The sequence below is a fragment of the Streptomyces sp. NPDC047002 genome (genome assembly GCF_040704505.1).
Classification (GTDB): Bacteria; Actinomycetota; Actinomycetes; order Streptomycetales; family Streptomycetaceae; genus Streptomyces.
Map to the genome: position 1 here is coordinate 115344 of NZ_JBEYWC010000006.1, position 56009 is coordinate 171352.

54 protein-coding genes, 1 pseudogene and 1 riboswitch (1 of these 56 only partly in view) are annotated in these 56009 nt (G+C 73.8%); of the genes and pseudogenes, 23 read left to right on the forward strand and 32 right to left on the reverse strand.

The genetic code is table 11. The features are described 5' to 3' along the window. Both AB0910_RS08475 and AB0910_RS08480 read left to right on the forward strand, forming a co-directional pair. Positions 1-4258, forward strand: the 3' end of a protein-coding gene (locus AB0910_RS08475; protein WP_366743761.1) for a toxin glutamine deamidase domain-containing protein. Its footprint begins 38045 nt before the window's first position; the window shows 4258 of its 42303 coding nt (coding positions 38046-42303); the start codon falls outside the window, past its left edge; the stop codon is at positions 4256-4258. A 212-nt stretch (positions 4259-4470) separates the two neighbouring features. Further along, positions 4471-5004 carry an NUDIX hydrolase gene (locus AB0910_RS08480; protein ID WP_366743762.1) on the forward strand — a complete coding sequence of 178 codons (534 nt, stop codon included), beginning with the start codon at positions 4471-4473 and terminating at the stop codon, positions 5002-5004. Between the two features lie 58 nt (positions 5005-5062). Here the strand turns inward: AB0910_RS08480 and AB0910_RS08485 are convergent, their stop codons facing one another. Together AB0910_RS08485 and AB0910_RS08490 are read right to left on the reverse strand one after the other, a co-directional pair. Further along, positions 5063-5749: a histidine phosphatase family protein gene (locus tag AB0910_RS08485; protein WP_366743763.1), complete on the reverse strand. Its 687-nt coding sequence runs from the start codon at positions 5747-5749 to the stop codon at positions 5063-5065. 5 nt (positions 5750-5754) lie between these two features. Beyond that, the gene (locus AB0910_RS08490; RefSeq protein ID WP_366743764.1) at positions 5755-7242 is read right to left on the reverse strand and encodes an FGGY family carbohydrate kinase; all 1488 of its coding nucleotides are present in this window, start codon (positions 7240-7242) and stop codon (positions 5755-5757) included. Positions 7243-7451: 209 nt separating this feature from the next. Between AB0910_RS08490 and AB0910_RS08495 the strand changes: the two genes are divergently transcribed. Next, a complete protein-coding gene (locus tag AB0910_RS08495; RefSeq protein ID WP_366743765.1) occupies positions 7452-8477 on the forward strand; it encodes a 2-hydroxyacid dehydrogenase in 1026 nt (341 codons plus the stop codon). Between the two features lie 64 nt (positions 8478-8541). Then, entirely contained in the window at positions 8542-9996 is a 1455-nt protein-coding gene (locus AB0910_RS08500; RefSeq protein ID WP_366743767.1) for an FGGY-family carbohydrate kinase, read from the forward strand. Between the two features lie 301 nt (positions 9997-10297). Here the strand turns inward: AB0910_RS08500 and AB0910_RS08505 are convergent, their stop codons facing one another. Continuing rightward, the gene (locus AB0910_RS08505) at positions 10298-11275 is read right to left on the reverse strand and encodes an NADPH:quinone reductase (RefSeq protein ID WP_366743768.1); all 978 of its coding nucleotides are present in this window, start codon (positions 11273-11275) and stop codon (positions 10298-10300) included. Positions 11276-11792: 517 nt separating this feature from the next. Here AB0910_RS08505 and AB0910_RS08510 point away from each other — a divergent pair. Beyond that, positions 11793-13166, forward strand: a complete 1374-nt coding sequence (locus AB0910_RS08510; protein WP_366743882.1) for an amino acid permease — start codon at positions 11793-11795, stop codon at positions 13164-13166. A gap of 90 nt (positions 13167-13256) precedes the next feature. Here AB0910_RS08510 and AB0910_RS08515 read toward each other — a convergent pair whose 3' ends face one another. After that, complete coding sequence (locus AB0910_RS08515; RefSeq protein ID WP_366743769.1) at positions 13257-14042, reverse strand: class II aldolase/adducin family protein; 786 nt, start codon at positions 14040-14042, stop codon at positions 13257-13259. Positions 14043-14230: 188 nt separating this feature from the next. On the opposite strand from AB0910_RS08515, the gene AB0910_RS08520 reads away from it, so the two are divergent. Then, the gene (locus AB0910_RS08520; RefSeq protein ID WP_366743771.1) at positions 14231-15127 is read left to right on the forward strand and encodes an IclR family transcriptional regulator; all 897 of its coding nucleotides are present in this window, start codon (positions 14231-14233) and stop codon (positions 15125-15127) included. Positions 15128-15179: 52 nt separating this feature from the next. Here the strand turns inward: AB0910_RS08520 and ligD are convergent, their stop codons facing one another. From ligD to AB0910_RS08545, 5 genes are all read right to left on the reverse strand, one after another. Beyond that, on the reverse strand, positions 15180-16202 hold the full coding sequence (ligD, locus tag AB0910_RS08525) for a non-homologous end-joining DNA ligase (RefSeq protein WP_366743772.1): 1023 nt from the start codon (positions 16200-16202) through the stop codon (positions 15180-15182). Further along, positions 16199-16924, reverse strand: coding sequence for a DNA polymerase ligase N-terminal domain-containing protein (locus AB0910_RS08530; protein WP_366743773.1), 726 nt, complete (start codon positions 16922-16924; stop codon positions 16199-16201). The genes ligD and AB0910_RS08530 overlap by 4 nt, the downstream gene beginning before the upstream one ends. Before the next feature lie 446 nt (positions 16925-17370). Next, the gene (locus AB0910_RS08535) at positions 17371-17760 is read right to left on the reverse strand and encodes an Asp23/Gls24 family envelope stress response protein (RefSeq protein WP_366743774.1); all 390 of its coding nucleotides are present in this window, start codon (positions 17758-17760) and stop codon (positions 17371-17373) included. Further along, entirely contained in the window at positions 17757-18608 is an 852-nt protein-coding gene (locus tag AB0910_RS08540) for a hypothetical protein (RefSeq protein ID WP_366743776.1), read from the reverse strand. The genes AB0910_RS08535 and AB0910_RS08540 overlap by 4 nt, the downstream gene beginning before the upstream one ends. A 101-nt stretch (positions 18609-18709) precedes the next feature. Next, complete coding sequence (locus tag AB0910_RS08545; RefSeq protein WP_366743883.1) at positions 18710-19282, reverse strand: RNA polymerase sigma factor; 573 nt, start codon at positions 19280-19282, stop codon at positions 18710-18712. Between the two features lie 329 nt (positions 19283-19611). Here AB0910_RS08545 and AB0910_RS08550 point away from each other — a divergent pair, with 329 nt between their 5' ends. From AB0910_RS08550 to AB0910_RS08570, 5 genes are all read left to right on the forward strand, one after another. Then, entirely contained in the window at positions 19612-20148 is a 537-nt protein-coding gene (locus AB0910_RS08550) for an Asp23/Gls24 family envelope stress response protein (RefSeq protein WP_366743777.1), read from the forward strand. Between the two features lie 43 nt (positions 20149-20191). After that, complete coding sequence (locus AB0910_RS08555) at positions 20192-20380, forward strand: hypothetical protein (protein ID WP_366743778.1); 189 nt, start codon at positions 20192-20194, stop codon at positions 20378-20380. Further along, on the forward strand, positions 20380-20787 hold the full coding sequence (locus AB0910_RS08560) for a hypothetical protein (RefSeq protein ID WP_366743779.1): 408 nt from the start codon (positions 20380-20382) through the stop codon (positions 20785-20787). Before AB0910_RS08555 ends, AB0910_RS08560 begins: the two co-directional genes overlap by 1 nt. A gap of 92 nt (positions 20788-20879) precedes the next feature. Then, positions 20880-21482: a DUF6286 domain-containing protein gene (locus tag AB0910_RS08565; RefSeq protein WP_366743780.1), complete on the forward strand. Its 603-nt coding sequence runs from the start codon at positions 20880-20882 to the stop codon at positions 21480-21482. Between the two features lie 78 nt (positions 21483-21560). Continuing rightward, positions 21561-22169: an alkaline shock response membrane anchor protein AmaP gene (locus tag AB0910_RS08570; RefSeq protein ID WP_366743781.1), complete on the forward strand. Its 609-nt coding sequence runs from the start codon at positions 21561-21563 to the stop codon at positions 22167-22169. Positions 22170-22650: 481 nt separating this feature from the next. On the opposite strand, the gene AB0910_RS08575 is transcribed toward AB0910_RS08570, so the two are convergent. The 5 genes and pseudogenes from AB0910_RS08575 to AB0910_RS08595 form a co-directional block, all read right to left on the reverse strand. Further along, positions 22651-23475 carry a DUF1295 domain-containing protein gene (locus tag AB0910_RS08575; RefSeq protein ID WP_366743782.1) on the reverse strand — a complete coding sequence of 275 codons (825 nt, stop codon included), beginning with the start codon at positions 23473-23475 and terminating at the stop codon, positions 22651-22653. Beyond that, a complete protein-coding gene (locus tag AB0910_RS08580; protein WP_366743884.1) occupies positions 23472-24698 on the reverse strand; it encodes a cyclopropane-fatty-acyl-phospholipid synthase family protein in 1227 nt (408 codons plus the stop codon). Before AB0910_RS08580 ends, AB0910_RS08575 begins: the two co-directional genes overlap by 4 nt. 99 nt (positions 24699-24797) lie before the next feature. Beyond that, complete coding sequence (locus AB0910_RS08585) at positions 24798-25514, reverse strand: DUF1365 domain-containing protein (protein ID WP_366743885.1); 717 nt, start codon at positions 25512-25514, stop codon at positions 24798-24800. Between the two features lie 83 nt (positions 25515-25597). After that, positions 25598-26728: an FAD-dependent oxidoreductase gene (locus AB0910_RS08590; RefSeq protein ID WP_366743886.1), complete on the reverse strand. Its 1131-nt coding sequence runs from the start codon at positions 26726-26728 to the stop codon at positions 25598-25600. A 141-nt stretch (positions 26729-26869) separates the two neighbouring features. Next, positions 26870-27295 (reverse strand): annotated as a pseudogene (locus AB0910_RS08595) (FAD-dependent oxidoreductase); the annotation flags it as partial. Between the two features lie 231 nt (positions 27296-27526). Between AB0910_RS08595 and AB0910_RS08600 the strand changes: the two are divergent. Both AB0910_RS08600 and AB0910_RS08605 read left to right on the forward strand, forming a co-directional pair. Further along, positions 27527-29101, forward strand: coding sequence for a molybdopterin-dependent oxidoreductase (locus AB0910_RS08600; protein WP_366743887.1), 1575 nt, complete (start codon positions 27527-27529; stop codon positions 29099-29101). 132 nt (positions 29102-29233) lie between these two features. Further along, on the forward strand, positions 29234-29893 hold the full coding sequence (locus AB0910_RS08605) for a fasciclin domain-containing protein (RefSeq protein WP_366743783.1): 660 nt from the start codon (positions 29234-29236) through the stop codon (positions 29891-29893). Positions 29894-29972: 79 nt separating this feature from the next. On the opposite strand, the gene AB0910_RS08610 is transcribed toward AB0910_RS08605, so the two are convergent. The 3 genes from AB0910_RS08610 to AB0910_RS08620 all read right to left on the reverse strand — a co-directional run bounded on the left by AB0910_RS08610 (position 29973) and on the right by AB0910_RS08620 (position 32588). Further along, a complete protein-coding gene (locus tag AB0910_RS08610) occupies positions 29973-30731 on the reverse strand; it encodes an anti-sigma factor (protein ID WP_366743784.1) in 759 nt (252 codons plus the stop codon). Continuing rightward, complete coding sequence (locus AB0910_RS08615) at positions 30728-31312, reverse strand: sigma-70 family RNA polymerase sigma factor (RefSeq protein ID WP_366743785.1); 585 nt, start codon at positions 31310-31312, stop codon at positions 30728-30730. Before AB0910_RS08615 ends, AB0910_RS08610 begins: the two co-directional genes overlap by 4 nt. A 175-nt stretch (positions 31313-31487) precedes the next feature. Then, complete coding sequence (locus AB0910_RS08620) at positions 31488-32588, reverse strand: AraC family transcriptional regulator (protein WP_366743786.1); 1101 nt, start codon at positions 32586-32588, stop codon at positions 31488-31490. 106 nt (positions 32589-32694) lie between these two features. Between AB0910_RS08620 and AB0910_RS08625 the strand changes: the two genes are divergently transcribed. After that, the gene (locus tag AB0910_RS08625) at positions 32695-33744 is read left to right on the forward strand and encodes an SDR family NAD(P)-dependent oxidoreductase (RefSeq protein WP_366743787.1); all 1050 of its coding nucleotides are present in this window, start codon (positions 32695-32697) and stop codon (positions 33742-33744) included. A 125-nt stretch (positions 33745-33869) separates the two neighbouring features. Beyond that, positions 33870-34748: a GNAT family N-acetyltransferase gene (locus AB0910_RS08630; protein WP_366743788.1), complete on the forward strand. Its 879-nt coding sequence runs from the start codon at positions 33870-33872 to the stop codon at positions 34746-34748. Between the two features lie 308 nt (positions 34749-35056). On the opposite strand, the gene AB0910_RS08635 is transcribed toward AB0910_RS08630, so the two are convergent. Together AB0910_RS08635 and AB0910_RS08640 are read right to left on the reverse strand one after the other, a co-directional pair. Then, complete coding sequence (locus AB0910_RS08635) at positions 35057-35848, reverse strand: SAM-dependent methyltransferase (RefSeq protein WP_366743789.1); 792 nt, start codon at positions 35846-35848, stop codon at positions 35057-35059. Between the two features lie 99 nt (positions 35849-35947). Next, entirely contained in the window at positions 35948-36961 is a 1014-nt protein-coding gene (locus AB0910_RS08640) for a helix-turn-helix domain-containing protein (protein WP_366743790.1), read from the reverse strand. Between the two features lie 52 nt (positions 36962-37013). Between AB0910_RS08640 and AB0910_RS08645 the strand changes: the two genes are divergently transcribed. Next, positions 37014-37460 (forward strand): cupin domain-containing protein, encoded by a 447-nt coding sequence (locus tag AB0910_RS08645; RefSeq protein ID WP_366743791.1) that lies wholly within the window; start codon positions 37014-37016, stop codon positions 37458-37460. A gap of 6 nt (positions 37461-37466) precedes the next feature. Here AB0910_RS08645 and AB0910_RS08650 read toward each other — a convergent pair whose 3' ends face one another. The 6 genes from AB0910_RS08650 to AB0910_RS08675 form a co-directional block, all read right to left on the reverse strand. Continuing rightward, a complete protein-coding gene (locus tag AB0910_RS08650) occupies positions 37467-37661 on the reverse strand; it encodes a hypothetical protein (RefSeq protein WP_366743792.1) in 195 nt (64 codons plus the stop codon). A gap of 192 nt (positions 37662-37853) precedes the next feature. Continuing rightward, positions 37854-38351: a hypothetical protein gene (locus tag AB0910_RS08655; protein WP_366743793.1), complete on the reverse strand. Its 498-nt coding sequence runs from the start codon at positions 38349-38351 to the stop codon at positions 37854-37856. A gap of 135 nt (positions 38352-38486) precedes the next feature. After that, positions 38487-39050: a GNAT family N-acetyltransferase gene (locus tag AB0910_RS08660; protein WP_366743794.1), complete on the reverse strand. Its 564-nt coding sequence runs from the start codon at positions 39048-39050 to the stop codon at positions 38487-38489. Between the two features lie 64 nt (positions 39051-39114). Beyond that, positions 39115-39690, reverse strand: coding sequence for a TerD family protein (locus tag AB0910_RS08665; RefSeq protein WP_366743795.1), 576 nt, complete (start codon positions 39688-39690; stop codon positions 39115-39117). 173 nt (positions 39691-39863) lie between these two features. Then, positions 39864-40295, reverse strand: coding sequence for an alternative ribosome rescue aminoacyl-tRNA hydrolase ArfB (gene arfB / locus AB0910_RS08670; protein WP_366743796.1), 432 nt, complete (start codon positions 40293-40295; stop codon positions 39864-39866). Between the two features lie 120 nt (positions 40296-40415). Next, entirely contained in the window at positions 40416-40898 is a 483-nt protein-coding gene (locus AB0910_RS08675; RefSeq protein WP_366743888.1) for a flavin reductase family protein, read from the reverse strand. Positions 40899-41356: 458 nt separating this feature from the next. Here AB0910_RS08675 and cdgB point away from each other — a divergent pair, with 458 nt between their 5' ends. Then, complete coding sequence (gene cdgB, locus AB0910_RS08680; protein ID WP_366743797.1) at positions 41357-43243, forward strand: diguanylate cyclase CdgB; 1887 nt, start codon at positions 41357-41359, stop codon at positions 43241-43243. A gap of 283 nt (positions 43244-43526) precedes the next feature. Beyond that, complete coding sequence (locus AB0910_RS08685) at positions 43527-44549, forward strand: carbohydrate-binding protein (protein WP_366743798.1); 1023 nt, start codon at positions 43527-43529, stop codon at positions 44547-44549. A 99-nt stretch (positions 44550-44648) separates the two neighbouring features. Here the strand turns inward: AB0910_RS08685 and AB0910_RS08690 are convergent, their stop codons facing one another. From AB0910_RS08690 to AB0910_RS08700, 3 genes are all read right to left on the reverse strand, one after another. After that, positions 44649-45572 (reverse strand): 1-phosphofructokinase family hexose kinase, encoded by a 924-nt coding sequence (locus tag AB0910_RS08690; RefSeq protein WP_366743799.1) that lies wholly within the window; start codon positions 45570-45572, stop codon positions 44649-44651. A gap of 128 nt (positions 45573-45700) precedes the next feature. Then, entirely contained in the window at positions 45701-46924 is a 1224-nt protein-coding gene (gene nagA / locus AB0910_RS08695) for an N-acetylglucosamine-6-phosphate deacetylase (RefSeq protein WP_366743800.1), read from the reverse strand. Further along, positions 46924-47856, reverse strand: a complete 933-nt coding sequence (locus AB0910_RS08700) for an ROK family protein (protein ID WP_366743801.1) — start codon at positions 47854-47856, stop codon at positions 46924-46926. The genes nagA and AB0910_RS08700 overlap by 1 nt, the downstream gene beginning before the upstream one ends. Positions 47857-48097: 241 nt before the next feature. Here AB0910_RS08700 and AB0910_RS08705 point away from each other — a divergent pair, with 241 nt between their 5' ends. Genes AB0910_RS08705 through otsB form a run of 3 tightly spaced genes read left to right on the forward strand, consistent with a single transcriptional unit; the run spans position 48098 to position 50586 of the window. After that, the gene (locus tag AB0910_RS08705; protein ID WP_366743802.1) at positions 48098-49330 is read left to right on the forward strand and encodes an extracellular solute-binding protein; all 1233 of its coding nucleotides are present in this window, start codon (positions 48098-48100) and stop codon (positions 49328-49330) included. 10 nt (positions 49331-49340) lie between these two features. Further along, the gene (locus AB0910_RS08710; RefSeq protein ID WP_366743803.1) at positions 49341-49697 is read left to right on the forward strand and encodes a DUF3263 domain-containing protein; all 357 of its coding nucleotides are present in this window, start codon (positions 49341-49343) and stop codon (positions 49695-49697) included. Between the two features lie 37 nt (positions 49698-49734). Continuing rightward, positions 49735-50586: a trehalose-phosphatase gene (gene otsB / locus AB0910_RS08715; protein ID WP_366743805.1), complete on the forward strand. Its 852-nt coding sequence runs from the start codon at positions 49735-49737 to the stop codon at positions 50584-50586. Positions 50587-50599: 13 nt separating this feature from the next. On the opposite strand, the gene AB0910_RS08720 is transcribed toward otsB, so the two are convergent. The 4 genes from AB0910_RS08720 to AB0910_RS08735 all read right to left on the reverse strand — a co-directional run bounded on the left by AB0910_RS08720 (position 50600) and on the right by AB0910_RS08735 (position 53725). After that, positions 50600-50851 (reverse strand): type II toxin-antitoxin system RelE/ParE family toxin, encoded by a 252-nt coding sequence (locus AB0910_RS08720; RefSeq protein ID WP_366743806.1) that lies wholly within the window; start codon positions 50849-50851, stop codon positions 50600-50602. Further along, on the reverse strand, positions 50848-51099 hold the full coding sequence (locus tag AB0910_RS08725; RefSeq protein WP_366743807.1) for a type II toxin-antitoxin system Phd/YefM family antitoxin: 252 nt from the start codon (positions 51097-51099) through the stop codon (positions 50848-50850). The genes AB0910_RS08720 and AB0910_RS08725 overlap by 4 nt, the downstream gene beginning before the upstream one ends. Before the next feature lie 60 nt (positions 51100-51159). Next, positions 51160-52584, reverse strand: a complete 1425-nt coding sequence (locus AB0910_RS08730; RefSeq protein WP_366743808.1) for a trehalose-6-phosphate synthase — start codon at positions 52582-52584, stop codon at positions 51160-51162. Positions 52585-52768: 184 nt separating this feature from the next. Then, positions 52769-53725 carry a glucosyl-3-phosphoglycerate synthase gene (locus tag AB0910_RS08735; RefSeq protein ID WP_366743809.1) on the reverse strand — a complete coding sequence of 319 codons (957 nt, stop codon included), beginning with the start codon at positions 53723-53725 and terminating at the stop codon, positions 52769-52771. A 166-nt stretch (positions 53726-53891) separates the two neighbouring features. Further along, positions 53892-54019, forward strand: a riboswitch (SAM riboswitch). Positions 54020-54036: 17 nt separating this feature from the next. Between AB0910_RS08735 and thrC the strand changes: the two genes are divergently transcribed. Beyond that, entirely contained in the window at positions 54037-55344 is a 1308-nt protein-coding gene (gene thrC, locus AB0910_RS08740; protein WP_366743811.1) for a threonine synthase, read from the forward strand. A 58-nt stretch (positions 55345-55402) separates the two neighbouring features. Further along, the gene (locus AB0910_RS08745) at positions 55403-55681 is read left to right on the forward strand and encodes a ubiquitin-like small modifier protein 1 (RefSeq protein WP_366743812.1); all 279 of its coding nucleotides are present in this window, start codon (positions 55403-55405) and stop codon (positions 55679-55681) included. Positions 55682-56009: the final 328 nt, after the last annotated feature.

The following is a 56009-nucleotide window of genomic DNA, read 5'->3' on the forward strand; positions in this document are numbered from 1 at the left end:
GGCCGCGTTCCGCGACGCGCTCGGGGCCCATCTCGACCGGCTCAGGGTCGAGGGCAGTGAACACCCGCTGACCGCCGACGACTTCGCTGTCACGGCGCGCTCGGCCGGCTTCGAGACGCCGCAGGGCGCACCGGGCCCCTGGCAGGGCACCGTGCTCACCATCGACGTCCGCCGCCCCGACCGCCCGCTGGCGCCGACGCCCGCAGAGGGCAACGGCCAACGGGCCGAGGGCAGTTCCCCAGCTCTCCACGCGGGCGACGACACGCGCGCGGCACAGCAGGACCACCGGCGCGACGACGAGGACCACCGGGACCAGGACTCCGAGGGCTTCGACCACCGCGACGAGGACTCCGAGCAGGACGAGCCCTACCTGCTGTCGGACCTGCTGCCCGAGGACCGGTGGTGGCTCCTCTACATCGACCCGCGACACCACGAGGAGGCGCAGGCCGCGTACGAGGCCGACCCCGCACGCTTCCGCCATGTGGGCCGCTACTACGACGAGGACCAGTCCCCGGGTTACCAGGCCGGCATGGTCCTGGCGTACCGGGAGGCCCTCGACAACGTCGACGCCCTGCGACAGCGGCTGAACGCCCAGGTCTACGAGCACCTCCACGACCTCGTCACCAGCAACCTCGGCAAGAAGTTCGACTGGTCAGGCGGCCGCCCCACGCACTTCCCGCTGCGCAACACCGACCCCAGCGCGGATCTGCTCGAAGAGGAACTGCTCGGCCGCCGCGTCCTCTACGACCTGCGGACCCACGACTGGCAGGGCCCCCTGCCCGACCCGGGGCCCCTCACCATCCTGAACACGGTGCAGTTCCGCAATGCGGTGCTGCAGACGAGCTACCGGGTCGGCGAGGTCCCGGTCCTCGTCGACGCCGTCTTCGACCGCTACTACGCCGAGGTCGCCGCCGCCACCGACGACGCACAGGTGCTCGCCGCGATCGCCCGCGCCGTACGCACCCTGCAGGTCCTGCACCCCTTCACGGACGCCAACCGCCGGCTCAACGTCCAACTGCTCCTGCCGCGCCTGCTCCTGGAACAGGGGCTGCCGCCCGTCGTCACCGACGACCTGCACCACCTCTTCCAGGGCGGCCATTCCGTACCCGACATGGTCGCGGCCCTCCAGCGCGGCATCGACAGGTGGCAGCCCGCCGAGGAGCGTCCCGCCGAGCAGACGACCACGGGTGTGAAGCGCCGGCGCGAGGAGTACGAGCGCGACGACTCCGATGTCGCGGCCGCACCTCGCTCCGACGACCCCGACGAGGCGGCCACGCAGCGCTCCGACGACTCCGACGAGGCGGCCACGCAGCGCTCCGAGGACGCCGAAGGCGACGTGCGCCCCGCCAAGCGCCTCCGGGGCGCGGTCGCGGACAGCGACGACGTGCTGCGCGAGCGGGGCCTCGTACCGCCGACCGCCGAGGAACGCGCCGCGCTCGACGCGGTCCTGGCAGCAACGCCCCGCGACGCGGGGGGACGTCCGACCGTCACGCCCGGCCTCCTGCGCGCGGTCAACCCGAGCGCGGACCTCATCAACTGCCTCGAATCCAACCTGGCGTTGTGGGACACGCTGGACGGCAGTACCCGGGTGGCGGGCGCGAGCGAGCGGCCCGAGCCCGAGAGCCACGCCGTATGGCGGCTCCAGGAGCGGCACGGCGCCGCGCTGCGCCACGGCACCGGCCAGGAGGGGCTCGACTCCGTCGCGGCGCAGCTCCGCGCGCAGGGCCCAGGCGGCAGGGCCCTGGTCCTCACCGCGGAGGAAGGAGTGGTCGGACACGCCGTCTCGCTGCTGCACACCGCCGACGGGATCGTCGTGGCCGACCTGCAGCGCGGCACGGTCTCCCCGCTCGCCCCCGGCGTGCCGCCCGTCGCCCCCGAGGCCCGCGTGTGGGCCCATGTGCAGGACCCCGCGGGCGTCCCTGTGGTCGGCGCCGGCCACTACGACGACGGTCTTTACGCGTCCACCGACCCGGCGCGGCCCGCCCCCGAGTTCGGCGCCCCGAGCGGCACGTCCGTGGCGCGGCCGTTCGGCCGCTCACCGTTCGTGGACGCGTCCGGCTGGCAGGCCGCGGCCGCCGCGTTCGAGCAGGACCTGGCCGCCCACGCCTACGGCGACCCGCAGGTCAGGACGGCGGTCTCGGTGGGCCTGCGGCGCCTGTCCGAGGTGCTGGTGCAGCACTCGGGCGCGGAGCCGCAGCAGGTGCGCCGCTCGTTCCTGCGCGACGAGGTGTCGTACGCCGGGCAGGTCGGCACGGACCTCCCGCCCGACGAGGTCGACGACCTGCTGGAGAACGGCAGCACGCGCGAGATGTTCACGGCGTTCTACAACGCCGCCTACGACAACGAGGAGGCCGAGTTCTCGCTGCGCAAGGTGCTGACCGAACTGCTCGCCGCCCAGGACTGGGAGCGGGTGCGGGCCCTCGGCCTCGACGAGGAGGGCCTGCGCGCCTACCACCACTCCCTGACCACCGGGCGGTTCAGGCTCGGTGCCCAGGGCGCGACCGCGCTGCTGTCGCCGGGGCACGCCCACCTCTTCCGCGCGGGCGACCCGTTCGCGCTCGGCAACCTCATCTCGCACAACGAGAGTTGGCTCACCGACGGCAAGGAGCTGCTCGCGAGCCGCGCCACCCGGGTGTGGCACGACGAGGACGCGCAGTCCGGCCTGCGGCGGACCCCGGGCTTCTACCGCGGCCGGGGGGCCGGCCTGAGCGGGCGGGAGTCCGCCTACCTGCTGGGCAAGGAGCGCCTCACCGTCGTCGACGGCGATCCGAAGGCCGAGGGGACAGGCAGGACGGAGGTCCTGAACCTGCGGGCGAGCGACCTGCGGGACGGCGAGTCCGGGCCCGAGTTCCCCGTCATGTGGGAGGAGGGGCACAGCCGCTTCACGGTCGACAGCTCCGCCTGGGCGGCGGGCCTGCAGGCGCGCGGCATCAAGACCCTGACGGGCGTGTCGGGGACGGCCGCGCTCATGCTCAGCGCCTTCCGGTGGCTGGGCACCGGCATCGACCCCGCGCTCTTCCTGAAGGGCCTCGTCGGCTGGATGGGCGTGCACGACGACCACTCGCTGTACGAGATGCTCCGCGGCGCCCAGATGGCCGGGCTGCGCACCCGCGACGGGAGTCCGCTCGAACTCACCGACGGCGCCGCCATGTACCGGAGCCTGGCCTCGCTCGGCCTCGGCTTCGAGCGCCACCGGCTGCGCGCGGTCTCGCCCGACGGCCTGCTGCCGCACGAGACCGTCTACCGCGACCTCGTACGCCGCGGCCGTGCGGACGGCGGCCTCGGCACGCCGTCGGCCCCGCACCGCGAGAAGGCGGAAGCCCTCCACCAGCGCCTCGCGCGGATGGCCAGGGGCAGGGCACTGGCGTCGAGCAGGGACCCGTGGGACCCCCGGATGTGGCTGGCCCGCAACAAGCTGACGGCCCGCGAGCTGGTGGAGCGCGTCAGCCTCGCCCACCTCTACGCCCTCAGGGCCTTCACCGGCGAGGACTTCGTGCCGATCAACACGGCGCTGAAGGCCGTCAGGTTCGCCGGCGGGCACGGCGTGCTGCCCGACCCGACGCCGACGGCGCTGCGGACCGTCTTCCGCAGGGCCGTCGACAGCCGCATCGAGCCCCAGGCGTCCCCGACGCAGTCCGCGATGCTGTTCGCGGACCGGCGGATGGCGGAACTGCTCGCGGCGCACGTGCGGGACCTGGGCAATCTCATCGGCCCGCCGCAGATCAAGCAGTTGAAGGACCGCACAAGGGCCGCGATGTACGCCCGGGTGGACGAGCTGCTGCCCGCCCTCGTCACCGAGACGAGGATGCACGCCGAGATGGTCGTCGACGCGTTGAGCGCCCTGCCGCCCGTCCGGGACGTGACGGTGTGGCGCGGCAACTGGGCCATGGGCGGCGACGGTCTGGCGAGCCCGTTCCTCAAGCTGCTGTCCACCGGCTACAACGCCGAGGTCATCACGTTCAACGACCTCAGCAGCGCCACGCTGCTGCGGGACAAGGCCCTGGAGTTCGTGCGGCACCACAAGGTCACAGGCACCAGCCACCCGGTGCTGCTGCGGCTGCGGCTGAAGGGCGGCCACGGCCGGGACATCTCGGCCTTCTCGCACTACCCGCACGAGGCCGAGGTGGCGTTCCTGCCGGGCGCGCGCTTCCGCGTCACCAACCGGGTGTGGACCACGGAACGGCTCTGGGGGCGCCAGGCGCAGGAGATCGCCTACGAGATGATCGAAGCGGAGGAGATCGATCCGGCGGAACGGTGACGTGTCCACCCTGGTGCGGTCTTGATGCGGGACGGCGGAACGGCGACGCCCCCGGCGTGGGGGCCCGATGCGGGCTCGGGCGGGCCGCGGAGCGCGGGCCGGGAAGTGGCGCATCAACGGCCGAAAGTGGGCGTACCGATGGCGGGGGCGGCGGTGTTGCGCTGGGTGCAGCATCCCGTCCGCCCCGCAGCTCACCCGTAGGAGCGCCCGCCATGCAGCCTTCGCCCACCGCCGCCACCGACCGCGGGACCGGGCCCGACGCCGAACTCGCGGTCTACCTGGCCGCCCACTCGTCCCCCGCGGCCTGCGCCGACGCGCTGATCAGGGACGGGGACGGACGGGTCCTGCTGGTCGATCCCACGTACAAGGACGGCTGGGACCTGCCGGGCGGCATGCTGGAGGACGAGGAGCCCGCGGCGGGCATGGTGCGGGAGGTACGGGAGGAACTCGGCCTCGACGTGCGGCCGGGGCGGCTGCTCGTCATGGACACCGTCCCCGCGACGGTGTACGGGCGCACGATCCTCGCGTTCGTGTACGCCACCGAGCCGGTCGGCGCGCCCGACGGCGGCTTCCGCCTCCAGGCCGAGGAGATCCGCGAGGCGAGGTTCTGCGCCGAGCCTGAGGCGCTCGCGCTCGTCCCCGACGAGCTGGCCCGCCGCCTCGCGGGCGCCCTCGCGGCGGACCGCACGGGCACCACCGCCGTGCTGCGCCACGGCTTCCCGGTGCAGCGCGCGGCCCGCGCCTGAACAGCGGCCGGGCGCCCGGGACTCGCGCGTCACGCCCGTACGGCGGCGGACTCGCGCGTCACGTCGGCACGTTGTACGAGAGCAGCGCGGCGCGGCGGTCCGTGAGCCGCATCCGCACCTCCGTCACCGCGCAGTTGCGCAGCCCCGGCAGGACGCGCCGGTACTCGTCGAGCGGGATGCCGACGAGTTGGCAGAGCACCAGCCGGTAGAGCGTGTTGTGGGCGACCACCAGGACCCGGCCGCCGCCCTCCCGCGCCGCCGCGTACCGCTCGGCGACCTCCCACAGGGCCTGCGCGCCGCGCACGGCCGCGGCCACCGGGTCGTCGGCGTCCGGCAGCGGCCTGGTGGCCGGGTTGCGCAGGAACTCCTCGACGGCCTCCGGGTGTTCGGCCCGTACCTCGGCGAGCGTGCGGCCCTCGCCGATGCCGAAGTCGACCTCGCGCAGCCCGTCCTCCACGGCCTCGGGCAGGCCCGTGGCCCGCAGCGCGGGCGCGGCCGTGCGCCGGGCGCGGGAGAGCGGGGAGGAGACCACGGCGTCGAGCCCCGCGGCCCCCGCCCACGCGCCGAGGGCCGCCGCCTGCTCCTCGCCGCGCGGGGTGAGGGCGATGTCGCTGCTCCCGGTGTAGCGGTTCTCCGCGTGCCAGACCGTCTCGCCGTGCCGCGCGAGGAACAGCGTGGCGGCGGGCGCGGCGCCCGGTGCGCCCGCGGGCTCCTGCGGGGTCCGGCTCGTGCGGGGTGCGGTCATCGTCTTCAGCCCTCGTCCCGTGCGTACCGTGCCGTCTCCGCAGGCAGCCAGCCGCGCTCCTCCAGCGCGTCCACCAGCGCGGCGAACGCCCCGTCGAAGCGGCCCTTCGCCGTCTCGCGCGGCGCGAACTGCGCCGCTTGACGGACCATCCCGCGGACCTCGTCCCTGCTGCGCCCCGCGCCCCTGGCCGCGAGGACCGCCGCCCCGAGGGCGGAACCCGCCTGCTCAGGCACCGTGACGGGCCTGCCCAGCACGTCGGCGCGCAGCTGGTTCCAGTACGCGCTGCGCGTCGCGCCGCCCGTGAGGACCACCGGCGCCTCGACGCGCGCGCCGAGCCTGCGCACGTACGCGAGACAGAGCCGCTCCGCGAGCGCGACGCCCTGGAGCAGCGACGCGTACCGGTCGGTGTCGTCCGCCGGGGTGCCCAGCGTGAACGCCTCGGCGTCCGGCGCGAGGAACGGGAACCGCTCGCCGCGCGACACCAGCGGATAACTGAGCACCCCCGCGGGCTCGCGGTCCGCCGCCGCCCGGTCGAGCGCGGGCAGGTCGGCGCCGGGGAACGCCGCGGACAGGGCGCCCGCGCCGACGCTCGACGCGCCGCCCGGCAGCCAGGTGCCGTCGGGGGAGAGGTGGTTGTAGAGGACGCCCGTCGGGTCGTACAGGGGTTCCGCGGTGACGCCCTTGAGGACGAGCGTCGTGCCGAGGACGGTGTTCCACCGGCCCACCTCCCAGGCTCCCGAGGCGAGTTGGGCGGCGCAGCCGTCCGTCGTACCGGCGACGACTGGCGTGCCCTCGGCGAGGCCCGTCGCCTCCGCGCCCGCCGCGCCGACCGCCCCGAGCACCGTGCCGGGCAGCACGACCTCGGGGAAGTCGAGCCGCTCGGCGAGCCCGAGGCGCTCCAGCACGCCCCGGGGCCAGGCCCGGCTGCGCGTGTCGTACCCCGTCTTCAGGGCGTGGCCCGCGTCCGTCGCCACCGGCCCGCCCACCAGCCGGACCGTGACGAAGTCGGCCTGGTGGCACACGCGGGGCCGCCGGCCGCCTGCCCCCGCGCCCTCGTCCACCAGCCACAGCAGCTTCGCCAGCGCCCAACTTGGCTGGATGCGCCGGCCGAGCGCGCGCCACAGCTCCGCGCCCGCCTCCTGTGCGCGGCGCGCCTGCGCCGCGGCCCGCCCGTCGTCGTACATCAGCGCGGCCGAGACCGGCTCGCCGTCGCCGTCCGTGAGCAGCACCGTCCCCGACGTGCTGCACACGGCGACTGCGGCCACCGGTACCGGCAGGTTCCGTACGGCGGCCCGTACGGCGGTCCCTGCCGCCGCCCACCAGTCGGCGGGCAGCTGCTCGTGCCGCGCGCCGTCCCGCACGCCCGTCAGTGGTGCCGTGCCCTCGCCCCGCACCCGCCCGCCGGAGTCGACCGCCAGCGCGCGCACGCCCTGCGTGCCCAGATCGATGCCCAGCCACACGGGCCCTTCGCCCGCGCCCGTGTCCGCGACCACCGCTCCACCTCTTCGTCCTCGGCGTCTTCAGTGCCACATCACCATAGATTAGTGTGACTTCCCCGGCACGGAATGTGACAGGCGCTGATTCCGGCGGCCCCGCGTGCCGGGCGCGTCCCGCGCGGCGCCGGCTCCGTACACTGCACGCCCCGCCCGCGCCCGCGCGGTCCCGCACAGTCAGCCGTCCACCGTCAAGGAGCCCTCGTCCGATGAAGATCCTGGCCGCCGGTGACCATTTCGTGGCGCCCGACCTGTTCGCACGGGAACTGACCGCAGCCCTCGGCGACGGCCACGGGCACACCGTCGCCCCGCTGACGCTGCCCTGGCCGCTGACGCCCTTCGGGCCGGTGTCCGAGGTGGATGAGGCCTCGGGCGACGAGGACACCATGATCACGGCGCTCGCCGGTGCCGAGATCTGCCTGACGCAGATGGGGCCCGTCACGGCGAAGGTCCTCGACGCCGCGCCCGAGCTGCGGCTCGTCGTCGTGGGGCGCGGCGGCCCCGTCAACGTCAACCTGGACGCGGCGAAGGAGCACGGCGTCCAGGTCTGCAACACGCCCGGCCGCAACGCCGCCGCCACCGCCGAGTACACCGTCGCGATGATGCTCGCCGCGATGCGCCGCATCCCGGAGACCGCGGGCGCGCTGGCCTCCGGACGCTGGGCGGGCGAGTTCTACACGTACGAGAACTGCGGGCCAGGACTCGACGGCGCCACGGTCGGCCTCGTCGGCTGCGGCGCGGTCGGCAGCCGGGTCGCCCGCGCGCTGACGGCCTTCGGCGCGCGCGTCCTGGTGTACGACCCGTACGCGGACCCCGCTGTGCTGCGCGAGAGCGGCGCCGCCCCCGTGCCCGGCCTGGACGACCTGCTGCGGGCCAGCGACGTCGTCTCCCTGCACGCCCGCCTCACCGCCGAGACCCGCGGCCTGCTCGGCGCGCGCGAGCTGGCGCTCCTCCCGGCCGGCGCCGTCGTCGTGAACTGCGCGCGCGGCGCCCTGCTCGACGAGGACGCCCTGTGCGACGGCCTTGAGTCCGGGCGCCTCGCGGGGGCGGCCCTCGACGTGTTCGCCGTGGAACCGCCGCCCGCCGACAGCCGGCTGCGCACGGCGCCGCGCCTCGTGACGACCCCGCACCTCGCGGGCGCCAACACGGCCGTCGCCCACAACGCGGCCCGGATCGCCGCCGCCGAGGCGGCCCGCTATCTGCGCGGCGAGCCACTGGCCCACCGCGTCGTGTGAGAACCCAGAATCAGCGCGGGGGGTTTCCGGCGGGGGCGGCCGAGAGGAGTGCACGGTGTGCGCGGTGTTCGTCGGGCTTGACATGGGAACGTCCGTGGCCAAGGCGGTGGCCTTCGCCGAGGACGGCACGGCCCAGCGCGTCGAGTCGGTGCCGGTGTCGCTCGGCGGCAGCGGCGACCGCGTCGAACAGGACGTCGAGGAGGTCGTACGCGCCGCCGTGCGGGTGATCGACGCGGTCGCGGACGGCGTCCCGCCCGCGCTCGTCGCGATGACCGGCCAGGGCGACGGGCTCTGGCTGGTCGACGAGGCGGGCCGGCCCGTACGGCCCGCGCTGTCGTGGATGGACGGCAGGGCCGGCGGCCTCGTCGCCGACTGGATGGCCGACGGCACGGCGCTCCAGCTGTTCCGGCACACCGGCAATGTGCTGTTCCCCGGCTCGCCAGGGCCCCTCCTCGCCTGGCTCGACCGCAACGAGCCCGGGACCCTCGACGCCACCGCGACCGCTGCCTGCTGCAAGGACATCCTCCATCTCCGACTGACCGGCGAACGGTCCACCGACCTCTCCGACGCCTCCGTCCCCTTCCTCGATCCGACGTCCCGCGCCTACTCGCCGCAGGTGCTCGAAGCGCTCGGCATCGAGCACCGCGCCGGCCTGCTGCCTCCGGTGCGCACCCCCGTGCCGCTCGGCCGGGCCCTCGGCGGCCGCACCCGCAGCGCGCTGCGCGCCGGGACCCCCGTCAGCTCAGGTCCCTACGACCTCCCCGCCTGCGCGCTCGGCGCGGGCATCACCGAGCCCGGCGACGGCCTCCTCATCATCGGCACCACGCTGGCCTGCGAGGTCGTCACCGAACACGTCGTGCGCGACGGCGACCCGGTCGGCTTCCACCTGGCGACCGACCGCGCTGACCGGCACCTGCGGGCGCTGCCCGCGATGACCGGGACCGTGGCGCTCGACTGGGTGCTCGGCGTCACGGGCAGCACCCACGAGCAGGTCTCGGGGATGCTCGACGAGACGCCGCGCGGCGCCCGGGGCGTCGCGGCCCTGCCCTACCTGTCGCCCTCGGGGGAGCGGGTCCCCTTCGTCGACCCGCGCGCCCGCGCCGAGTTCACCGGCCTCGACCTGCGCGCCACCCGCGCCGAACTCGTACGGGGCATGTGCGAGGCGATCGCCTTCGCCGCCCGGCACTGCCTGGAGGCGGCCGGCCTCACCGGGGCGCTCGGCGTCTGCGGCGGCGGTGCCCGCAGCCTCCCCTGGCTCCAGGTGTTCGCCGACGTCCTGGGCCGCCCGCTGCGGGTCGCCCGCGGCCCCGAGCCCGGCGCGCGCGGCGCCGTGCTCGCCGCCCTCGCCGCCCACGGCCAGGGCCTCGGCCTCGCCGTCGACACCACCGAGTGGACCAAACCGGAACTGGTCGTCGACCCCGACCCGGAGGGCGTCGCGTACTACGAGGAGGCATACGCGACCTACCTCTACCGAGTAGAAGCCGCCCGCACCCGCTGGCACGAGGCGCCGGGAGCGTGAGGCACCTGGGGCGTGGAGCCCCGGGGCGTGGGGCGTGGGGCGCCCTGGGGCGTGGGCGCCCGGGGTGTGGCGGCCTCGGGGTGACGCCGCTTCCGGTGTGCGAGGTGCCCGGGGTGGGACGGCCTCGGGGGTGACGCCGCCGCGTGGGACGCCCGGGGCGTGAGCCACTCGGCGTGCGGGCCCGGGGTGCCGCCTCCCCCCGGGGGAGGCCTCTGGGACGAGGCCGCCCGGGGCGTGAGGACCCGGGGCGTGGGGCGCCCGGCGCAGCCCGGCCCGCTCGGGCCCGCCCCCGGGGGCGGGGTTACTCGGCCGCCAGGTCCAGCACCACCTTTCCGACGGCGCCGCCCTCCACCGCCTCGTGCGCGGCGACCGTGCCGGAGAGCGGGTGGCGGTGCACGGGCAGGGCGGTCAGCGCACCCGCGCCCACGGCCGCGTTGACCTCGGCGACGGACTCGGCGAGCGCGGGCGCCGGGACCCCGTAGAGGAGGACGAACCGCAGCGTGACGTTGGCCGTCATCAGCGCCCGCACGGGCACCGTGACGTCCCCAGCCGCCGCGTACGTGGCGATCACGGTGTTCGGCCCGCTGACCGCCAGGTCCATTGCGAGATTGGCGCCGAGGTCCACCTCGACGACGCGGTCCACCGGGCCGCCCGCCAGCTCCCTGACCCGCTCGACGGCGCCCGGCTCGCGGTAGTTGACGACATGGTCCGCGCCCGCGCGCGCCGCCTGCTCACCCTTCTCCGGGCCGCTGACGGTGGTGACGACCCGGGCGCCCGCGTGCTTGGCCAGCTGGATCGCGTAGTGGCCCACCGCGCCCGCGCCGCCCGCGACCAGGACCGTCCTGCCGTTGAGCCGGCCGTCCGCGAAGAGGCAGCGGTGGGCGGTGAGCGCAGGGACGCCGAGGCACGCGCCCAGCTCGTCGTCCGCGCCCTCGGGCAGCGGCACCGCCCGGTCCGCCGGGACGACGGCGTACTCCGCCGCGGTCCCGTAGCGGTTGCCGAACGCCGCGAACCAGAGCCACACCCGCTGCCCCACCCGCGCCCGGTTGACGCCCGCGCCCACGGCGTCCACGACACCGACACCGTCCTGGTGCGGCACCTGGAACCCGTCGATGGGGCGCGGGGTCGCCCCCGCCCTGGTCTTCACGTCCGTCGGGTTGACCGCCGAGAGCGCCACCCGCACCCGGACCTGGCCGGGCCCCGGCTCGGGGCGGTCGATCTCCTCCACCCGGATGACCTCGCGGGCGGTTCCGTTCTTCTCGTACAGAGCTGCTTTCACTGCCTCGCTCCTTCTGGCGCGGGTCGGAGGGCACGTCCCGGCCGACGACCCGAGGGGCGGACGGCCTTCGACGGCGATCTGCGCGGTTTCAGCGGACTTCACATGTTCCGGTCATCGTGATCAATCCGATCGTACGGCGATCATGCGGCGGACATGGGGTGGTTCTGCGGCGGCCCGGCGGTTCCCGGGATGGCGGGCCCCGGGCTGGGGAGGATGGGCCACCATGCGAGGCCGACGGCCACGGTCGAAGGGGGAACACACCGAAAGCCTTCGCATGTGTGACCTTTGTCCCACGCCGATCATCGATTGTGGGAAATGATGACGCGTTGTGCTGCCCTAGGGTGGCCAAGTTCCCCCACGAACGAAGCGAGAACACATCGTGAGCAGTGAGAAAACTGTCCGAGACGTCGAGCCGCCCACCGGCGGCACCCCGGGCAGTGTGGCCTCCGGCGGCGCCGGAGGCACGGATGCGGGGGACGCCGGATACAGCAAGGACCTCAAGTCCCGCCACATCAACATGATCGCGATCGGCGGCGCGATCGGCACCGGTCTCTTCCTCGGCGCCAGCGGCCGCCTCGTCTCGGCAGGCCCCGCCCTCGCCCTCGCCTACGCGGTCTGCGGACTCTTCGCCTTCTTCGTGGTGCGGGCGCTCGGCGAACTGGTGCTGCACCGTCCCTCCTCCGGTTCGTTCGTCTCGTACGCGCGCGAGTTCCTCGGGGAGAAGGGCGCGTACACGGCGGGCTGGATGTACTTCCTGAACTGGTCGACCACCGGTATCGCCGACATCACAGCGGTGGCCCTCTACGTCCACTACTGGGGCATGTTCACCGCCGTCCCGCAGTGGCTGCTCGCGCTCATCGCGCTGGCCATCGTGCTGTCGATCAACCTCATCTCGGTGAAGATCTTCGGCGAGATGGAGTTCTGGTTCGCGATCATCAAGGTCTCCGCTCTGGTGGTCTTCCTCGTCATCGGCGTGTTTTTGCTGGTCACACAGCACCCGGTGGGCGGCAGGACGCCCGGCTTCGACATCATCAGCAGCCACGGCGGGATCTTCCCCGAGGGCCTGCTGCCGGTCGTCGTGGTGCTCCAGGGCGTCGTCTTCGCCTACTCGGCCGTCGAGATGATCGGCGTCACGGCCGGCGAGACCGCCGAACCGCACAAGATCGTGCCGCGTGCCGTGAACTCGATCATGTGGCGCGTCATGGTCTTCTACGTGGGCTCCGTGGTACTGCTCGCGCTGCTCGTGCCGTACACCGGCTTCGCGTCCGGTGAGAGCCCCTTCGTCACCGTGCTCTCGAAGATCGGCGTGCCTGCGGCGGGCGGCGTGATGAACCTGGTCGTCCTCACCGCCGCGATGTCCAGCCTCAACTCCGGCATCTACTCCACCGGCCGCATCCTCCGTTCCATGGCCATGGCGGGCTCAGCCCCGCGCTTCACCGGCCGGATGAACCGCAACCAGGTGCCCTACGGCGGCATCCTCCTCACGGCCTGCGTCTGCATCCTCGGCGTCGTCCTGAACTACGTGGTCCCCGGCGAGGCCTTCGAGATCGTCCTCAACATCGCCTCGCTGGGCGTGCTGACCGCCTGGGGCATGATCATGGTCTGCCACCTGGTGTTCGTGCAGCGGGCCAAGAAGGGCCTCGTCCAGCGCCCCTCCTACCGCCTCCCGGGCTCGCCCTTGGTCGAGATCGTGACCCTGGCGTTCCTGGCGGGCGTGCTGGTGCTGATGTGGTTCGACACGCCCGTCGGCCGCAACACCATCCTGATCATCCCCGTCATCGCGCTGGCCCTGGTCGTCGGCTGGTTCCGCGTCCGCGGCCGCATCCACACCACGGTCCCCGACGAGGCCGCTTCCCCTTCCGCCTCGCAGCAGCTCCCCCCGACCGCCTGACCCCGGTCGGCCGGGCCCCGGCTCTCCGCCCGCCCCGCGCGGCGGGCGGCGAGCCGGGGCGGCCGCCGCCCCGTGCCGTGTCTCCTCACGTCAGACCTGGCCCAGCCCCGCGTGGTCCAGCTTGGCCACATTGGTGCGCCACACCAGGTCGTCGTTGAAGCCGCCCCCGAGGTCGGGCAGCTCGGCGATGTCCTCGTCGGGCAGCACCGGCGGGACGCCGTGCGCACTCGCCGACAGGGTGATCTTCGCGAGCGCGTCCAGGTTGAGCGCCCGCACCACCGCCTGCTGGACCGTCTCGCCCGTCGCCACGATGCCGTGCCCCCTCAGCACGCACGCCGGGCGGTCGCCGAGGGCCTCGGCCAGCTCCTTGCCCAGATCGGGCCTGGTGATCAGCACACCCCGGGGATAGACGGGTATGCCCCCGAGCGCCATCCGCATCGCCGGGATGTTGTACGCCCCGACGATCGGCCGCAGCGCCAGCCCGCCCAGGTCCGCCGCGACCACCGACGGCGGATGGACGTGGACCACCGCCCGGACGTCCGGGCGCGCCTTCAACACCTCCTGGTGAATGGGGAGTTCGTTGGGCGCTTTTGTGCCCTCCGGCAACCCGGCCGCCGGGCCGTCCAGCGGAACCCGGTGGACGTCGGCCCGCTCGGTGAACAGCAGCCCCCGCTCCCGCGCGCCCCTGCACCGGATGTGGACGGCATCCGGCGCCTCCGCGTCCCGCAGGCTGATGTGCCCGAGGATGTCCTCAGCGAGTCCCTGGAACGCCAGGATGCGACACCCCAACGCGATCAGCTCCGCGGGCCCCGCACTCCCCCGAACCTCCGTGCCCGCTCCCGTGCTCGCACCGGTCCCGACGTCGAGAGAACTCATCACAGCCGACCTCTTCTGCTCTGAAGAAAATGCTTCTTTCAAAGAGAACCGTGTCACCGGTCCTTTTCGCCGGTCAAGGACGGCCACTCCGTCCGCGCGGGCTCTCCCCCCGATCGCGCCCCCTCTCTCCTCTTCGCGGCTCCTCGCGCTCCTCCACCGGCCCGCCCGCCGGGCGTTACGATCACCCGATGGCGGCACGGACTGCACCCGACGAACCGAGCGGCGCGGACCCCCGGGATCCAGGCCCGGCGAGGCTTCGGAGCCCAGGCCCGGCCGGTCCCCGGGGCCCGGGCCCGGACGACCGCGCCTCCGGGGCGGCCGCCGGCCCGGCCTACCCCATCGCCTCCGTCGACAACGCGCTGCGGCTCCTTCTGATGTTCCGCGACCACAAGCGCCTCCGGCTCTCCGAGGCCGCGGAAGCCCTCGGCGTCGCCGACTCCACCGCGCACCGGCTGCTCGCGATGCTCGTCCACCACGACTTCGCCCGACGCGACGACTCCCTTCGCCTCTACCTGGCGGGCCCCGCCCTCCTGGAGATCGGGCTCGCCGCCGTACGCAACCTGGACATCCGCCACCTCGCCCGGCCCGTCCTCGCTGAACTGGCCCAGCAGATCGACGAGACCGTGCATCTCGCGCAGCTCGAGGGCGGCCGCATCCGCTATATCGCGGGGGCGGAGAGCGGACGGGACCTCCGCGTGGCCGACCGCACCGGACAGCTGATGCCGGCGCCCCGCACCGCCACCGGCAAGGCCCTGCTCGCCGAACTCACCACGAGCCAGCTGGACGAACTCTTCCCCGCCGACTCCTCCTCCCCGGCCGACGGACTCACGGCGGCCGAACGGGCCGCGCTTCACGAGGAACTCGCCCACGTCCGCGAACGCGGCTACGCCACCAACCACCGCGAGCCCGACGAGGTCGTGTCCGTCGCGACAGTTGTCCGAGACCGCCGCGACATCGCGATCGCTGCCATCAACGCCTCCGCGCCCGCCGCCCGTATGGACCAAAAGCGCCGCCCACTCGTCGCGCGCCAACTCCACGCTGCAGCGGTACAGCTGGAACGCCTGCTGGCCAACGCCGTCGGCTGAGCCGCCCCTTCCGGCACGCGGACCCATCGGCCACCACCCTCGCCGTCACGGGTCACGCCACGGTGGACCGCGCCTCCTCCCGCACGACCTCTCGCGGTTCCTTGTCGTTGCGCAGCCCCAGAAAGCGCGGATGCCGCAGCATGCCGTCCTTGGTCCACTCGGTGAAACCGATCTGCGCGACCAGCTCAGGCCGAGCCCAGTGCGCCGTGTGCTCCGGTATCCGGTCCGCGAACGGTGCGTCCGCGGTCTCAAGGCCGTCGAGCCGCCTACGGATGTCCCGCAGCGCCGCCCGGTCGTAACCGGTGCCCACCTTGCCCGCGTACCGCAGCCGAGGCCCCTCGTAGTAGCCCAGCAGCAGGGCGCCGAAGCCGGTCCGCGACCCGGCTGGTTCGGTGAAGCCGCCCACCACGAACTCCTGCCCCCGCTCGCACTTCAACTTCAGCCAGTCACCCGATCTGCGAGGCTGATAGCCGCCCGTCGCGCGCTTGGCTATCAGGCCCTCCCATCCGTGCCGGCAGGCCCGGTCGAGCAGCTCCTGTCCGCCCTCGTTGCGGTGCGGGGTGAAGCGCAACGGCGCGTGGTAGGAGAGGGCCCGTCGCAGCAACGACTTCCGTGTCCGCAGCGGCAGTCGCGTCACATCGGCCCCGTCGAGGCGGAGGATGTCGAAGACGTAATAGGACACGGCGACATGGCTCGCGCGCGCCTGGCGCTCGTCGGTGATGCCGAGCCGCTGCTGGAGCCGGGCGAAGTCCGTCCTGCCGTGCGAGTACGCCACGACCTCACCGTCGAGCACGAAGTCCATCGTGCCCTGCGCCTTCAACGCGTCCGCGACCTCCGGATAGGTCGCGTTCTGCCGCAGGCCGTTCCGGGACAGCAGCCTGATGCCGTCCTCGTCGCGCACGGCAAGCATTCGGACGCCGTCGAGCTTCCGCTCGAAGATCCAGCCGCCCGCGTCGAAGTCCCGGCGGTCGCTCAGTGTCGCCAACATGGGCTGCGCCGCCAGCTCGGCACCGGGTGGCGCGTCCGACAGCAGGCGCAGCTCGTCGGGGGAGAGGGAGGACAACAGCCCGATCATGTGCCGTTCCCCCCTCCGAGGCCGTCGGCGACCTGGCGCAGCGTGCGGCCCGACCGGGTCGACCTGGCACGGTGCGGGTCCGGAGTGGCGGAACCCGTCCGGTCCGCCCTCGCGTCCGCCCGTTTCACCAGCAGCCAGGCCTCTTCGCCGCCGTCGTCCCCGCTGCCGCCGCCTTCTCCGCCCCTGAACCGCGTGAGCACATAGCCGCCCTTCAGCTTCGTCCCGTCGAGCCAGAAGCTCGCATGGCCCTTGGCCAGCGCCTCCGCGAAGGGTCCCTCGTCCTCCGGGGTTCCCTCCTCGCCCATCGGGCGGTACGTGCCCGTGTCCCAGACGATCACCGTGCCTGCCCCGTACTGCCCGTCGCCGATGACGCCCTCGTACTCCCGGTACTCCAGCGGATGGTCCTCCGTGGGCACGGCGAGCCGCTTGTCCCCGGGATCGGTGGAGGGCCCCTTCGGTACCGCCCACGACTTGAGGACCCCGTCCACTTCCAGCCGGAAGTCGAAGTGCATGGTGCTCGCGTCGTGGATCTGCACCACATACGAAGGGAAGCCGTCCTCCGTCGCATGCCGCGCCTTCTCCGTACCGTGCCCCGCCTGCTTGCCGCGGCGGCCGTCCGGCTTCCCGGCCTCTCCGGCCGTGCCGACGCCGCCGCGCGGTTCGCCCGTGGCGCCGAAATCCCGCTTGTCCCGGTAATGCTTCAGTGAGTCTTCCCTGGCCACAGACCCCTCCTTTCATGCAGACCCGATGCCGGGTACCCCACGAACGCCGTCCGTCCCACGTCTCCCCGTCACCGCCCATGAAGGGCGTGTCCACTCCACCCGAGCCGCCCCTCCGGGACACGGACAGCGGCCATGCGCGGCAAGCAGGACCTGGCGCCGTCTCACCTCACGTATCCGAGCGAGCGCAGTGCGTTCGCCGGGCGGGCGGCCCGCTTCCCCGCCGAGGCGCCGGACGCCCACCACCTTCGCCCGGTGCGGGGTTCCCTCCACCCGGCCGGAGACAGCGCCCCGCACGGGAGCTGGAGACCGCGCACCTCCGCTCCCCGGCCGGAGACCGCGGCTCCGCACCCTGGCCGGGTGGCGGGCGGCTTCGGCCCGCCCCGCGGAGGACACCGGCATTCCGCCTCCCGCCTCCGAAGAGACCGGGACCCCGGGTTCTGCGCGGTTCAGCTCACCCCGGTGACCGTGACGGTCACGGAGACCGATGCCGACGCCTCCCGCCCGTCTTCAGCCTCGTCCTGCCGCGCCGGATCCATCCGCGCCGGAACCAGGGCCGCGGCGACCCTCGCCTCCACCGCGCTGCGCACCGCCCGCGTCACGTCCACCGCGCGATGCCCTGGTGCCGTCACGAGCTGGACCTGTATGTGCCAGTGGCCCCTCTCCGTCTCGTACCGGACGCGCACGCCCGACGCCGACGGGGGTCCGAGCCGGGCGGCGCCGCGGACGACGTCCGCCAGACCTGGGCGCAGGAAGGCGACTCCCTCGGTGGAGCGCGCCGCCTCCGCCGCCCCGCTCGTCAGCAACAGCGACAGCTCGCGCGTGTTCTCTCCGCTCACCACCGGAACCCTTCCTCCCGTCCTCGATCCGCACCCGCCGACGTGTCCATCAGCTCGTCGTCCAACAGGTCGACCACCGAGACATCTATGGCCCCCACGTGGACGCCCACCGCCTCGATCGCGGCGACCGTCACCCGCTCCCGCACCCTGTGGGCCAGTTCCGGCATGGTCCACGACAGGGTCGCGGCCACCTCCAGATACACGTCCACAGGCCCCCGGTCCTGGAACACCATGATGCCGGGGCGGTACTCCGGCGCGGGATCCGTCGTCCGGTCCGCGCCATGGCCGGTCGCATGGCTCGTGTCGTCGAGTCGGTCCCCATCGCCGCTTGCGGTGCCTGCGGAGTCCGTGGCCGCTTCGCCATGCGCGCCCCTCGCAGCATCCGGCGCGTAGGCGACCGAAGAAGGGCGGATACGGCAACTGCCGGCTCGGACCCCCGGCAGGGAGTCCGCGGCGCGCCGCAGGACCTTCGCCAAGGCTGCCTCCACGATCCAGGCGTCCTCGTCGGGCTCGCCGAGAGGGAGCGTGCGTCCGGGGCGAAGCTCCAGCCGCACGATGTCCATGACGCGGCCCGTAACGGCCTCGACGCGACTGTCGAACGTCTCGTCCTCAGCCGCAGACTCGCCGGCTTCGGCGAATCCGCCGATCCGGTTGTCCCCTTCCTTGTCGCCCGGGTCTTCTTCGACGAACTCCTGCAAGGCACGCAGATGCTCCAGCGCCGCCGTGCAGTGCGGACAGCCGGCCACGTGCGGATCGGCGGTGAGGACGCCCTCGTCCCACGCCTCCCAGAGGTGGATCAGCGAGCGGCCGCAGGGCAGCATCTCCTCCTGGTCCGCGTCCCTTCCCACAGCCGACTCCCTCTCCCGCTGCGCGTCCTCGCTGCTGTTCCCCGGTGTGTCCCGTCCTCCGCCGCTCTCGGGCCCGCGGCTCCATGACGGCTGGTTCGTATTCATCTCCATGCCTTCATCGCCTCCGTCAGAGCCTGGCGAGCCCGATAGATCCTGCCGCGTGCCGCGTGTTCGTTGATCCCCATGGTCTCCGCGATCTCCCTGTACGACAGGCCGTAGTACTCGCGCAGCACCCAGCACGCCTGCTGCTCGGGAGGGAGCCGGCGGCGCTCCCTGTCCAGGGCCAGCGCGACGGCGGCGGACTCCGCGGCGCGTGCGGGCGAGGTCGTGTGGTCGGGTGCCGACGGTTCAGGGACGGATTCCAGTGGTGTTGTTGGCTGCCGCGCCCGCAGTTGATTGAGACATTGGTTGGTCACGATGCGGAACATCCATGTGCTGAACTCCGAGTCGCTGCGGAACTCCGGCAGTCGGCGCCACGCGCTCACGAATCCCTCCTGCACGGCGTCCTCGGCGTCGCCCCTGTCGCCCAACATCCGGTATCCCAGCTTCAACAGCACTGGCATGTGTCTGCGGACCAAGGTCTCGAAGGCCTCCGCGTCCCCCTCGCCTGCGCGCACCGCGAGCAGTGCGTCGTCCGGCCATGAACGACGCTCCGATGCCCCGGCGCGTCTGATGCGCCGCTCCCCTACAGGCACGTACGGCCTCCTCTCCCCGTGACTGCTTCACCTGCTTTGACACGGTTGCGGCGCGATCCTCACGCTCGCCCGCCCAGGAGAAAAAATTTCGATCGATTTCCGCGGAGCGCGTGACGAATGCGCCGCGGCTGTGTCCAACGGTTATCGGCACGCAGCACGGCTGCCCTTCGGGGCGAAGTACTACGCGCCCGCGGGCATACGCGTACACGCGCGCGCACCCGCGCACGTACAAACAAGCGGACAGCGCCCGGCGAATGCCGACGGCGCCGGCCGAGCAAGAGATCGAGCACCGAGACCGAGGAGGACCCATGACGACGTCCGCAGCTTCCACCGGCATGAAGGGCATCCCGGCGGCCCCGAGCGGGCCGCCCCCGCAGCCGCCCCGTTCGGCGGCCGCGCAGGGAGTGACCACCGTCGACGCGGGACACAAGGGCTCGGACGCCCCGGCGGGCACCCGGGGCAGGACGATCATCGCCAACGGAGTGGTGGAGAAGATCGCGGGCATGGCCGCCCGCGAGGTCCCGGGTGTGTACTCACTCGGAGGAGGCGGTCTCAGCCGCACGCTGGGCGCCGTACGCGACCGGGTCCCGGGCGGAAGCGGCCGGTCGGGGTTGGGGCGCGGCGTCAAGGTGGAGGTGGGAGAGCGGCAGACGGCCATCGATCTGGACGTGGTCGTGGAGTACGGAGTCGCGATCCAGGACTGTGCCGCGGAGATCAGGGAGAACGTGATCTCGGCCCTGGAGCGGATCACCGGGCTCGAAGTCGTGGAGGTCAACGTCGCCGTCGGGGACGTCCATCTGCCTGACGACGACGCGGAGCCGGAGAGCGAGCTGCACCTTCAGTGAGCGCGGCGGTCGGTTGCTGTCCCGGTTCGGCTGAGGAGGAGAGATGAAGGGGTGGTCCGCACTGGGCCTCGTTGCGGGGATGGCGCTCGGATTCGCCGGCTATTTCGGCGGCTTCGGTGCGTTCCTGCTGGTGGCGGCGCTGGGAGCGGTCGGGTTCGGTGTCGGCCGGATAGTCGACGGTGACCTCGACGTCCAGGATCTCCTGCACCCGGACCGGCGCAGGAGGCCCTGATGGCGCTGACGGCCGGACAGGTCGCGGGCACGGCCGCCCAGGAGCACACCGGCAGCTCGAAGGCCGAAGGGACGGGCGGTGTGAAGGGCGAGTCCGCGCGCCGCGGGGCGACGACCGTCAGCGACCGGTCGGCCGGCCGTATCGCCGCGCAGGCGGCCAGGGAAGCACTTGTGCCGTACCCGCACGCCGGCGCCCGCGCCACGGCGGACAGCCGAAGGGGCCGCACGAAGGTCGCACTGGAAATCGACCTGCCCTACCCACTGGACATCGACGCCGTGTGCGCGCGGGTACGGCAGCATGTCGCCGAACGCACCGCAGCGTTGACCGGGATCCCCGTCGCGTCTGTGGACGTGCTCGTAGGCCGGCTCACACCGGTCCGTGCACTGAACGCCGAGAGGGTGGTGTGATCGTGGGTGAGAGTGTCCGCCGGACCGGTTTGCCGGGGCTCAAAGCGCGAAGGCCATGGTCGGCGAGGCGTGTTCCGGCCGGTGTGTGCGCCGTGCTCGGTGCGCTGGGCTGCGCCGCGGTGTTGTACGACGTGGCGGCGGTGCGGCTCGGCGCCAGGCCCGCGCCGTGGCGGCACGCCCTGCTCGACCGGGTCTACGGGCTGAGTCTGACGGCAGTGGTGGCCGCGGTCGCCGCCGTCGCCCTGGTCCTGCTGGGGCTGTGGCTGGTGTGGCTGGCCGTGACGCCCGGAGCGCGTCGGCTCACCCCGATGGAGCCGCCTTCCGCCGACGTGCGGGCGTATCTGGACCGGTCAGCCGTCGCGTTGCTGCTGCGGGACACAGCGCTGGAGATCCCGGGCGTGGGCGCGGTACGAGTCAAGGTCCGCCGCAGAAAGGTGTTCGTCGGGGCCACCGTCCGGTTCGGCGACCCCGACGAGTTCCGGGAGGCGCTCTCTTCCGCCGTCACGGCGAAGCGTGACCGGCTGGGGCTGGCGAAGCCTCCCCGGCTGACGGTCTTCGTGCGCCCGGACGAGGAGTGGACGCCTCCACCGGCCGATGCCCCGTCCGGGCTGCCGCGGGCGCCCAGGCAGAAGCAGAGCCCACCGCAGAAGCAGGGGGTGGACGCGCCCGTGGCACCCGCTGCCGGGGAGAAGTGAGCGAGAGGAACGTAGACAGCGCCCGAGAGGAAGCGCGGGCGCAGGGAAGTGTGAGAGGCGGTGGGCGATGTGCGAGGAGTGGCGAACAGGGTTCTGATCGCGCTGATCGGGCTCGTGTCGGTGGGCGCAGGTGGCTGGCTCGGCGTCACCTGGCTGGTCGCCAAGGGCCAGGTGCGGTGGGAGCTGCCGTCATGGTGGCCGGGGCTGGGGGCCTATGACCATCTCCTCGACCGTGCGGCGGTCGACCGGGTCAGGGTGCAGGACTGGTGGAGCCCGGTGGTGATCAGCGGCCTCGCGGTGGGGTGTCTGCTCTGTCTGTGCTGGCTGTTCGTACAGGGAGGGAGGCGCGGGCCGGCGGTGTTCTCGCTGCATCGGTCCGGGGCCCGCCTGCGCAGGGGGACCCTTGAAAACGCGATAGCGGCGGAGACGGAGACGCTGCCGGGGGTGGCCGGGGCGCGGGCCCGGCTCACCATGAAGGGCGGAGGGGGTCGCCGAGGGGGCTACCGGCAGGGGCGGTTCCGGACGCGGATGACCGTTGTGCTGGAACCGTACGCGGAGCCGGGGCCCGTACTCAACGAGCTGGTACACGGACCGCTGGCCGACGCGGGCAGTTCGACAGGGCTGGGCCGGCCGAAGGCGGCGGTGCGGATGCGAGCGGCGTCACACCGGAGCCGGAGGGTGCGTTGAGCAGGGCTCCCGGCCCCACCACCGGGCTGCGTCCGGGAGCCCGCAGCGCCGCCTGCCGGGACGGATCGCGGCGGCTGGTCGCGCGGCCCCCACGCGGCGCCGCCCGCCCGGAGCGATCGCCTTGGCTCGTCGCACGGGCCCGACCGCGGTGGCTGGTTGTGCGGACCTGAACGCGTTGGCTGGTCGCGGGGACCCGAACGTGCTGGCTGGTCGCGCGGGCTCAACGTGCTGGTTGGTCGCCCGGGCCCGAACGAGGTGGCTGACTGCCAGGACCTGAACGTGATGCGGTGAATCGGTCGCCCAGACCGATTGTGGTAGCCGGCGGGCCGGATCCGGACGTGGTGGCCTGCTGCTCGGGCCCGATCGCGGTAGGGGCCATCCAGGCACGAGCGGGGTGGCCAACTGCTCGGGCCGGTGCCGACGCTGGAGGGGTCGGTTCTGTAGGGCTTGGTTCTGTAGGGCTTGAGGTGGGGGTCTCGCTTCAGCTCCGGGCGGGGGAGCGCTTCTTCGGTGGCCGGGGGAGGAAGCCGCTGGTTCGGGAGACGTAGGCGGCGTAGCCGGGACGCTCGGCCATGTGCCGCTCCAACAGGCGCTTCCCGCTCCCCTTGGTCAGAAGCAGGGACATGACGACCGGGCTCACGATGGTGGCGGCAGCGGACTGCCAGGTGCCGCACGAGAACAGGAACAACCCCCACCACACGCAGAAGTCGCCGAAGTAGTTGGGGTGGCGCGTCCAACTCCACAGGCCGCGGTCCATGATGCGGCCCTTGTTCGCCGGGTCGGCCGTGAAGGTGGCCAGTTGGCGGTCACCCACCGCCTCGAAGAACAGCCCCAGTGTCCACAGCGCGCAGCCCACGTACTCCCAGGGGCCCACGGGCTGCGGCAGGTACTGGGCGGCTTGGACAGGAAGTGAGACGAGGACCACCAGGAGGGCTTGCAGGAGATACACCGTCCGCAGGGCCCGCAGCCGCGGGTCGCCCGATCCCTTGGCCAGCATCTTCTCGTAGCGGGGATCCTCGCCCTTGCCCCAGCCCCGGTGGGCGATGTGCAGCGCGAGACGCGTCCCCCAGACCACCGTCAGCGCCGTGACGAGGACCTGCCGGGCACTGTTTCCCCCGCCCTGGTCAAGGGCCGCGGCCAGCGACACGACGGCTGCCACGGCGAACGCGGCGCCCCAGGCCACGTCCACGTACCTGTGCCGGTTCCTCGTGACGCCGGCGGTGAAGGCCACCAGCATCACCGCAAGCACCCCGGCCGCCGAGATCCCGACTCCCGTGCCGAACGCGCCCCAGGGGAAACCGCTCACCGGGCCCCACCGCCCGCCGCTGTCCCACCACCGGTACGGGTCAGAACGATCTGCCGGACATCCAGATACCCGGAGCGGAAACCCGCCTCCGAATACGCCAGATAGAAGGTCCACATGCGCCGGAAAGTCCTGTCGAAGCCCAACGTGTCCACAGCGTCGGCCTGTTGGATGAAGCTTTCGCGCCACAGCCGCAAGGTCTCGGCGTAATGCGCGCCGTACCGGTCCGAGCGGACCGTCCGAAGGCCCGTCAGCTGCTGCGTGATCTGTTCCATCGCCTCAGGCGAGGGGATCATCCCGCCCGGGAAGATGTACTTGTGGATCCAGGTGTAGGTGTCCTTGGTGGCGAGCACCCGGTCGTGCGCCATGGTGATCGCCTGGAGCGCGACCCGTCCGCCGGGCACCACCAGCCGGTCCAGCGCCTTGAAGTACGTCGGCCAGAACTCGACGCCCACGGCCTCGATCATCTCCACGCTGACCACGGCGTCGAAGGTGCCGTGGACCGCGCGGTAATCCGTCAGTTCTATGGTGACGGCGTCCTCGTGGCCCGCCACCCGCACGCGCTTCATGGCCAGGTCCCGCTGCTCCTCGGAGAGGGTGACGCTGTGGACCCGTGCCCCGCGGGCCGCCGCCCGTACGGCGAGTTCGCCCCAGCCCGTGCCGATCTCCAGCAGCCGTGTGCCGGGCCCGACGCGGGCGGCGTCCAGCAGCAGGTCGATCTTGCGGTGCTGCGCGTCGCCCAGCAGCGACGCGTCGCTGGGCAGCGCACGGAAGACGGCCGACGAGTAGGTCATGGTCGCGTCGAGGAACAGGGCGAAGAGGTCGTTGGACAGGTCGTAGTGCCTGCGGATGTTGTCGCGGGCCCCCTCCGGCGTGTTGCGCAGCGAGGCGGGGTGCCCGGGCAGGAAGGTCCTGCGGAGCCGTTGCAGCGATGGGGGAATGAGCTGGTCCGCGTGTTCGGCGAGCACCGTCAGCACCCCCACCAGATCCGGTGCGTCCCATTCGCCGGCCATGTAGGACTCGCCGAAGCCGATCAGCCCGTCGGCGCCGATCCGCCGGTGGAAGGCGTCCGGGTCGTGCACGGTCATCCGGGGCCCGCCGAGCCCGATGGCCTTCCCCGTGTCGTCGCCGAACCGCACGGAAAGCGGCAGGCCGGCGAACGCGTGGCGCACGAGGCGCGCGGCGATCGCGCTCCGGGCCCGCGACGAGCGGGGCAGCCGCGCCACATCGGGCCACCGCGTCGCGTCGACGCTCCGGTGGTCTCCCGGGCCGGGGGCGGCGTCGGCGGGGGAGCTGTGGTGCGGGTATGGGGAGAGGGTCACGTCTTACTCCACGCCTTCCTGGTGCGGGTGTCGGGGACGGGGCTGCACGGGCAGGCCGCGCAGCACCCGGATCGCTATACCGTGGATCCGGATACCCGCGGAGACGGCCGCGGTCGACCACGGGTGGCGGAGAGCGGCGACCAGCAGTTCCCTGGAGGTGGCGGCGCGTCGGGTACCCCGCACGGTCGCGGTGAATGCACGGCCGCCCGGCCTGTCCAGGTGGACGGTCAGGGAGAGCCGCTCGCCGGGCTCCGGCAGACGCATCGCATAGGCGCCGTCTACGGGGAAGAACGGCGAGACATAGAAGTCCTTGCCGACCGTGGCGCGGCCGCTTGCGTCAGTGTGCAGCAGATAGCAGTGCCGCTCGCCGTAGGTGTTGTGGACCTCGGCCACCACGCACGCGAGGGAGCCGTCGGGGCGGTGGCACCAGTACAGCGTGAGGGGGTTGAACACATGGCCGAACACACGGGCGTGCGCCAGCATCGACACCGTCCCGCCCTCCAGGTCGATGTCGTGGGCGGCGAGGAAGGATTCGAGACCGGCCCGGATCGTCGGCCGGCTCCCGCCGAAGTGGTCGCGCGCGTCGAAGCGGGCCAGCGGGCGCAGCCACCACGGGAGAGCCGGAGGCCGGTCCGGATCGATCAGCCACAGGTAGGTGCGCATGCGGAAGGCATAGCGGCGCGGGGAGACACGGGCGTGGGCGACGGTGCAGGGATACAGCGCGGGCGTCGGGTTCCCCGTGCCGGGCCTTGCTCCCGGCGGGGCGGGTTCGGACGCGGGCGGGCGGTGCGGTGGTGCCGGTGTCACCAGACCACCCCCAGGGACGCGGCGGCGCGTACCCCCGAGCGGCAGCCGTCCTCGTGGAAGCCCCAGCCGTGGTACGCCCCGGCGTAGGCGGTGACGCCGCTGTTCAGCCCGGGCAGGAGGCGCTGCGCGGCGACGGACTCCTGTGTGTAGACGGGGTGTTCGTAGTCCATACGGGCCACGATCTGCCGGTCGTCGACCTGGCCGGCGCCGTTGAGGGTGACGACGTACCGCTCGGGTGCGTCGAGGCGCTGGAGGCGGTTCATGTCGTAGCTGATCCGGACGGAGGCGGCGTCGGCCTCGCAGGCGGGGAGGCGCATGTTCCAGGAGGCGGCGGCGCCGGGAGCCGCCGGCAGGACGGAGGTGTCGGTATGGAGCAGGGCCGGGTTGCGGGAGTAGGGGAAGGCGCCCAGTACGTCGCGTTCCGTGTCCGTGGCGTCCGCGAGCAGCCGGAGCGCCTGTCCGGGATGCACGGCGATCACGACGGAGTCGAAGCGCTCGTCGCCGCCGTCGTCGGTGGTGACGGTGACGCCGTTCCGGCCCCTGGTCACGGCGTGGACGGGTGTCGCGGTGCGGACGGCGGTGAGCTGCTTCCCGATGCGCTCCACATAGGAGCGTGAGCCGCCGGTGACGGTTCGCCAGGTGGGGGACCCGCCGACGGACAGGAGCCCGTGGTGGTCGAGGAAGCGGAACAGGTACGACGCCGGGTAGCGCAGGGCTGTCCTGGCATCGCAGGACCAGATGGCCGAGACGAGAGGAGTGATGAAGTGGGCGACGAAGTAGGGCGAGAAGCCGCCCGCCGTGAGGAACGCGCCGAGGGTCGTCATCGGGAGCGGGGTGGCCGCGCCCCCGGCTCGCGCCGTGTCCCCGGGACGCCTCGGGGAGGCGGGACGCGTCGGGGCGCCGGCGCGCTCCGCACCGCCCGCCTCGCCGACACCGCCCGTGCGGCCCGCCTCGTCCGTGCCGCTCGTACGGTCGCGGCCGGAGCCGCCCGCCTCGCCCAGACGGCCCGCGCCGCCCGCCTCGCCGCGACCCGCCTCGCCCGTGCCGTCCGTACCGCCGCGGCCGGAGCGGCCCACGGCGTGCGCGCTGCCGTCGCCCGCGGCGCCCTCGCCTGCGGCGCCCGCAATGCCGACGTCCCCGACGCCCGCGCCGCCCGCAGCGCGCACGCTGCCATGGCCCGCGCCGCCAGTGCCCGCGTCGCCGCCGCTCCCGGCGCCCGCTGCGGCTGCCTCCCCCGTGCCGGCTGCTTCGGCTACCCGGGGGTCGGTGAGGAGGCGGCGGGCGGCGCGGTGGAAGCGGGGGATCTCAGCGAGCATGCGCAGATACGCAGGGTTGAGGGCGTTGCGGGGCTGGGCGAGCACCCCGCGGAGGCCGCGGGCGCCCGCGTACTCCAGGCCGCAGCCGTCGCACCGTACGGACATGCTCATCTCGGACTCCTGGGTGGCCACGCCCAGTTCGGCGAAGAGACGGAGGAGATACGGATATGTGCGCGCGTTGTGCACGATGAAGCCGGAGTCGACGTGGTGGACGCGCCCGTCGGCCGAGGGCAGGTCGTGCGTGTGCGCGTGGCCGCCGAGCCGGTCGTCCGCCTCGTAGAGCGTCACCTCGTGGCCGCCCCGCTGTAGGACGTACGCGGCGGTCAGGCCCGCCACTCCGCTGCCCACGACCGCAGTGCTCCGTGCCGCCCCGCTCATCGCGCTCCCTCCTCGCGGGGGCGCGGGTCACGCCCCTTGTACGGGTGATTCGGAGCCGGAGCCTCCGGGGACTGGTCCCGGTCCGTTCCCGGGGTGGACCCGGAGGGCCGCAGTCACTCCTTCGGGGGGACGACCAATCCCGGCCGGGGGCGGCGCCGAATGGCGTGCGTGACTGGAGATGCGGATGTCGTGACACCGGAGGCCCGTCCCGGCCGACCGGGCGGCCGGGGCCTGCGGGCGCTGCTCGGCGGGGCGAGCGGCCTCGTCTCGGGCTTCGCTGCGCTCGCCGTCGCGGAGCTCGTGTCGGTGGCGGTGCGTCCCGAGGCGAGTCCCGTCACGGCGGTGGGCGGCGCGGCCGTCGACCGCACTCCGCCCGCGCTGAAGGACTTCGCGGTGCGGCATTTCGGTACCGAGGACAAGGCGGTGCTGCAGCTCGGCATCGTGGTCGTGCTGGCCCTGTTCGCCCTCGGGGTGGGTGTGCTGGCCGTGCGGTACCGGCGTACGGGGTCGGGCGTCGCGCTCCTGTTCGGCGCGGTCGGGGTCGCCGCCGCGGCGTCCCGGCCCGACGCGCGGTGGACCGACGTCCTGCCGTCAGCGGTGGGCGGTGTGGTGGCGGGTGCGCTGCTGTACTGGCTGGCCGGGCGGGCCAGGTCGCCGTTCGGGGGCAGGCCGGGGGCGCCGGAGGCGGGCGGTCGCGGGGGCGCGGGGGCTGGGGTGTTCGACCGGCGCGGGTTCGTGGTGGCAGCGACGGCGGCCGCCGCGGCCTCGGCGGGCGCGGGCGCGCTGGGCCGTCACCTCAACGCGGACAAGGCGGCGGCACAGGCCGCGAGCCGCGCGGACATCGTGCTGCCGAGGCCCGCATCCCCGGCCCGCCCGCTGCCCGCGGGGGTGCATCCGCAGGTGCGGGGGCTCAGCGCGTTCCGCACGTCCACCAAGGACTTCTACCGGGTGGACACGGCGCTCGCGGTGCCGCGTGTGGACGCCTCGGCGTGGCGGTTGCGGCTGCACGGCAAGGGGGTGCGGCGGCCGGTGACGCTGACGTTCCAGGACCTGCTCGGCCGGGAGCTGGTGGAGCGTGACATCACGCTCACATGCGTGTCCAACGAGGTGGGCGGCTCCTATGTGGGCACCGCGCGCTGGCTCGGCGTGCGCCTCGCCGACGTGCTGCGCGAGGCCGGGGTGCGGCCCCCTTCTGCGGGCGGTCCCGCGGACCAGCTGGTGGCGCGCTCCGTCGACGGCATGACGATCGGTTCCCCGGTGGAGACGGTCATGGACGGCAGGGACGCGCTGCTGGCCGTGGGGATGAACGGCGAGCCGCTGCCGTTCGCGCACGGGTTCCCCGTACGGATGCTGGTGCCGGGGCTCTACGGCTACGTCTCCGCGTGCAAGTGGCTCACCGACCTCGAACTCACCACGTTCGACGACTTCGACGCCTACTGGGTCAGGCGGACATGGTCGCGGGAGGCGCCGATCAAGACCGAGTCGCGGATCGACACCCCGCGGCCGTTCGCCGGTCCGAAGGCCGGGATCGTGCCGGTCGCGGGGGTGGCCTGGGCCCAGCACAAGGGCATCTCCCGGGTCGAGGTCCGGGTCGACGGGGGCCCCTGGCACGAGGCGCGCCTCGCCGCCGAGGCGGGGCACGACACCTGGCGCCAGTGGGTGTGGCCGTGGCAGGCCACGTCGGGCAGCCACACGTTGGAGGTCCGCGCCACCGACCGTACGGGCTACACGCAGACCGACCGGCGGGTCGGCACGGTGCCGAACGGCGCCACGGGCTGGCATTCGGTGGTGGTCGCCGTGACCTGACAGGAGCCCGCAGCGGCCCTTCCCCGAGCGGGTCGCGGCCCCCGGCACCACCGGTCCGCGACCTGCTCCCAGAGATCCAGAGTCCACGTTTCCGGCGCACGAAGCAGTGCGCCTCGCAGAAGGAGAAGACACATGCTCGCCAAGCGTTTCCAGCGGACCGCCGCCCTCACCGCCGCCGCCCTCGCGCTGCCGATCGCGCTGACCGCGTGCTCAAGCGACAGCGGCAAGGACAGCGGTGGCTCGGGCGCGTCGGGGACCGCCTCCTCGTCGGCGGCCATGCCGTCGAAGTCGTCCATGCCGAGCACGGGGACGATGGCGAAGCCGTTCGGGCCCGCCTGTTCCTCCGTGCCCAAGTCGGGAGCGGGCAGCTTCGACGGCATGTCCCAGGACCCGGTGGCCACGGCCGCATCGAACAACCCCGACCTGTCGACGCTGGTCACGGCCGTGAAGAAGGCCGGGCTCGTCGACACCCTGAACAACGCCAAGGGCATCACGGTGTTCGCGCCCACCAACGAGGCGTTCGCCAAGATCCCGAAGGCCACGCTCGACAAGGTCCTGAGCGACAAGGCGATGCTCACCAAGATCCTCACGTACCACGTGGTGGGCCAGAAGGTGACGCCTTCGCAGCTCGGGAGCGGCTCGTTCACCAGCCTGGAGAAGGAGAAGGTCATGACGTCGGGCTCCGACGACTCCTTCAAGGTCAACGGCAGCGCGAACATCGTCTGCGGCAACGTGCCGACCGCGAACGCGACGGTGTACATCATCGACAGCGTCCTGATGCCGAAGATGTGAGCGCTCTGACGTAGTACGCCGCGAGGGCGGCCACCCGGTCGGGGTGGCCGCCCTCGCGCGGCCCGTGACGCGGGCCGCCCTAGGTGGGGAAGTCCATCAGGGCGAGGGGGTTCGTGGTCGGGGAGGCGGACCCGCCTGCCGGTTCGACCGTGATGCCCATGCCCGACGCCCTGCCGATGTGCCCGTGCAGCAGCACCGACTGCGTGGCGGCCGAGGAGGTGAGCAGGCCGGCTGACCGCATCGTGCCGCCGTCGTCGAACCAGAGCTGGTACACCTTGCCGGCCGGCGGCTTCGGCAGGCCTGAGGCGAGGAACGCCGCCCTGTCCTGGGACCTGGAGACGACGACCGTGCCGCTCGCGCCGTCGCTGAGCCTGCCGTTCGCGGTCCGTGCGTCGGGCGCGGAGAGCACCGCCGCGAGCTCGCGGGCCTGGTCCTGAGCGGCCTGCGCCTGGGCGCGCGCGTCCTGGGCCTCCTCGTGCTGCCAGGCGGCGACACCGCCGAGGCCGGCCGCCGCGGCGACGCAGGCGGCGAGCGCCCAGCGCGCCAGCGCGCGCCCCCGTCCTGCGCCGGCGCCGGTGCCGGTACGGCCGGCCACCGGCACGGCGGGCGGCAGCTGCCGCTCGGTGGTGACGGCCCGCATCACGCGCTCCTTGAGCACGTCCGGTGGGGTCAGCGACACGGCGAGGCCGAGCCGCCCCGCCGTCGCGGACAGCTCGGCGACCTCCTGGGCGCACGCGGGGCACGCCCTGAGGTGCCGTTCGAACTCGGCGCGCTCCGCGGGATCGAGCGCGTGCAGCGCGTACGCGCCGGTCAGGGTGTGCAGTTCCGGCGTGGTCATGCCGTCACCCCCAGGCAGTCGCGCAGCCGGATCAGGCCGTCCCTGAGGCGGGTCTTCACGGTGCCGAGGGGCACCGAGAGCAGCTCGGCGACCTCCCGGTACAGCAGGCCCTGGTAGTAGGCGAGCGTCACCGACTGCCGCTGCAGTTCGGTGAGGGTGCGCAGGCAGCGGCGTACCTGCTCCCGTTCGAGCCTGGCCTCCACCTGCTCGGTGACCTCGTCGAACGAGGGGGTGCGGGCCAGGAAGGCCGCCTTCTGCTCGCGGTCGCCCGCTGCCTGCTCGGACCTGACGCGGTCGACCGCGCGCCGGTGCGCGAGGGTCAGCACCCAGGTCATGCCGCTGCCCCTGTCGTCGCGGTAGCGGGACGCGGTGCGCCAGACTTCGAGCAGCACCTCCTGTGCGACCTCCTCGGACTGGGCCGGGGCGCGCAGCACGGAGCGCACGAGCCCGAGCACGGGCCCGCTGACCATGTCGTAGACGCGGGAGAACGCCTCGTGGTCGCCGCGGGCCACAAGGCCGAGAAGTTCCTCCAGGTCCGGCCCCACGGGGGCGGGTCCGCCGATCTGAACGGCCTCTTTCACGCGGCACTCCTCCGGGTGTGGTTCTTCGCACGCGGCATCGACCGCGGAACGTCACCGCACATTCGTTGCCGCGGGCGCGGAGGATTGGCCGCTTCCCGGCGAACGGGGCCGGGCGCGTGTCCGTTGCCCGGGTACCCGGTTTCGGCCGCCGGATCCCGTGGCCCCGCGGAACGGGTCAGCCGCCCGTGCGTGCCGGGAGCGCCCGCCCCGGCCGCGTGGCGGGACTCGCGGTGGCCGCCGTCGGCTGCCGCAGTTGGTCGCGGTAGCGGCGGGGCGAGACGCCCGTCTCGCGTTTGAAGGCGTTGCTGAAGGCGCTCTCCGAGGTGTAGCCGAGGGCGCCCGCCAGTTCTGCGACCGTCGTGGCGCCCGTGCGCAGGGCGCGGCGGGCCAGCCGCATCCGCCAGTCCGTCAGGTACGCGAGCGGCGGCACGCCCGCCGCCTCGCGGAAGCGCGAGGCGAACGTCGTACGGGACATGGCGGCCGCCCGTGCCAGCTCCTGGAGGCCCCAGGGCCTGCCGGGCTCCTCGTGCATCAGCCGCAGCGCGGGCGCGAGCCGCTCGTCGGCGAGCGCGCGGAGCCTGCCTGCGGGCAGCGCTTCGGTGTCGGCGAGATGGGCCCGCAGCACCTGGACGAAGAGGAGCTGCGCGAGCTGCCCCGTCGCGAAGGCGGCGCCCGGCCGGTTCGCCGTCATCTCACGCAGCAGCTCGTCGAGCAGCCGCCGCAGCGCGGGCGCCTCCGCCGCGTCCGACCTGAGGTGGATGAGCGGCGGCAGCGCCGTCAGCAGCAGGTCCTCGGCGCCGCCTGCGAGCTCGACATGGCCGCCGACGGCGATGTGCTCGGGGGGGTCGTGATGCGCGGGCACGGGCGCGCCGCGCGCGCCCGCCGCCTCGCCGCGCCCACCCGCCCCGAGGTGCACCACCTCGCCGCGCGCGTCGGTGAACAGGCCCGTGGCGTCGACCGGTGCCGTCTCCTGGTCCGAAGCGAACACGAAGGGGCGCGAGCCGTCGAACACCGCCACGTCCCCCTCGCCGAGCACGGTCGGCGAGGGCGCACCGGGCGGACCGGCCCGTCCGGATGTCTCGGGCGGGGCGGGAGCCCCGGGCGTCCCGGAGGGCTCGAAGGAGAGCAGGCAGCGCCCGCGCAGCACCGCGTGGATCTTCAGCCGGCTGGGCCGCGGGAAGCGCAGGGCCCAGCGGCCCGAGACGGTGAACCCCGCGGAGACGACGCACCTGGCGTCCATGAGGGCGAGGGTGTCGGAGAGTGGATCGTTCCCCATGCCCGTACTCTCGCGCAGAAATCACGGACCGACAAGCATTCATCGTACGGATATGCCGCCATAGCGTGGAGACATCACCGCACCCATACGGAAGCGAGCCATCACCGTGCGTACACCACAGCGGCCCGTCGACTCGGGGTTCGGCGCGGCCTCCACGGCCGAGGACGTCATCGAGGGGGTCGACCTGACCGGCAGGACCGCGGTCGTCACCGGCGGCGGCTCCGGCCTCGGCGTGGAGACGGTCCGCGTGCTGCGCGGCGCGGGCGCCCGCGTCGTGGTCCCCGCCCGCGACCCGGAGCGTGCCCGCGCGGCGCTGGCCCCCGCCCTCGCGCCCGGTGGGGGCCGCGCGGCCACCGCCGAGCCGCTGGACGGCGTCGAGGTCGCCCCCATGGATCTGCTCGACCCCGCGTCGGTGGACGCGTTCGCCGATGCCTTCCTCGCGTCGGGGCGCCCGCTGCACATCCTCGTCAACAGCGCGGGGATCATGGCGACGCCACTGGTGCGGGACGCGCGCGGCTACGAGTCGCAGTTCGCGACCAACCACCTCGGCCACTTCCAGCTGACCGGGCGGCTGCGGCCCGCGCTGGTGGCTGCGGGCGGCGCGCGGGTGGTCTCGGTGTCGTCGTGGGGCCACCACTACTCGCCCGTGGTCTTCGACGACCCGCACTTCCTGCACCGCGACTACGGCCCGTGGGCGGGCTACGGGCAGTCGAAGACCGCCAACATCCTCTTCGCCGCCGCGCTCGACGAGCGCGGCAGGGACGACGGCATCCGCGCGTTCTCGCTGCACCCCGGGTCCATCCAGGACACCAACCTGGGCAGGCACCTCACGCGGGAGCAGCTCAGGGCGGCCGGCGTGATCGACGAGAACGGCGACACCGTGCTGGACCCCGCGCGGAACCTGAAGACCCTCCAGCAGGGCGCCGCCACCTCCGTGTGGTGCGCGACCAGCCCGCGGCTCGCCGGGCTCGGCGGGGTGTACTGCGAGAACGCCGAGGTCGCGATCGTCACGCCGGAGGCGCCCTCGGGCGCGTGGGAGCTCGGCGACTCGACCTCGGTCCCCGGTGTCATGCCGTACGCGATCGACCCCGGGCTCGCGGACCGGCTCTGGACCCTGAGCGAGGAGCTGACCGACCGGGGCCGCGTGCCCCGCTGACCGGCCCGCCGGCCCGGCCCCGGGGTGCTGCCGCCGCGCTGTCCCCTGACCCCCGCCGCCGGTACGGTGAGTGACGGCCCGTCACTGAGAGGGGCCGTATCCGACCGGAGGGACGTACGACCGGCATGACCGATCCCCACGCCGCGGCGCCCGCCGCCGAGCGGCTCGTCGTCGCGCCCGCGTCCGCCGCCGCGTGGGCGCAGGTGGAGCAGTGGGCGGCCGAGGAGGACTGGAATCCCGGGCTCCGGGACACCGCCTGCTTCCGTCCGACCGACCCCGAGGGGTTCTTCGTCGGCCGGATCGGGGGCCGGGCCGTCTCCGCCGTCTCCGTGGTCAGGTACTCGGAGCGGTACGCGTTCCTCGGCTTCTACCTCGTACGCCCCGGCCTGCGCGGGCGGGGCCTCGGCCTGGCGACCTGGCGGGCCGCGGTGCCGCACGCGGGCGCCCGGGTGATCGGCCTCGACGCCGTGCCGGAGCAGGAGGCGACCTACCGGAAGTCCGGCTTCACCGCGGCCTACCGGTCCGTGCGGTACGGGGGCGTGCCCGCGATCCCGCGGGGCCCGGCGGCCGCCGGCGTGGTGCCGGTGGGGGACGGGCTGCTCGACGGCGTCGCCGCATACGACACGCACTGCTTCCCCGCCGAGCGGCGCGCCTTCCTCGGCCGCTGGCTGACCAACCCGGGCCATACGGCGTACGCGCGGCTGCGGGACGGCGCGGTCCGCGGGTACGGAGTGATCCGCCCGGCCAGGTCGGGCCACCGCGTGGGCCCCCTCTTCGCAGACACGCCCGACGACGCGGGCGCCCTGCTCGACGCGCTCCTCGCGCAGGTGGAGCCGGGTGGTGAGGTGGCGATGGACGTGCCGGAGGGGAACGGGGCCGCGCGCGCCGCCGCGGAGGCGCGGGGGCTCGCGCCCGGCTGGTTCACGGTGCGGATGTACACGGGGGAGCCGCCGCGCACCGCGATGGACCGCGTCCACGCCTCCACCAGCCTGGAACTCGGCTGAGACGCCGCGCCACCCGGCCGACGTGCCGCGCGCCGCCCGGCGGGACCCTGGCCCACGTGCCGCGCGCCACCCGGCGGGACCCCGGCCGACGTGCCGCGCCGCCCGGCCTCAGGTGCGGCCGCTCCCGTTTCAGGTCCGGGAGCGGCCGCGGGGGCCACGCGCGGCCGGAGCGGGGGAGCGCTCACGACCTGCGTTCTCGCCCCCCTTCCTCGTATCACAGAAACGCGCGGGGAGATCCCCGCCGGATGGCTGGTTCCCGGTCCCGCGGCGGGCGCGCGGAGGCACCGGGCCCGGGGCGCGGCGCGCCCTCAGCGCAGGAAGCCGACGCCCGACCAGGCGGTGCGCGCGCCCTCGGACTCCGTGTCCGCCGGGGGCTGCGCGTCCCGGTGCCACCCCGTGACCAGCCCGGGATCCACCAGGTCGAGGCCGTCGAAGAACCGGCTGACCTCCGCTCGGGTGCGCGGCCTCAGGTCGATCCCGCTCGACCGGTAATCGGCGGTCCTGTCCTCCTCCGGGGTGAACAGGTCCATGGTGAGATGCGAGAGCACCAGGCAGCTGCCGGGCGCGAGCGCGTCGAGCAGCGCCCGCACCAGGCCGTACGGGTCGTCGGAGTCGGGCACGAAGTGCAGCAGCGCGATCAGCGAGAGCGCGACGGGCCGGTCGAAGTCGAGCACGGCGCGCGCCCGTTCGAGGATGGCGGCGGGCTCGCGCACGTCGGCCCGCACGAACTCCGTGCGGCCCTCGGGCGTCCCGGCGAGCAGTTCCTCGGCGTAGCGCAGCACCATCGGGTCGTAGTCCGCGTAGACGACCCGGCAGCGCGGGTCGACGCCCTGGGCGACCCGGTGCAGGTTGGGCTCGGTGGGGATGCCGGAGCCGATGTCGAGGAACTGGTCGATGCCGGTCCCCGCGACCCACGCCGTCGCGCGCCGCATGAACGCGCGGTTGGCGCGCGCACCGAGCCGTGCGGCCGCCGGGAGCCGGTCGGCGACGGCGCGGTCGGCGGGGAAGTGGTGGTCGCCGCCGAGCAGGCAGTCGTAGATACGGGCCGGGTGCGGCGTGCTGATGTCGATGTCCGGCTCGGACGGGCGGGCGGACGTCATGCTGCGTCCTTTCGGGATCGGGGTGCGGTGCGCCGGGCCCGAGAGGGCGGGGCGCACCTGACCCTGCCATATTCGCTCACTGACGGTAAGGCTATGGGGTTAGGTTGACCGGGAGGCGGGCCGCGGCCCGAACCGCTCCCGGTAGCGGGTCGGGGTGAGCCCGGTGGCCCGGTGGAGCCTGGCCCGCAGGTTGGAGGCGGTGCCGAGGCCGCTCAGCCTGGCCACGACCTCCATCCGCGCCTCGCCGCGCTCGATCAGCCGGCGGGCCAGTGCGACGCGCTCGCCGGTCAGCCAGGCCAGCGGGGTGGTGCCGAGCTCGGCGCGGAACCTCCTGTGCAGGGTGGCCGCGCTGACCCCGGCGTACGCGGCGAGGTCGGCGATCCCGAGCGGCCGGTCAAGGCGCCCGCGCGCCCACGCGAGGAGGGGCGCGAGCGACTCGTCCCGCACGGCGGGGACGGGCCGCTCGATGAACTGCCGCTGCCCGCCGTCCCGGTGGCCGGGGAAGACCAGGCGGCGGCCGACGGCGTTCGCCACCTCGCTGCCGTAATCCAGCGTGATCAGGTGCAGCCCCAGGTCGAGCGCCGCCGCGCTGCCCGCCGCGGTGAACACGTCGCCGTCGCGCACGAAGAGGACGTCGGGGTCGAGCCGTACGGCAGGGAAGCGGGCGGCGAACAGGTCGGCCCAGCGCCAGTGCGTGGTGGCCCTGCGCCCGTCGAGGACCCCCGCTGCGGCCAGGGTGAACGCGCCCGTGCAGAAGCTCACCAGCCGCGCCCCGCGGGCGGCCGCGCGCCGGACCGCTTCGACGACGGCGGGGGAGGGCCCGTGCTCGGGGTCGGGCCTGTTCGGCACGATCACGGTGTCGGCGCGCTCCACCGCGTCGAGGCCCGCCACGCCGGTCATGGTGAACAGGCCCAGGTGCATCGGCACGGCGGGGTCGGCAGCGCAGAGCGTCAGCTCGTACCAGGGGCGGCCGAGCTCGGGCCTGCGCAGGCCGAACAGCTCGGTGGCGACCCCCAGCTCGAACGGGTTGGACCCCTCGTCCACGACCAGGGCCACCGCGTGGGCCGCCGGGCGCTCGGCCCGAGGCGGCAGCTGCGAGGATCGACGCGACATGTGCGATTCGTATCACTCGTGCGCGGCGGGCGCCATGTGGACCATGGAAGGCATGAGCACTCCGAACACACCGGACGCCTCCGCCGCGCCCGAACCCGTACTCCTCGACGACGCGCTCGCCGGCTTCGAGGCGCTGTGGAGCCCGCACATCGTGACGCGCGTCAACGACTACGACGTCCGCGTGGCGAAGGTCGCGGGCGACCACGTGTGGCACGTCCACGACACCACCGACGAGTTCTTCCTGCTGCTCGACGGCGAGCTCGACATCGCGCTCCGCGACGGCCCCGCGACGGGCGGGGCGCGGGCCGAGCGCACGGTCCACCTGGCACGCGGCGCGGTCTTCGTGGTGCCGAAGGGCGTCGAGCACCGGCCCTCGTCGCCGCGCGGCGCCTCGATCCTGCTGTTCGAGCCCACGGGCACGGTGTCGGTCGGGGACCGGCACGACGAGGTCCCGGACCACGTCGATGCGACGACGGGCCACGCCCTGCCCCGCCCGTAGCGGGGCTCAGGCGCTGTAGCGGACCATCCAGTCCGCGTCCGCGTCGCGCCCCATCTCCGGGTCGCGCGGTGCCTGCGAAGCCACCACCTCGACCATCTCGTCGGGGCGTACTCGGCGGGGCAGCCGCGCGAACCGGCCGCCGTGCCGCGGCGGCGCCGCGGCCGGCTCCGCCTGCGGTGTGTGCGCTCTCTCCGTGGCCATGATCGCCTCGCTCTGCTCTCAGGACGGGCGGGCCCCGGCGGGCTCCCCGCCCTCAGGGTAGGCACGCGGGGCGGCCCGCAGAGCGGCACCGTCCCTTACGGAACGCGGACATCCGGGACGGCGCCCGACCGTGTGCGGCGCGTGTGCGGGAGGCGCGGCCCGCTCACCCGTGGGGGAACCGCGCGCGGCGGATCACACGCGGGGGAAGCGGGCCAGCAGGTCCCACACCAGGACGTTGTCCCCGAGCCCCTCGTGCAGGTCGGTGAGGTCGGCGGCCAGATCGTGCAGGAAGTCCCGTGCCTCGCGTCGCAGTTCGCGGTGGTCGAAGACGAGCGGCGGCTCGCCGCCCGGCATCCAGTCGGCCTCGACCTCCACCCAGCCGAAGCGGCGCAGGAACAGCATCCGGTCGCTCGACTCGGTGAAGTCGAGCTCGGCGTGCTGGGGTTCGGCGGCCCGGCTGCCGCGCGGGTCGCGGTCGAGCCGCTCCACGATGTCGCACAGCGCCCACGCGAAGTCGAGCACGGGCACCCATCCCCAGGCTGTGGACAGCTCCCGGTCGGCGGCCGTGTCGGCCAGGTACACGTCCCCGCAGAACAGGTCGTGCCGCAGCGCGCGGCCGTCCGCCGTGCGGTAGTCCGTCTGCGGCGGGTCGGGAAAGCGGCGGGAGAGCGAGTAACCGATGTCGAGCACCCGCCGATGGTGCCATGCGGGGCGCCGGCCGCCTGACGGGCGTCCGCGCCCCCGGCCGCCTGACGGCGTCCACGGCCCCGCGGCCGGCCCCCGCCTCGCCGCGGCCCGGCGCAGGACAGATCGGCGCAGAGCCGCTCAGCGCCCCGCGGCGCCCGGCAGCTCCTTGCGCAGGACCCGCGCTTCGGGGCCGCGCTCGATCTCCGCGTAGCCCAGCGCCGTCCAGAAGGCGAGGCCCGTGGCGTCGCGCTCCGGGACGGCGACCCGGACGCCGTCGCGCCCCGCCTCCCGCAGCCGCGCCTGAGCGGCCTCGGCGAGCCGCCGCCCGTGGCCGGCCCTGCGCCGCTCGGCGTGGACCACGAGCAGCCCGATCCACGGGTCGGGGTCGGCGGCCGTGCCGGGGCCCGCGTCCGGGGTCTCTCGGGCGGCGACGCCGGTGGCGGGCACGCCCGGGTGGCGGGGCAGGACGACGGCGAAGGCGACGAGTTCCCCGGCCGAGCGGGCGACGAGCACCTCGGCTCCCGGGTGGACGAGTGCGTCGGCGAGCGTCGCGGCGACGGCCCGTGGACCGATGCCGCCGTGCGCTCCGGGGTCGCCGCCGAGCCGCTCGAACTCCTCGTCCGAGGCGTACAGGGCGGCGAGTTCGGTCAGGAGCGGGCCCGGCAGGTCGCCGTCGACGGGGGCGAGCGCTTCGACGATCATGCGGGCAGGGTACGCACGAGGGCCCGGCTGCCGCCGGGCCCCACGCGCGCGTCCGCGGCGTTTCTCAGAGGTTGACGCCGAAGTCGGTGGCGATGCCGACCAGGCCCGAGGCGTACCCCTGGCCGACGGCGCGGAACTTCCACTCGGCGCCGTTGCGGTACAGCTCGCCGAAGACCATGGCGGTCTCGGTGGCGGCGTCCTCGCTCAGGTCGTAGCGCGCGATCTCGGTGCCGCCCGCCTGGTTCACGACGCGGATGTACGCGTTGCGCACCTGGCCGAAGTTCTGCTGGCGGTTGTCCGCGTCGTAGATGGAGACGGGGAAGACGACCTTGTCGCAGTCGGCGGGCAGGGCCGTCAGGTCGACGTTGATCTGCTCGTCGTCGCCCTCGCCCTGGCCGGTGAGGTTGTCGCCGGTGTGCACGATCGACTGGTCGGGGGACGTCTTGTTGTTGAAGAAGACGAAGTGCCCGTCCGAGACGACCTTGCCGTCCGCCTTCACCGCGATCGCGGAGGCGTCGAGGTCGAAGTCCTTGCCGGTCGTGGTCCTGACGTCCCAGCCGAGGCCGACCGTGACGGCGGTGAGGCCGGGGGCCTCCTTGGTGAGCGAGACGTTGCCGCCCTTGGACAGGCTTACAGCCATGGGAAAAATCCTTTTCGTGACGAACGCCGGTGACGGTCCGGGAAGCTACCGCCACCTCTACAACGGCACCAGAGGAGCGCCTGGTTCCAGCGTTTTTACTTTCTTTACCCGAACGGGCCCGCCGCCGCGGGCCGCGAACCGCCCGCGCCGTGCCCAGGGGGCCCGCCCGCCGCTCACCAGTCGCGGCCCGAGCGCCCGCGCTTCGTGTCGCCGCGGCGCTTCTTCTCGCGCAGCCGGCGCTCATTGACCCCGCGCGGGACCTTCTTCGACGTGCGCCGGGCGCGCGGCGGCGGCGCCGTCGCCTCGGCGAGCAGCGAGGCGAGCCTGACGGCCGCGGCCTCGCGGTTGCGCCACTGCGAGCGGTGCTCGGATGCGCGGACGCTGAGCACGCCGTCGACCAGGCGGCCGGCGAGCCGCTCCAGGGCGCGCTCCTGCCACACCGGGGGCAGCGCTTTGGTGTTCGCCAGGTCGAAGCGCAGCTCCACCTGCGAGTCGGTGGTGTTGACGTGCTGGCCGCCGGGCCCCGACGAGCGCGAGAAACGCCACTGGAGCTCGGCCTCCGGCAGGGAGACCGAGCCTCTGATGACATGCGGCTGCCCGGACATGCGTTCCATGATCCCGCGTCCCCGCGCGGCCGTCACCCCGTTTCCGCCGCGGTGCGCGGCCGTTGCCCCCGTTCCCCCGGCGGTGCGCGGCCGCCTCCCCCCGCGGTCCCGGGCGCGGGCTCAGTCCAGCCGCCGGTAGCGGCCGCGGTAGTACGCGAGCGGCCCGCCCTCCGCGTGCGGCACCTCGGCGGCGAGCACCCGGCCGATCACCAGCGTGTGGTCGCCCGCGGCCACCCGCTGCTCGGTCCTGCACTCCAGGGCGGCGAGCGCGCCGCGCACCAGCGGCGCGCCCGTCAGCTCGCCCCTGCGGTAGGGGACGTCCTGAAACAGCAGCCGGTCGCTCAGCCGCCCCTTCATCGCGAACCGGCCGGCGATGTGCCGCTGGCTCTCCGCGAGGAGGGACGCGCCCCACAGGGGCTGCTCCTCCAGCAGGTCGTCCATCCGGGAGCCGGTCCGCACGCTCACCAGCACCAGGGGCGGGTCGAGGGAGACGGAGAGGAACGCGGTCGCGGTCATGCCGGCGTCCTCGCCGCGCGGGCCGTCCTCGGCGAGCGGCGCCTCGCGCGCCGTCACCAGGACCACGCCTGCCGCCAGCCGGGACATCGCACTGCGGAACTCGTCGTCACTCACCCCCTCAGCATGGGGGACGGCCCCGGAGGCCGGGGACAGGGAGCGCGCGGGGGCCGGTGTGGCCGGTGTCGTCTGCTGCACGCCTCGGACGCTAACCGCGGGCCGCGGGGTGCCGCATCGGGCCAGGGGACCAGCCGGGTCCTAGGACCGGGGGCGGCCGCGGCGCCGCGGACCCGGGAGGCACGCGCTGCCGCGGACCCGGGCGGCACGCGGCACCGCGCCGTGTCTCCCGGAGGTGCGCGGCAGGGGAGCGCTCCCAGCGGCTCGTCCCGATCGCTCATCATTTGATGTGACTTGACTCACAGTCGTTACTTATCGCTGACCCTGTGTACCGGCCGGGCAGCTCGCTGTGATTCAGTGGCGGGAACAGTGCAACACGAGAGCCGATCAGAATCCTGGAGTTGCTGTCGAGGTCTCAGGGAGAGCGAGCGATGGAGACCGAGTCGGAGCCCTATGTCCGTCTTGCGGCCATGCGGCAGCTGCACCAGGCCGTCGCCGAGCTCAACACGGCGCGGAGCCTGGCGGACACGCTCCAGACCGTCGCGGACGGGGTCGTCACGGGCCTCGGCTACGAGCTGGCCTGCGTCAACATCGTCCAGGGCGACGGTGACCTCGTCGTCGCCGCCTTCGCGGGCTCCGCGGCGGCCGAGGCGCTGATCGCGGGCCGCGTCGGCTCCCGCACGTCCTGGGAGCGGCGCCTCAACATGGGCGAGCGCTGGGGCGAGCTGCGGTTCATACCGCACGCCGAGGGCTGGGTGCTCCTGGAGGACGACGTGCCGCAGTGGCACACCGAGGGCCCAGAACCGCGCTTCGCCGACGAGTGGCACCCCCAGGACCGGCTCTACGCGCCGATGTACACCTCCACCGGCGGCGGCACGAGCGAGCTGCTCGGCGTGATATCCGTCGACCGGCCGCGCGGCGGCCGCAAGCCGGGGACCTGGGGCCGCGAGGCCCTCCAGATGTACGCCTCGCAGTCGGCCTTCGCGATCAGCAACGCCCGCCTGCGGGCCAACATGCAGCGCGCCCTGGTCCGCCTCGAACGCGAGCAGCAGGCGCTGCGGGCCAGCGAGGAGTCCTTCCGCCAGGCCTTCGAGTACGCGCCGAGCGGCATGGCCATCGCCGAGATGGGCGGCGACCAGCGCGGCAGGCTGCTGCGCACCAACGATGCGCTGTGCCGGCTGCTCGGCAGGCCCGCGTCCGCGATGCGCCGGTACTCCTTCGCCGACCTCGTGCACCCCGAGGACATCGGCACGCTGCTGCGCACCTCGGCCGCGGGGGGCCGCGCCGAGCTGCGGCTCGCCCGCCGCGACGGCTCGTACGTGTGGGTCTCGCTGCGCAACTCCGTGGTGGCCGACACCACCGACGGGCCACGCTTCCTGCTGACGCACGTCGAGGACATAGAGGAGCGCAAGAGCCGCGAGCTCCAGCTCGCGCACCGCGCCTCGCACGACTCGCTGACCGGCCTGCCCAACAGCGCGGAGCTGCGGGCCAGGCTCAGCGCCCGGATATGCGGCAGGCCCGGCGCCTCACGCGCCGCCACGGCGGTCGAGCAGCTCGACGCCGCGTTCGGCGGCTACGACGGGGGTCCCGGGCCGCAGGAGCCGGCCGGCGGCTACCAGGAAGGACCCCACGACCCCGCCGCCTACCCGGTCGGCGGCTGTGCCCCCGCCGCGTACCAGGACGGCTCCCACGCCCCCGGCGCCTACCCGGATCCGGCCTACGGGACCGGCGCGAACGGCGCGTACCCGGTCGGCGGCCACCCGGCCGGGGTCCCGGACGAGGGCGCCCATGACGGCTACGGGTCGGGCCAGGACGCCTACGAGGAGCGCACCGGCGAGCGCGGCGGCAGCTTCGGCGGGTTCACGCCCGGCGGCTTCGACCACCATGTGCACCTCGTCGCGCCGGGCGAGGGCGAGGGCGCGAAGGGCCTCGCGGTCCTCTTCTGCGACCTGGACGGCTTCAAGTCGATCAACGACAGGTTCGGCCACAACACCGGCGACGCCGTGCTGATCGAGGTCGCGCGGCGGCTCACCACGGGCGTGCGGGACGGCGACACGGTGGCGCGGCTCGGCGGCGACGAGTTCGTGGTGCTCGCCGACGGCCTCGGCCCCGGCGACGCCTCCGACCTCGCGGTACGCCTGCGCAACGCGATCCTCCCGCCGATCCGGGTGGACGGCCGCGCGGTGCGCGTCGGCGCCAGCTTCGGCATCGGCTGGGCGGCGTGCGGCATGACGGTCGAGGAGGTGCTCCAGTCGGCCGACCAGCTGATGTACGTGGAGAAGCGCTCCCGCAGCAAGGTCAGCCGCAGGGCGGGCTGACCCGCCCGCACAGAGCAACGCCGGAACCCGCACAGAGCACACCGGAGCCCGTCTGCCCCGGCCTTCCCGCCGTATCCGCGGGGGCGCGGGGTCGGCGGGCGAGACATTGTTCACCCCCGCGCCCCACCGGTGTCGCCCGTCGTCCACCCGCCCCACCCTGAGGTGGCAGAAGGGGCCGCGCGGCCCGTGTTCACGGGACGGAGCGGCGTCCTCGCGCCCAGATTCTCGCGGTAGGCTCGCCCGGTCGGCGACGCTGACGAGATGGTAGAGGAGTGACTCAGGGATGACGGCCGGGAACGACGGCGCGAGCACGCCCGAGGACGACGACCCCTTCGGCTACCTGTATGCCGACGGGCAGCAGTCGGGCGGTGCCCAGCAGCGGCGGCAGGGCGGCTACGGCTACCCCGGCCCCGCGGCCACGCCCGGCGTGCCCAGAACGTCCTACAACCAGGTCAGGACCGTCGGCGAGCGCCAGTACGGCTACCCGCAGCAGCAGGTGCCGCCGCAGGGCGCCCCGTACGGCCAGCAGGGACAGGCGCAGGCGCCCTACGGGCAGCAGCAGGGCGGCTACGGCTCCCCGAACCCGCACTACGCGGCGCCCGAGACCCAGGCCGTGCCCGGGGGCCCGGTCCGCCAGGGCCCGCCGCCCGGGCAGCAGGGCAGGGGGCGCGGCGGCCGGGGCGGCCCGAACACCCGCGGGCTGCTGATCGCCGCTGTCGCGGTGGTCGCGGCCGTGGTCATCGGCATCGCCGTCGCCCTGATGACGAGCAACGGCGGGGACGGCAAGGGCGACGAGGCGGGCGCCGGTGCCTCGGTTTCGCCGAGCGCGGGCGCCTCCCAGCCGTCGGGCGGTGCCTCGGCGGGCGCGGGCTCCGACGACGCCTCGCTGCCCGAGCAGGACGCCTCGACGCTCCAGCTCGGCGGGTCAGCCGCCACGGCGTCCGACGTGCCGGGCGCGAAGGCCAAGGGCGGCGTCTACGTGGCGATGCCGGGCGAGGGCGCATCGGCGACCTGGACGGTCGACGTGCCGAAGGCGGGCGCGTACACCCTCTTCGCCAACTACGGCGTGCCGGGCAAGGACGCCACGATGTCCCTCTTCGTCAACGACGGCGACCGCAGGTCGATCAGCATGAAGAACTTCGCGGGCGCCCCCGAGGGCCAGGCGGACAAGGGCTGGACGACGACGTTCTCCTGGATCAACCTCAAGAAGGGGTCCAACACGGTCAAGATCTCCTGCGAGCAGGGCGACCAGTGCGGGGTCAACCTCGACCAGGTCTACCTGAAGGCGGGCAACGTCAAGGGCTGACCGTCCGCGGGAAGCACGCCACCGTCCCGGCCGCCGCCTCCGCGGGGCCGGGACGCGGCGTTTCCCGGGCCTGCGGCGCCCCCCGAACCGTGCCACGGGTCAGGCCGTGTCGGCGACCGTCACGAGCGGCAGCACCTCGGCGTAGGCGTCCTGGTCGAACTCGCCGGCCGCGGGGGCCGCCACGGTCGCCGAGGAGAGCGCGACGGCCCGCCGCAGCCGCTCGGGCCAGGGCACCCCTTCGACCAGGCCGGCGAGGAGCGCGGCGACGGCGGAGTCGCCAGCGCCGGTCGGATTGCCGCGCACCGCGGACGGCGGGCGGGCCAGCCACGACCCGTCGGCGGTGACGGCCGCGAGGCCCTCGGGGCCGAGGGAGGCCACCACGGCGCGCGCCCCGCGCCTGCGGGCGTCCCCCGCGGCGCGCAGCGGCTCGCGCGCGCCGGTCAGCAGGGCCAGCTCCTCCGCGTTGGGCTTCACCAGGTCGGGCCGTGCGGCGACGCCCCTGCGCAGCGGCTCGCCGCTGGTGTCGAGCAGGACGGGCACCCCGGCGGCGCGGGCGCCGCGCACCAGCTCGGCGTAGGCGCCGACATGGACGCCCGGCGGCAGGCTGCCGCAGAGCGCGACCGCGTCGGCGCGGCCGAGCAGTTCGGCGTAGGTGTCGGTGAACGCCCGCCACTCGGCGGCGGTGACGAGCGGTCCTGGCTCGTTGAACTGGGTGGTGTCGCCGGAGCGGCCGTCCGCGACTGCGACCGTGCGCCGGGTCGTGCCCTCGACCCGCACGAACGCGTCCCCGGTCGCGGGCGACAGATCGGCGAGCAGCCGCCGCACGTCGTCGCCGGTGCGGCCGCCGAGGAAGCCGGTGGCGACGGCCTCGTGGCCGAGCGCGGTCAGCACCCGCGCCACATTGACGCCCTTGCCGCCCGGCCGCTCCCTCACCTCGGTCACGCGGTGCGTGGCGTGCGGGACGAGGGCGGCGGTGCGGTAGGTGAGGTCGAGGGCGGCGTTGAGGGTGACCGTGAGGATCACGCCGCGCTCCCCCCTCTGCCCTGATCGGTCCGGTGCTCGCGGGCCCGCTCCCGGCGGGCCGCCGCAGTCGGCTGTTGATCATGCCAGAAGTGCGGGCTCCGGCACAGACCCCGCGGTCCTGCGGGCGCTCAGGCCGTGCGCGGGTCCACCACCCAGGCGCCCTTGCGCAGCACGCCCTTGAGGGTGAAGTCGGCGTCGAGTACGACGAGGTCGGCGTCCTTGCCGGGTTCGAGCGAGCCCACCCGGTCGTCGACGCCGAGCAGCCGCGCCGGGTTGGCGGAGATGGCCCGCACGATGTCCTCGACCGGCATCAGGTCGACCGTCGCAGCCCGCTTGAACGCCGTGTCGAGCGTGAGCGTCGAGCCCGCGATGGAGCCGTCGTCCACCAGGCGCGCGACGCCGTCCTTGACCTCGACCGCCAGCGGGCCGAGCGCGTAGGTGCCGTCGCCGAAACCCGCCGCGTCCATCGCGTCCGTGATGAAGGCCGTACGGGCGGCGCCCGCGCAGCGCACCGCGAGTTCGAGCGCCGCGGGGTGCAGGTGCGTGCCGTCGTTGATGAGCTCGACGGTGACGCGCTCGTCCTGGAGCAGCGCGGCGACCGGGCCCGGCACCCGGTGGCCGAGCGGCGGCATCGCGTTGAAGAGGTGGGTGGCGACGGTCGCGCCCGCTTCGATCGCCTCCGCGGTCTGCTCGTACGTCGCGTCGGTGTGGCCGAGTGCGGCGATCACGCCGTGGTCGGCGAGCAGCCGCACGGAGTCGAGGCCGCCCGGCAGTTCGGCGGCGAGTGTCATCATCTTCGCCGTGCCGCGCGCGGCCTTCACCAGCGCGAGCACCTCGGCCGGGTCGGGGTGGCGCAGCAGCGCCTCGCTGTGCGCGCCCTTGCGGCAGGGGGAGATGAACGGGCCCTCGAAGTGCACGCCCGCCAGGTCGCCCTGCTCGACCAGCTCGGACAGCTCGCCCGCGCGCCGGGCCAGGAAGCCGAGTTCGCCGGTGACGGTGGAGGCCACGACGGTCGTGGTGCCGTGCTCCCGGTGTGTGCGGACGCCGCGCAGCACCTCGTCGGCCGTGCCCGAGGTGAAGGAGGCGCCGCCGCCGCCGTGATTGTGCAGGTCCACGAAGCCGGGCACGAGCCAGTGGCCCGCCAGGTCGACCACCGTGGCGCCCTCGGGGGCGGCCCCGGCGATCCTGCCGCCCTCGACGATCACCCGGCCGCCGTCGACGACCCCGGTCGGCAGGACGACCCGGCCCCCGGCCAGCACCGTGCACGTGCCGGCGCCGACGGGCGCCGCCGACGTGCCGGGCCGCGCCGCTGCGGGCGCGGAAGCGGGGGGCGTGGATGCTGCGGCGGCCATCAGGCGCTTACCTCCGTGGCGAGTAGGTCCCAGGCGAGCAGGCCGGCCCCCAGACATCCGGCGGTGTCGCCGAGTTCGGCCGGAACGATGGTGGGCAGTTTCTGGAAGGTGACCTTCGCCGCGACCGCCGCCCGCAGCGGTTCGAAGAGGGTGTCGCCGGCCTCGGCGAGCCCGCCGCCGACGATCAGGGTGCGCGGGTCGAGCAGCGTCAGCGCCGTGACGAACCCCGCGGCCAGCGCGTCGACGGCGTCCCGCCAGATCTCGACGGCCCTCGGGTCGCCTGAGGCGACGGCCTTCGCGCAGTCGGCGGCGTCCGCCCCGGGGTCGCAGGACGCGGCCGCCCAGGCGCGGGTCACGGCGCGGGCCGAGCCGTACATCTCCAGGCAGCCGTACTGGCCGCAGCTGCACTCGGCGCCGCCGGGGCGCACCACCACGTGGCCGATCTCGCCCGCCACGCCGTGCGCGCCCGCCTCGATGGCGCCGTCGATGCCGATGGCGCCCGCGATGCCCGTGCCGATGGGCATGAACAGGAAGCGGTCGGAGCCGCGCCCCGCGCCGAGGCGGCCCTCGGCGAGGCCGCCGGTGCGCACGTCGTGGCCGAGCGCGACGGGCACACCGCCGAGCCGCTCGGAGACCAGGTCGCGCAGCGGCACGTCGCGCCAGCCGAGGTTGGCGGCGTAGACGGCGAGGCCCCGCTCGGTGTCCACGACGCCCGGCACGGCCACGCCCGCGGCGCGCGCGCCCGCGCCCCACCGCTCGGCGCCGTAGGCGCGCAGGTCGGCCGCGAAGCCGAGGATCGCCTCGACGACGGCCTCGGGCCCGCGCTCCCTGCCGGTCGGCCTGCGTGCCTCGTGCAGCAGCTCGCCGTCCGCCCCCACGAGGGCGGCCTTCATGCCGGTGCCGCCCACATCGAGGGCGATGACGTGTTCCACGCGGGACAGTCTCCCGCGTGCGCCGCAAGAGGTCTAGTCCACTCCCCGTTTCGCGCCCCGTGATCTTCCCCGTCTCCGCCCGCGGTACGGCTTGCGGCTTTCGTCCGTTCGTCTGGACTCAAACGTTCGAACGAGACAAAATCGCGGTTCGATCGTCGAGTTCCCGCCAGAGGGCGGGCGAAGGGTGGGAAGAGAACCCGTGCGGCACCGCTATCTGGGCATAACCACGGCCATAGCCGTCATGAGCACCATGGGTCTCGCGGGGTGCAGCGGCTCGGCCGGCTCGGGCGACGTCACGCTCAAGCTCGTCGCCGCGGACTACGGGAACAGCCCGGAGACGTCCTCCAGCGTCTACTGGAAGAAACTGGCGTCGGAGTTCGAGCGGACCCACCCGGGCATCACCGTCGACGTGGACGTCCGGTCGTGGAAGACCGTCGACGCGGACGTGGCGGCCCTGGTCAAGAAGGGTGAGGCGCCGGACATGGCCCAGGTCGGGTCGTTCGCCGACTACGCGGAGGCGGGCAAGCTCTACAGCGCCGACCAGGTCCTGAGCGTGCCGGTCCAGTCCGGCTTCGTCGCCCAGCTCGCGGACGCGGGCAAGGTCGACCAGACCCAGTACGGGCTGCCGTTCGTCGCCTCGACGCGGCTGCTGTTCTACAACCGCAAGCTGTTCGACGAGGCCGGGATCAGCGCCCCGAAGGACTGGGACGACATCCGCAGCGACGCGGAGGCGCTGAAGGCGGAGGGCGTGCCCGTGCCGTTCGCGCTCCCGCTCGGTACGGAGGAGTCCCAGGCCGAGACGATGATGTGGCTGCTCAGCGGGGGCGGCGGCTACACCAACAGCACCGACGGCTCGTACAGCATCGACTCGGACGAGAACGTCAAGACCTTCGAGTGGCTCCAGAAGGACCTCGTCGGCAAGGGCCTCACCGGACCGGTCGAGCCGGGCGAGCTGGACCGCGCCGACGCGTTCAAGCAGTTCACCGAGGGCAAGGTCGGCATGCTCAACGGCCACCCCACGCTGATGAACAGCGCCCGCAAGGCCCACGTCGACTTCGGCATGGTGCCGATGCCGGGCAAGGACGGCGACGCCAAGTCCTCGATGGGCGTGGCCGACTGGATGATGGCGTTCAAGCAGAACGGCCACGCCCAGCAGATCGGCGAGTTCCTCGACTACGTCTACAGCGACAAGAACGTCATGGACTTCGTCAAGCAGTACGACCTCCTGCCGGTCACCTACAGCGCCAACAGCCTGATGGCGCAGGACACGGCCCACAACGACCTGCGCGAGTTCCAGAAGACGCTCAACAGCTCCGAGCTCTACCCGTTCGGCAAGAGCTCGTGGTCCCAGGTGAGCGACGAGATCAAGAAGAACATCGGCACGGCGGTCGAGCCGGGCGCCGACCCCCGGCAGATCCTGACCAGGATCTCCAAGGACGCGAACGCGGCGGACGCCACCGAGGCGGGCAAGTAGCCTGGGCGCCGTGCCCGCAGACCCCGCAGACCCCGCAGCCGCGGCCCCTCAGGACCCGCCGTCCCCGGGGGCCGGGGCTGCGGCGGGTGCTGAACCGGGGCAGGAGCCGGAGCCAGGGGAGGCGCGGGAGCCCGCGGGGCCCCGGGAGCTGAGCGAGAGGGACCGCGCCGTGCTCGCGTTCGAGCGCAGGTCGTGGCCGGGGCCGGGCGCCAAGGAGCGGGCCGTCAGGGAGCGGCTCGGCATGTCGCCGACCCGCTACTACCAGCTGCTGAACGCACTGCTCGACGACCCGGCCGCGCTGCGGCACGACCCCGTCACGGTCAACCGGCTCCTCCGCGTGCGCGCCGCGCACCGCGACACCCGCTGACCGGCCGGGTCCGCCGGGGGCCGGTAGGGTCTCGGACATGGGCAGCAACCCCGCCACTCTTCCGCAGCCGGCCACCGAAGCGGGCGCCGAGGGCCTCGCCGCACTGCTCGCGGCACCGGGCAGCGCCGTCGTCGCGCTGGACTTCGACGGCACGCTCGCCGACATCGTCCCCGACCCCGAACAGGCCAGGGCGCACCCCGGCGCGGTGGAGGCGCTCGGCGCGCTCGCGCCGCACCTCGCGTCCGCCGTGGTGGTCACCGGCAGGCCCGCCTCCGTCGCCGTCGAGTACGGCGGCTTCGCCGGCGCCCCCGGCCTCGAACGGCTCGTCGTGCTCGGCCACTACGGCGCCGAGCGCTGGGACGCGGCCACCGGCACGCTTCAGACACCGCCCCCGCACCCGGGCGTGGCCGGTGCCCGCGCGGAACTCGACGACGCGGTGCGCAGGTTCGCGCCGGGCCAAGAGGTGTGGACCGAGGAGAAGGGCCAGTCGTTCGCCGTGCACACCCGCAGGGCCGCCGACCCCGACGCGGCCTTCGCCGCGCTGCGCGCCCCGCTGCGCGACCTCGCGGTCCGCCACGGCATCGTCCTCGAACCGGGCCGCCAGGTGCTCGAACTGCGGCCGCCCGGCATGGACAAGGGCGCCGCGCTCACCGCGTACGCCCGCGAGACCGGCGCCCGCACCGTGGCCTACGCGGGCGACGACCTCGGCGACCTGGCCGCGTTCGACGCGGTGGACGCCCTGCGCGCGGAGGGCCGCACGGGCCTCCTGCTCAGCAGCGGCACCGCCACCGCCGCCCTCACCGCACGCGCCGACCTCGCCCTCGACGGCCCGTCGGCCGTCGTCGCCTTCCTCACCGCCCTGGCCGCCCGCCTCGGCGGCGACGCCTGAACCGGGGCGCGCCTCAGGCGATCCGTCCGACGTGGATGACCACGATCGTTACCGTGTGGTCGCCGATCTCGTACAGGACGCGGTAGCGGCCCGCGTGCATGCGGCGCAGGTCGGGGGATCCGTAGGGTGTGCTGCCCGGCGGGCGCGGGTCGTCGGCGAGCAGGTCCACGGCGTCCATGAGCAGCCGCAGCCCGTCGGCGTCGTCCTTCAGGAAGCGGGCCGCGGCGTCGACCGCGCCCTCGTCCCAGGTGATCTCGTAGGTCACCCGTCGAGCCCCAGGCGCCTGCGGACGTCCGCGTGGGGAACGGGCGGCGCCTCACCGACCGCTCGCCTTGCCCGGTACTGGGCCAGGGCGAGGGCGTCCTCCAGGTCGGCGAGCTCCTGAGGGTTGATCAGGACAGCCGCGGGTTGGCCGTGGTCGGTGATGGTGATCCGCTCGCGGCTGTGCGAGGCACGCCGGACCAGCGAACCGAACCGGGCGCGCGCCTCGGTCATGGGCAGAGTGTCACTCATGGCAGAACTGTACACTAGTGCGCACTTGTGAGGCGGTCGAAGTGCGGACCGCCGCGCGCCTCAGGCGCTGAGGGCTTCGAGTTGGTCGAGGAACCAGCGGGTGGGGGGCAGGGCGGTGGCCGCGGCCGCCAGGCGCTTCGTGCGGCGGGCGCGCTCGTCGTCGGGCATGGTCAGGGCCTCGTGGAGGGCGTGGGCCGTCGCCGTGATGTCGTACGGGTTGACGGTCAGCGCGTCCTCGGCGAGCTCGGCGTGGGCGCCCGCCTCGCGGGAGAGGACCAGCGCGCAGCCGTCGTCGGAGACCACGGGGACCTCCTTGGCGACCAGGTTCATGCCGTCCCTGATCGGGTTGACCAGCGCCACGTCGGCGAGGCGGTACGCGGCCAGGGAGCGCGCGAAGTCGTCCTCGACGTGCAGCACGACGGGCGTCCAGCCGGGCGTGCCGTACTCGGTGTTGATCTCGTCGGCGAGCTGCCTGACCCGCTCCGTGTAGTCGCGGTAGACCGCGAGGTCCTGGCGTGAGGGGTAGGCGAACGCCACATGCACCACGCGCTCGCGCCAGTCGGGCCGCTCCGCGAGCAGCGTCCGGTAGGCGAGCAGCCCGCGCACGATGTTCTTCGACAGCTCCGTGCGGTCCACCCGCACCACCGTGCGCCGCGGCGCACCCGCGGGGTCCGTGCCGATCTGCTCGCGCAGCGCGGCCATCCGCTCGTCCACGTCGGGGCGGTGCGCGCGCTCGCGCAGGAAGTCGCCGTCCGCGCCGAGCCCGTGCACGCCGACGCGGGTGTTGCCCGTGCCGCCGAGCAGCTCGTCGCAGCAGGCGGTGAAGGCGTCCGCCCACCGCCGGGTCAGGAAGCACGCGCGGTCGGCGCCGAGTATGCCGCGCAGCAGCTGCCGCGCGATGTCGTCGGGCAGCAGCCGGAAGTAGTCGACGGGCGCCCACGGCGTGTGCGAGAAGTGCCCGATCCGCACGTCGGGCCGCAGTGCCCGCAGCATGCCGGGCACGAGCGCCAGGTGGTAGTCCTGCACCAGCACCGCGGCGCCCTCGCCCGCCTCGTCGGCGAGGGCCTCGGCGAAGGCGCGGTTGTACGCCTCGTACGAGGCCCACTGCGCGCGGAAGCCGGCGCCGAAGGACGGTTCGAGAGGCGTCTGGAACAGCATGTGGTGCACGAACCACAGCGCGGAGTTGGCGACCCCGTTGTACGCGTCCGCGTACACCTCGGGCGGGATGCCCAGCATGCGCACCCGCTGCCCGCCGGTGTCGGCGGGTTCGAGCAGGCCGCCGGTGCGCCGCACCGCCTCCCTGTCGCCCTCGCCGAGCGCCGCGCACACCCACACGGCGCCCGCTTCCGGCCCTACGGCGGAGAGCCCTGAGACCAGCCCGCCGCCGCCGCGCCGCGCGCCGAGCGCGCCCCCTTCGCCCAGGGTGTACGAGACGGGGCCGCGGTTCGATGCGACCAGGATCGGGGCGTCGTGCACGGTAGCCATGGGGCGAACCTAGCCCGTCCGGGAAACGCTCAAACGTACGGACGGGGCTGGTGGGGCCTTTGATGCGGCGCATGTGACGGCGCATGACGGCATGGCCACGGCGCGCGCACGGACCGTGCCGCGGCGGTCACCCGGCGCCGCGCCCGGCCGCGCCGCGTGACGGCCCGCTCGGACGTGCGCCGGGTCACGCGGCGCGGCCCGTCGTGTACTCCTCGATCTCCCGCATGGGCGGCCGCTCCTCCGTGTCGACCGCGTGCGTGCGCGGCTCGAAACCCCCCGCACCGCGCTCGAACTGCGTCAGCGCAGGCCGTACGAGATGGGCGCGCGAGAGCCGCTGCTGCGCCGTGCGGTAGATCGCCGCGGCCATCCGCCCGAGCGCCCGGTCGTCCTGGTGCCTGTGCAGCCGCACCCCCACGTCGACCTGCGCGAGCGCGTCGAGCCCGACGAGGTGCAGCGCGTCCACGAGCAGGCCGAGCTCCACCCCGTACCCCACGGGGAACGGCAGCCGTTCGAGCAGCTGCCTGCGCACCGCGTACTCGCCGCCGAGCGGCTGCACGAAGCCCGCGAGCAGCGGCCAGTGCAGGTTGAGCAGCGGGCGCGCGACCAGCTCGGTGACCCGGCCGCCCTGGGCGGCCGCGGGCCCGCCGCCTGAGCCCAGCGGCCTGTCGTACATGGCCTTCACGAACTGCACGCCCGGGTCGGTCAGCAGCGGGCCGACGATCCCGGAGACGAAGTCGGCGGAGAACTCCCGCAGGTCCGCGTCGACGAAGCACACCACGTCCCCGCTGGTGACCAGGAGCGAGCGCCACAGCACCTCGCCCTTGCCCGGCAGCGCGGGCAGCCGCGGCAGGATCGCGTCGCGGTGCACCACCCGGGCGCCGGCCGCCTCGGCCACCTCCGACGTGCGGTCGGTCGAGCCGGAGTCGACGACCACCAGCTCGTCCACGAGCGGCGCCTTCTCCATCAGCTCGCGGCGGATGACGGAGACGATCGCGCCGACCGTCGCCTCCTCGTCCAGGGCGGGCAGGACCACGCTCACCGTCGTCCCGCGTGTGGCCTTGGCCACCAGCAGCCGGTCGAGCGGACGCTCGCCGACCGACCAGGAACGCCTGGTCAGCCAGTGTTCCACCTCTTCCAGCACGATCGGTTCTCCCTCGTCGGGCCACTGCGTGATCCATCTCGCGTGCCGGACGGCCCTTAGCACCGTCCGGTCCTTCGGCTACAGTCTTGAACAACGCGAAAGAGACCTGCATGCCGGGTCGCCCTCGCGGGACAAAAGCACCGGAGCCCGGTTCCGGTCGCCATACCGCTCATCCAGAGGGGCAGAGGGAACGGCCCGTTGAAGCCCCGGCAACCCTCCCGCCGACCGCGAGGTCACGGTGGGGAAGGTGCCAATTCCGTCTTGCGGCGAGACGCGCCGCGAGGAAGATGAGGAGAAAGGACCTCGCCTCCATGGCTGTGCAGACCGTCCGCACCACCGATGCCTCCGACGAATCCGCCACCGGCACCGTCGATCTCGGACCCGCCGCCGCCCTCTCGTGCCGCGAATGCGGGGAGCGCTTCCCGCTCGGCCCGATCTTCGCCTGCGAAAGCTGTTTCGGCCCCCTCGAAGTCGCCTACGACCTGCCGGACGACGGCCCCGAGGCGCTGAAGAAGCGCATCGCGGAGGGCCCCGACAACATCTGGCGCTACGCCCCGCTGCTGCCCGTCCCCGCCGACGTCGCCGCGCACCCCAGCACCAACCCCGGCTTCACCAAGCTCGTGCGCGCCGACAACCTCGCCCGCGAGCTGGGCATCACCGGAGAGCTGCACGTCAAGGACGACTCCGGCAACCCGACGCACTCCTTCAAGGACCGTGTCGTCGCGATCGCCGTCGAGGCCGCGCGCGCCTTCGGCTTCACCACGCTGTCCTGCTCGTCCACCGGCAACCTCGCGGGCGCGGTCGGCGCCGCGGCGGCCCGCGCCGGCTTCCGCTCCTGCGTCTTCATCCCGCACGACCTGGAGCAGGGCAAGGTCGTCATGGCCGCCGTCTACGGCGGCGAACTCGTCGGCATCGAAGGCAACTACGACGACGTGAACCGCTTCTGCTCCGAGCTGATCGGCGACCCGCTCGGCGAGGGCTGGGGCTTCGTGAACGTCAACCTCCGCCCGTACTACGGGGAGGGCTCCAAGACGCTCGCGTACGAGATCTGCGAGCAGCTCGGCTGGCGGCTGCCCGACCAGATCGTCATCCCGATCGCCTCGGGCTCCCAGCTCACCAAGATCGACAAGGGGCTGCGCGAGCTGGTGAAGCTCGGGCTCGTCGAGGACAGGCCGTACAAGATCTTCGGTGCGCAGGCCGAGGGCTGCTCGCCCGTCTCCACCGCCTTCAAGGCGGGCCACGACGTGGTGCGGCCGCAGAAGCCGAACACCATCGCCAAGTCGCTGGCGATCGGCAACCCGGCCGACGGCCCCTACGTGCTGGACATCGCCCGCCGCACCGGCGGCGCCGTGGAGGACGTGAACGACGAGCAGGTCGTGGACGCGATCAAGCTGCTGGCCCGCACGGAGGGCATCTTCGCGGAGACCGCGGGCGGCGTGACCGTCGGCGTCACCAGGAAGCTGATCGAGGACGGGCGGCTCGACCCGGCCCTGACCACGGTCGTGCTCAACACCGGCGACGGCCTCAAGACGCTGGACGCGGTCGCCCCGACGACCGGCCCCACGGCGACGATCCGGCCCAGCCTCGACGCGTTCCGCGCGGCCGGGCTGGCGAGCTGACCCGCAGCGCGCGCCCCGCAACCGAGCCCCGAGACACCCGAGAGGCAGGCACCCGCCCATGAGCGTCAATGTCCGCATCCCCACCATCCTGCGCACCTACACCGGCGGCAAGGCCGAGGTCCCGGCCGAAGGCGCCACCCTCTCCGAGGTCCTGGCCTCGCTGGAGAAGGACCACCCCGGCATCGGCGGGCGCGTCCTGGACGACGAGGGCAAGCTGCGCCGCTTCGTCAACGTGTACGTGAACGACGACGACGTCCGCTTCGAGCAGGGCCTGCAGACGGCCACGCCGGACGGCGCCGGCGTGTCGATCATCCCCGCGGTCGCCGGCGGCTGCTGACCGCCCGCCCGGGTCCAACGGCCGCCCGCCCGGGTCCAACGGCCCGGCGCCGTGCGGCAGTCGTCGCGAAAGGCCCCCACCGCACCGGCGTGTGGGGGCCTTTCCGTATGGTTGAGCGCGGTACGATTCATGCGAGCACGGGTCCGCCCATCCGCGACGTGCCGGCCATACCCCACGCGCACAGGAACGCGACAACATCGGGTCAAAGTTTTGGTACTGATTGCGCAATAAGTGCGCTTTGCGCGGCCCGACTTGCCCAGGAACGCGAACGTACTTCCGGTTCGCGTCTTCAGCCATGCCCAGAATTCTCGTCGGATTGACCTGTTGC

Bases quoted from the DNA above. Each gene is read 5' to 3' on its own strand.
- AB0910_RS08480 (WP_366743762.1), top strand. From the start codon at position 4,471: ATGCAGCCTTCGCCCACCGCCGCCACCGACCGCGGGACCGGGCCCGAC.
- AB0910_RS08485 (WP_366743763.1), bottom strand. From the start codon at position 5,749: ATGACCGCACCCCGCACGAGCCGGACCCCGCAGGAGCCCGCGGGCGCA.
- AB0910_RS08495 (WP_366743765.1), top strand. From the start codon at position 7,452: ATGAAGATCCTGGCCGCCGGTGACCATTTCGTGGCGCCCGACCTGTTC.
- AB0910_RS08510 (WP_366743882.1), top strand. From the start codon at position 11,793: ATGATCGCGATCGGCGGCGCGATCGGCACCGGTCTCTTCCTCGGCGCC.
- AB0910_RS08515 (WP_366743769.1), bottom strand. From the start codon at position 14,042: ATGAGTTCTCTCGACGTCGGGACCGGTGCGAGCACGGGAGCGGGCACG.
- AB0910_RS08520 (WP_366743771.1), top strand. From the start codon at position 14,231: ATGGCGGCACGGACTGCACCCGACGAACCGAGCGGCGCGGACCCCCGG.
- ligD (WP_366743772.1), bottom strand. From the start codon at position 16,202: ATGATCGGGCTGTTGTCCTCCCTCTCCCCCGACGAGCTGCGCCTGCTG.
- AB0910_RS08550 (WP_366743777.1), top strand. From the start codon at position 19,612: ATGACGACGTCCGCAGCTTCCACCGGCATGAAGGGCATCCCGGCGGCC.
- AB0910_RS08555 (WP_366743778.1), top strand. From the start codon at position 20,192: ATGAAGGGGTGGTCCGCACTGGGCCTCGTTGCGGGGATGGCGCTCGGA.
- AB0910_RS08560 (WP_366743779.1), top strand. From the start codon at position 20,380: ATGGCGCTGACGGCCGGACAGGTCGCGGGCACGGCCGCCCAGGAGCAC.
- AB0910_RS08605 (WP_366743783.1), top strand. From the start codon at position 29,234: ATGCTCGCCAAGCGTTTCCAGCGGACCGCCGCCCTCACCGCCGCCGCC.
- AB0910_RS08610 (WP_366743784.1), bottom strand. From the start codon at position 30,731: ATGACCACGCCGGAACTGCACACCCTGACCGGCGCGTACGCGCTGCAC.
- AB0910_RS08620 (WP_366743786.1), bottom strand. From the start codon at position 32,588: ATGGGGAACGATCCACTCTCCGACACCCTCGCCCTCATGGACGCCAGG.
- AB0910_RS08630 (WP_366743788.1), top strand. From the start codon at position 33,870: ATGACCGATCCCCACGCCGCGGCGCCCGCCGCCGAGCGGCTCGTCGTC.
- AB0910_RS08635 (WP_366743789.1), bottom strand. From the start codon at position 35,848: ATGACGTCCGCCCGCCCGTCCGAGCCGGACATCGACATCAGCACGCCG.
- AB0910_RS08640 (WP_366743790.1), bottom strand. From the start codon at position 36,961: ATGTCGCGTCGATCCTCGCAGCTGCCGCCTCGGGCCGAGCGCCCGGCG.
- AB0910_RS08645 (WP_366743791.1), top strand. From the start codon at position 37,014: ATGAGCACTCCGAACACACCGGACGCCTCCGCCGCGCCCGAACCCGTA.
- AB0910_RS08650 (WP_366743792.1), bottom strand. From the start codon at position 37,661: ATGGCCACGGAGAGAGCGCACACACCGCAGGCGGAGCCGGCCGCGGCG.
- AB0910_RS08660 (WP_366743794.1), bottom strand. From the start codon at position 39,050: ATGATCGTCGAAGCGCTCGCCCCCGTCGACGGCGACCTGCCGGGCCCG.
- AB0910_RS08665 (WP_366743795.1), bottom strand. From the start codon at position 39,690: ATGGCTGTAAGCCTGTCCAAGGGCGGCAACGTCTCGCTCACCAAGGAG.
- arfB (WP_366743796.1), bottom strand. From the start codon at position 40,295: ATGTCCGGGCAGCCGCATGTCATCAGAGGCTCGGTCTCCCTGCCGGAG.
- AB0910_RS08675 (WP_366743888.1), bottom strand. From the start codon at position 40,898: ATGTCCCGGCTGGCGGCAGGCGTGGTCCTGGTGACGGCGCGCGAGGCG.
- cdgB (WP_366743797.1), top strand. From the start codon at position 41,357: ATGGAGACCGAGTCGGAGCCCTATGTCCGTCTTGCGGCCATGCGGCAG.
- AB0910_RS08685 (WP_366743798.1), top strand. From the start codon at position 43,527: ATGACGGCCGGGAACGACGGCGCGAGCACGCCCGAGGACGACGACCCC.
- nagA (WP_366743800.1), bottom strand. From the start codon at position 46,924: ATGGCCGCCGCAGCATCCACGCCCCCCGCTTCCGCGCCCGCAGCGGCG.
- AB0910_RS08705 (WP_366743802.1), top strand. From the start codon at position 48,098: ATGAGCACCATGGGTCTCGCGGGGTGCAGCGGCTCGGCCGGCTCGGGC.
- otsB (WP_366743805.1), top strand. From the start codon at position 49,735: ATGGGCAGCAACCCCGCCACTCTTCCGCAGCCGGCCACCGAAGCGGGC.
- AB0910_RS08725 (WP_366743807.1), bottom strand. From the start codon at position 51,099: ATGAGTGACACTCTGCCCATGACCGAGGCGCGCGCCCGGTTCGGTTCG.
- AB0910_RS08730 (WP_366743808.1), bottom strand. From the start codon at position 52,584: ATGGCTACCGTGCACGACGCCCCGATCCTGGTCGCATCGAACCGCGGC.
- thrC (WP_366743811.1), top strand. From the start codon at position 54,037: ATGGCTGTGCAGACCGTCCGCACCACCGATGCCTCCGACGAATCCGCC.
- AB0910_RS08745 (WP_366743812.1), top strand. From the start codon at position 55,403: ATGAGCGTCAATGTCCGCATCCCCACCATCCTGCGCACCTACACCGGC.